Source organism: uncultured Desulfovibrio sp. (assembly GCF_944324525.1).
Lineage (GTDB): Bacteria > Desulfobacterota > Desulfovibrionia > Desulfovibrionales > Desulfovibrionaceae > Desulfovibrio.
The window spans coordinates 1-48,251 of the sequence record NZ_CALUWS010000023.1 but is presented as its reverse complement, the minus strand read 5'-3'; the positions used below and the strand labels follow the sequence as shown (position 1 = coordinate 48,251).

Genomic DNA, 48,251 nt, shown 5'->3' with positions numbered 1-48,251 from the left:
ACCGTCCCGGGGCAAGTCGCACCGGGTATGCCCATGACGCCCGCGCAGGGCGCGGCTCCCGTACCGGCCGCTCAGCCCGCGCAAACCATGCCCATGGGTGGGCAGGCCCCCATGCCGGGCCAGCCTGCACCGGGGCAAACGGCCCCCGCCGGGCAGATGATGCCCGCCCCGACGCCTACTGAACTGCCGCCCCTGCCTACAGGCGCGGACGCGACCGCTCCGCAGGGGGCTGCCGCCGGTGATGCGGCGGCCGGCGCAGGTCAGAACGGCAAATCCAAGCGCGAAGTCATCTATGTGGACGAGCAGGGGAATCCCGTCGAAAAGCCCATCGACCCCGAAGCCGTGTGGCAGGAAGCCACCAAGGCGATGGAAGCGCAACAGTATGAAGATGCCCTGACCAAGCTGCGTGTTTTGTATGATCAGCCGCAGCTGAAGCGTGACCGGCGGCTGGAAGTGCTGTACGGCATCAGCGACTGCCTGTGGGAACTGTACAAAGACAAGCCGCAGGCAGGCTATGACGCCATCGTCGCCGCCACCAGCGAGGCCCTCAATGCCGATCTGCGCAATGATCGCGCGCCGGATGCCTATGCCCGGCTGGGCAGCATCAATCTGCGCGTCGGCAACATGGATGAAGCGCGGGCCAACATGCTGGCGCTGCTGCGGCAATATCCGCTTTCCCCGCTGGTGGCCGACTCCATGACGGAGCTGGGCCGCGAGCAGCTGAAGCGCGAAATGTATGAAGATGCGGCCGAAGCCTTCAAGACGGTGCTGGAAAATTATCCCGAAAGCGCCTCCATGGAAGAGGCTTCCATGGGGCTGGGCAAGGCGCTGGTGCGCCTGGGCCGGCATAATGACGCCAGCGTCATCATGGACTTCGTCAACAAGCGCTGGCCGCGCTGCTATCTGAAGGATACGGACTTCCTGCTGGTGCAGGCGGAGAACCTGGAGGCCCTTCGCCGCAACGACGCCGCCATGGACGTCTACTGGCTCTTCGTCAACCTGCAGCCGCAGCGCGACGGCAACAACGACCTGCTGCTCAAGATGGCGGACAACTATACCCGCGGCAACGAATGGAACGCCGCCTCCCTGATGTACCAGCGCATCATGAAGCTCTGGCCGGGGGTCAGTTCCAGCCGGGTCAGCCAGTTGCGTCTGGCGGAAAAGGGGATCTACGACGGCCCGCTGAATTACGAGCAGATGAGCGCCCTGTTTGCCCGCCCGGCGGAAGACACGCCGCTCGAACGGGTCTACCGGGAGATCATGGAGGCCTCGGAGACCTCGCCGGAATGCATCCTGTCCCGCCTCAAGTACGCCATGTGGCTGCTCTGGGACAAGCAGTTCACCCAGGCCATGGGCAGCGCGGCGGACTTCATCGACCGCTATCCCGAACATCCCGGCGTGCCGCAGGCGCGCGACATCATCTGGACGGCTTTCCAGAGCGAGCTGGGCAATGCGCTGGCGGAACAGAACTACCGCCGCATCCTGCTCCTCTGGAACGGATTCCCGCTGGTGCGCGAACGGTACGGCGAACTTGATCCCAAGATGCGCTATGCGCTGGCGCAGGGCTATATGGAACGCGGCGACGAAGCCAAGGGGCTGGAGCTGCTGGGGGCCTTCCTGACCACCAGGATGGATCCTGACTACGGCGAGCTGGCCCTGACCGAATACTTCAACCGTTACCTCAAGGCCGGGGCCTGGGACAAGATCCTGGACCTGTCCAAGATCGTCGCCGGCTGGCCCCTGCGGCCGCAGCTGCGTTCCCAGCTGGAATACGCCACGGCGCTCTCGGCCCAGAATCTGGGACTTTCCGGCGCGGCCCTTTCCCGCTGGCGGCAGCTCGCCATCCGCAAAGACATCCCGCTGTACCAGCGTGCCTACGCGACCTACTTCCTCGCGCGGGATGCCGAGGTCCGCAAGGATGTGGGCGATGCCTACACCTACAACAAGCAGGTGATCGAGCTCTTCCAGCAGCTGGCGGATGAGCGCTCCGACAAGGCGGATCCCGAGCGCATCAAGGAATCCATCGGCGCGCTCATGGACATTTGCGAAGTGGCCAACCGTGTCCCCGAGGCGCTGGAGTGGGTCAAGCGCTACAGCGAATATGTCCCGGATGCCAACTCTCCGGAATATCCGGGCCTGCGCTATCGTGAGGCTCGCCTCTACCGCAAGCTGGGCGACAATACGCGGGCCCAGTTCCTGCTGGAAGATGTGGTCAAGCGCTTCCCCGACTCGCCCTTCGGCAAGGCGGCCGCCAGCGAACTGCGGACTTTCGAGGTCTCCCGCGACCTCAAGGACTTCATGCCGGGCGGATCGGCCGGAGCGCCGGCCCCGGCGCAGGGCAACGGCAATGCCGCCGCGCCTGCCGGGAATCCCCCGGCCAATCCTTAAACTTCCTCAGGAAGAACGTTCCTGAGGAGGAGGTACGCTTTCATGAAATTCCTGACGTCCTGCGTGGCGCTGCTGCTTTTTGTCCTGGCCGGCTGCACGGCCGCGCAACAGCGCGGCATGTCCGGTACGACCTATGTCTCCACCTCCCGTCCGGCCTTTTCGGCGACGGCAAAACAGCTTCCTCTGCTGGCGGCCGGTTTCGGGCGCTCGTCCCTGACCGAGACGGGCGTGCTCGGCGGCCTGAACGTCGAAGCCTGGATCGCCATCTACGGCAAGGCCGACGGCAATGGCCCCCTGGCCATCGTGGCCCAGGGCGAACTGGACGATCCGTGGAACTGGAACAACGCTCTCTACCATCCGTTCGCCATCCATGAGGGGGCGGATGTGCTCAACGGCCTCGGCGTGGAGACCTGCACCTATATGGTCAGCGAATCCCGTGACGCCTTCCAGCCGTTCATGCACCCGCAGGGCGATTCCGTGAAAAAGGATGAGGAAAAGCCGGCCCGCCGCTGGATCGCTCGCGTCTTTGCCTGCCGTACCGACTTCAACAAGGGCAAGATCATCTTTGAATATCGTGAGCCCCTGCCGGAAGGCTTCGTGTCCCTCACCAGCGTTCCTTACGGCATGTCCGACGTGATCCCCGCCTTTGAAGATCGGGCCCGCAAGGCCTTTGAAGTCAACCTCTCGCCGGCGACGCCCAAGGAGATCCATCAGGAATATCTGCGAGCAATCCGCTGGCAGTATCTGGATGAACGTTTCTGGGGAACCGTTTTCCTCAATGACTTCTCCGTCAGGCGGTAAAGACGCCTGCAAAACGGCGGCCTTTTGGCGGGGGAAACAAGTTGACGTCCACACCTCGACCGTGTAAGTCATTGACTGAACATCATTTTGCCTCAGGCAAAGACTCCCATTTTACGAAGAGGTTAAGGCATGGACGACTATTTGAAGGAAGCACTGGAAATTGCGCGTGCACAAGCCAGTGTGCGTGTGATGAGTGAGGACGAGATCACGTCCTTCATTCAAAAGCTGGCCCAAGGTATTCGTTGCGTGGCCGAAGGCGACGCCCCGACGGAGCTTGACGGCGGCGATCTGGTGATCGAAGCCCGCAAGTCGGTCAAGGAAAAATCCGTGACTTGTCTGGAGTGCGGCAAGACCTTCAAAATCCTGACCCGCCGTCATCTGGCCTCCCACGGCATGGATGCCGCCGCCTATCGCGAGAAGTGGGGCTTCAAGAAGGATGCGCCGCTCATCTGCAAGGCCCTGCAGCGGGAACGCCGCCGCAAGATGAAGGATATGAAGCTCTGGGAAAAGCGTCGCAAGGCCGACTAGTTTTCCCTGTACAGAACGTAAAGAGGAAGGAGGCTCTTTGGGCTTCCTTCCTCTTTTTTCATGCGGGCCCAGCTGGCCCGCCACACCGGCAACAACGCATGGCTTGGGGCCTGTTAGAGCTTTTTGCCTTTGAAAAAGGTAAGATGCGAGGCGGCGGCACAGCGCCGCCCAGCCCAACGTGAACGGAAAAACCGCGTTTTTTCCGCGAAACGTCAGGCCATATGGTTTGAAACGCACAGCGTTTCAAACTGAAAATACCCTAGTTGTTCAGGGCCAGCTCTTCCAGCCGTCGGGCATCGTGGATGATGACCTCCTTGCAGGAAAACGCGCCGATGATGCCCTTTTCCCGAAGTTGCCGCAGGATGCGGGCCAGCGTCGCCCGGTGGATGCCGAGCAGGGCGGCCACATCCTGCTGGCGCATGGGACAGGGAAAGCGCAGGGCATTGCCGTTTTGCCGCGACAGGTTGAGGATGAAGCGGCAGACGTGGGATTCCCGGCTGCCTGTGCCCATATCCGCCAGAAAGGTGTAGTGGATGAGGAGCTTGATGCCCATGGAGTGCAGCAGGCTGGCGACCTGCCGCGGGTGGGCGGACAGAAAGGCCTCATCCTGCAACAAGCCCTCCGGAAAGCGCCAGATCTCGGTAGGTTCAAGACATTGAAAAACCACGCCCGGTTCAAAACTCGAGACCGTGCGGGCCTCATTGAACAGACAGCCTGGCACGACGCGCAGGGTAAGCCGTTCGCGGCCACAGGCCGCAATATAGGAGAGGGCGACGGCCCCGCGGGAAAGGTAGTACATGCCCCGCCAGCGGGTATGCGGAATGACGGCATCCTTTTCAAATTCGCGCCGGGTCGCCAGATGCAGCACCTCTTCCCAGCAGGGATTGAGGCCCTCGATGCGCCCGGTTCGGGCAAGCGTCGTCTCAAAGGGCGGCATCATGCCGCTGGAAACAGGCTGGGGCATGGGATCTCCAAACGTCTTTGGTAACACGGCCTGTGCGCCTCCCGGGCGATGCGCTCCGCACAGAGGATGCGGGGGCCATCCGTCCTTGCCAAAAGGAAAGGCATGACGTACGAAACAGGGTGTTGATTCTGCCACTGTCTCATCCGTGCCGGTACGAGTATGCCACATCTTTCTCCTGCTGTCTCTTACCCCTTGCCCGCCGCCGTCAGCACGCCCAAGCAGGCGCTGGATCTGCTGCGCCTGCCGGACTCGCAACTTTTTGCCGGAGCCGAACGCTTGCGGCAGGCCGCCTTCGGCAAGCGGATCTCCCTGTGCGCCATCATCAATGCCCGTAGCGGCAATTGCGGCATGGATTGCCGCTTTTGCTCGCAAAGCCGCCACAATCAGACGCCCATCGACACCTTTCCCCTGCTGGAGCCGGCTGTGCTGCGCCGGCGTATCCTGGATCTGGCCCGCTGGCCCGTGCGGCATATCGGCATCGTGACCAGCGGCGGCGCGCTGCAGCAGGAAGAGTTGGAACAGGTGATCGCCGTACTGCGCCAGCTGCCGGAAGCGGTGCGCCGCCGGGTCTGCACCTCGTTCGGCCGGCTGGCCCCTGAAGCCCTGCGGGAACTTGCCCACGAAGGCGTGCGGCGCTTCCATCACAATCTGGAGACGTCCCGCAGCTATTATCCGCGGATCTGCACCACCCAGCTCTGGGAGCAGCGCTACGCCACCGCGCAGCATGTGCGGGCAGCCGGGCTTTCCGTCTGCACGGGCGGTCTTTTCGGACTGGGCGAAAGCTGGGAGGACCGCGTGGAGCTCGCCTTCAGCCTGCGTGAGCTGGGCGTGGACAGCGTGCCCATCAATTTTCTGCATCCTCATCCGCAAACGCCCCTTGGCGACAGGGAGCCGCTCCCGGCCGGCGAAGCCCTGCGCATCATCGCGCTGTTCCGGCATATCCTGCCGGACACGACCCTCCGCATCTGCGGCGGCCGTCCGGAAACGCTGGGCGAGCGCCAGGCGGAGATCTTCCGCGCCGGAGCCAATGCCCTCATGACCGGCGATTATCTGACCACGCACGGTTGCGCCGTGGAGCGGGATTGCGCCATGATCGCCGCGGCCGGTCTGGAGGTCACACAACCATGAACGCTCCTGACATGAACGCTCACGGCTTGTCCCACCGTGCGCTGGCCGATGCGGCCGTCTTCATCAGCGGGACAGGGACGGATGTGGGCAAGAGCGTGGCCACGGCCGCGCTGTTGCGGGCCCTGCGCCATGCCGGTCTGGCGGTGCAGGCCGTCAAACCCGTACAAACAGGGGTGGCGGACGCCGCCCGCGAGGGCGATGCCGCCCGCTACGCGCAGGCCGTGGAGGATCTGCCGCCGGGCCCGCTGCCGCCCGCGGCCACGCTGCACAGCTTCCGGCTGCCTGCTTCGCCGCATCTGGCGGCCGCTCGCGAAGACGCACGGCTCACGGTCGCCGGGCTGCGGCAGGATATCGAAGCGCACTGGCGTTCGCTCATGGCTCTGCATGACGGAGACGGATCGTGCGCCTTGCTGCTGGAGGGGGCGGGCGGCCTGCGCGTCCCCTTCAATGAGCAGGAAGATACCCTCGATCTCATGGCCGTGCTGGCCGCGCCGGTGGTCATCGTGGCCCGAAACGAACTGGGGGCGCTCAATCAGATACGGCTCACCCTGGATGCCGTGCGGGACAGGGGGCTTGTGACGGCGGGGCTTGTGCTCACGCCGCCGCCGGATGCGCTCGCCACGCCGGACGAGGCGACGCAAGCCATTCTGGCAGATAACGAAAGCTGGCTGCGTGCCCGGCTGGAAACCGCAGGCATCCCCGTGGCCGTGCTGCCGTGGGTACGGCTGAACGCTGCGGGCTGGGAACGGCTCGCGCAGGCCGTCCGCCCCGTGGCGCAGGCTCTGGCCGCGCTGCTGCGCACGCCGCCCAACACGGCGGAAGGACTGGTGCGGCGGGACAGGAAGGTCCTCTGGCATCCCTATACCTCGACGATCGAGCCGCTGCCGGTCTTTGTGGCCCAGCGCAGCCACCATAACCGGCTGGTGCTGGCGGACGGACGGGAGCTCGTGGACGGCATGTCCTCCTGGTGGGCGGCGGTGCACGGCTACAATCATCCGCGCCTGCTGGCCGCTCTGCGGGCGCAGGCCGGACGCATGCCGCACGTCATGTTCGGCGGTCTGACCCATGCGCCCGCCGTGGAGCTGGCCGAGCGCCTCCTCGACATGCTGCCGCAGGGGCTGGCGCGCGTCTTTCCCGCTGATTCCGGTTCCGTTGCCGTGGAGGTGGCCCTGAAAATGGCCCTGCAGTACCAGCAGGGCATGGGGCAGCCGCGGCGCACGCGCTTTCTGACGCCGCGCGGCGGCTATCACGGCGACACCACAGGGGCCATGAGCGTTTGCGATCCTGTCACCGGCATGCACAGCCTCTTTGCGCGCATGCTGCCGCAACAGCTTTTCATGGAACGGCCCCGCTGCCGTTTTGACCAGCCCTTTGATCCCGCCAGTCTGGACGATGCCCGGCAACAGCTAACCGAACACGGACACGAGGTGGCGGCGGTCATCCTGGAACCGGTGGTGCAGGGGGCGGGGGGCATGTGGTTCTACCATCCCGACTACCTCCGGGGACTGGCGCAGCTTTGCCGCGAAGCCGGGGCCCTGCTCATTTTTGACGAGATCGCCACGGGCTTCGGGCGTACGGGGACGCTGTTCGCCGCTGAACGGGCGGGCGTCACGCCGGACATCCTCTGCTGCGGCAAGGCCCTCACCGGCGGCGTGCTGACGCTGGCCGCCACCGTCTGCACCGAACAGGTGGCGGAAGGCATCTGCCGGGACGGGAACGTCTTCATGCACGGGCCGACCTACATGGGCAATCCGCTGGCCTGCGCCGTGGCGCTGGCCAGTCTGCGGCTGCTGCGGGAAGGGGACTGGCAGGCTCAGGTTCAGATGCTCGAGAAGGGACTGCGGCAGGGGCTGGCCCCCTGTGCGGGCCTGCCGGGCGTGGCGGACGTGCGCGTTCTGGGCGGCATCGGCGTGGTGGAAACGACGGAACCGGTCCCCGTGGCCCGGCTTCAGGCCTTTTTTGTGGAGCGCGGCGTCTGGATACGCCCCTTTGGCCGCCTGATCTACCTTATGCCGCCCTATGTGACGCCGCCGGAAGACCTCGCCCGCCTGTGCGACGCGGTAGTCGATGCCGTACGGCAGGACGTGCATCTGCCGAACTAGGGGCTGTGGTTGCCTTTCGGTCGCTTCCCTTCTCCCCAAACAAACAGGAGATAGGGTCAACACGCCCCGGCAGGGGCAAGCCGTTTCTGTCGGGCATTCCTGCTTCCCACACGACACGCAGTCGCCTGAACAGGTATGACGAAAGGCGGTTACGGCGTGACGCGCCAGCGACAGGGGCACGGTCGCGTGAGCGGGCGTCAACGAGCATCACGCCCCGCCTTGCTCCCGCTGCCGCAGATGACGGACGGCCTCGTCGGTCAGTTCGTCCACAAGGCCCAGGACGTCCCGGATCTCTTCGGGCGTGATGGCCGCATAATGGATGCCCGCGCAGCAGCAGACGGCGCGACCGGCGGCCTGCGCGAGCCGTGCGGCGACCTGCCGGGCCAGCTCGGCTTCCCGATGTCCGGGACGCCCCAGGGACAGCGCAGCCTCCTCACCGGCCGCATGTTCCCGCGGCGGCAGAGCCAGCGCCGTTGCGCCGATGTGCGCCGCGCCGCCATGCAGCAGGGCCAGCCAGTCCCGCCCCTGCGGCAGCAGATCGAGCCGCAGATGCAGGCGGCCCTGTCGCCGTTCACAGCACAGGGCGTCGGCGAAAAGAGAAGATGTGGCGGCAGGCCGGAGGTCTGAGGACATAGGGCAGGGCTCCCGTAAAAGATCCGTCGGCAAGGCAAAAGGGAAGGGACGGCATATCCGTGATGTCGTCCGCCATTCACCCGCGCAATAAACTTCCTCATCCGCTTCCGTCAAGGCGGCGAAACGGATAAAATCTTATTGGGAGTTGATGCAGGCATTGTGTCGTACGGCTATACCGCACTTGCCCTTTTTCTTGCCGCCGAAAAAAACGTGGCTGGATGCGCCGCATACCAGTGCCTTTTTTGTTTTCGTCTCTCCGCTGTCTTTTTTTTGCCTGCGGAAAATTTCAGCATGTCGCCGGGGGAGTTCTGCCGCTTTGTCTTGTCGCCGTCTGAAGAGTATACGACGGACATTCAGGAATTTCTTTCCTCGCTTGCGCTGATGTTTCCTGTCGTTTTTGGGATATTTTTCTGTCTGCATGTCGCGGCGGCGTCCTGCGCGCAATGGATGCGGCGGCGCATCCACGCGGATGGACAGCGGCAGGCGGATGCCTGAGCAGCGCCTACGGAGCCTCCGCCATCGGCAAGAAAGATTTTCACGAACACTTCCAGCAAAGGAGGGCCCTGCCTATGGTTCTTGATCCTACCCAACATCCTGACTGGGAAATCGCCCAGGATGCGGAAAAGCGCATGAAGCCCATCGGGACCGTGGCGCAAGAATTCGGCCTCCTGCCGGAAGAGGTGCTGGCCTACGGGCATTACATGGCAAAAGTGGAGCAACATGCCGTACTCCGGCGGCTGGAGAACCGGCCCAACGGCAAATATGTGGACGTCACGGCCATCACGCCCACGCCGCTGGGCGAGGGGAAATCCACCACGACCATCGGCCTGGTGCAGGGCCTCGCCAAACGCGGGCAGCGATCCTCGGCCGCCATCCGGCAGCCGTCCGGCGGCCCGACCATGGGCATGAAGGGTTCCGCCGCCGGGGGCGGGCTGGCCCAGTGCATCCCGCTGACCCCGTATTCGCTCAACTTCACGGGGGACATGCACGCCGTGACCGCGGCGCACAATCTGGCCATGACGGCCCTCACCGCGCGCATGCAGCACGAGCGCAACTATGACGACGCCACGCTGGCCCGTCTGTCCGGCATGCGGCGTCTCAACATCGACCCCACCCGCGTGGACATGGGCTGGGCCATGGACTTCTGCGCCCAGTCCCTGCGCAACATCATCATCGGCATGGAAGGCAGCGGCCGCCGCAACGACGGCTTCATGATGCGCTCCCGCTTCGACATCACGGCCGCCTCGGAAGTCATGTCCATCCTTTCCGTGGCGCGGGATCTGGCCGATCTGCGGGCCCGGCTCGCCCGCATGGTGCTGGCGCGCGACCGCGACGGCAACCCCGTCACGGCGGCGGATCTGGAAGTGGCCGGAGCCATGACCGCCTGGCTGGTGGATGCCGCCAAGCCCAATCTCATCCAGACCATCGAAGGCCAGCCCGTGCTGGTGCACGCGGGGCCCTTTGCCAATATCGCCCTGGGGCAAAGCTCCATCATCGCCGACCGCGTGGCCCTCAAACTGAGCGACATCCATGTGACGGAATCCGGCTTCGGCGCGGAGATCGGCTTTGAAAAATTCTGGAACGTCAAGTGCCACATCAGCGGTCTCGTGCCGGATGCGGCCGTCATCGTGGCCACCATCCGCGCCCTCAAGAATCATGGCGGCGCGCCGCAGCCCATGCCGGGCCGCCCCCTGCCCGACGCCTATACGCGGGAAGACGTGGGGCTGGTGGAGGCCGGTTGCGCCAATCTGCTGCACCACATCGGCATCGTGCGGCGGGCCGGGGTATCGCCGGTGGTCTGCATCAATGCCTTTGCCTCGGATACGGCGGACGAGATCGCGGCGGTGCGCCGGGCCTGCGAGGCCGCGGGCGCGCGGGTGGCCGTCTCGCGGCACTGGGGCAAGGGCGGCGACGGCGCGCTGGAGCTGGCCGACGCCGTGCTGGACGCCTGCAATGAAAAAAGCGAATTCACACCCCTGTACGACTGGTCCCTGCCCTTTGCCGAGCGGGTGGAGCGCATCGCTACCCAGGTCTACGGTGCGGACGGCGTGGATTACGCCCCGGACGCGGCCCGCCGGCTGGCGGAATTGCAGGAACGGCCGGACGCCGCCGAGCTGGGCGTCTGCATGGTCAAGACCCAGTATTCCCTTTCGGATGACCCCAGCCGCAAGGGCGCCCCGCGCGGCTGGCGGCTCAAGGTGCGTGACGTCCTGTTCTACGGCGGCGCGGGACTGGTCGTCCCCGTGGCCGGGGACATCAGCCTCATGCCCGGCACCGGTTCGCGTCCGGCCTTCCGCAAGGTGGACGTGGATGTGGAGACCGGTCAGGTCATCGGCCTGTTTTAGCGCATTTTGCCTTTGAAAAGGGCAAATGCGCTGACTGAAGTACATCCACGGCAGACTGATACGAAAGGGAGCCTCCTTGTTGCAGGGAGGCTCCCTTTCATATTTTACAGCTTCGGGGGAAGGTAGTCCGGCGCAAGGTCCGGGTAGATCTCGTCCGGCCATTTGCCGCCGAAGGCGTCCTTGAGCGGGGAGGGCATGGCGCGGCTTTGTTCGCGGGTCATGGCAGCATTAGGCGGCAAGGGATGTTTTTTGAACAGGTCTGGAAGGTGCGTGCCGGGTTCTTTCTTCAACAGGCGATAGTAGTTGGCAAAGGCGTCGTGCAATTCGGGCGAGGAGGAGACCTGAAAGCCAAGATTATGATCAAAGTCATCTGGCGCGTACTCAGGATGGAAGACGCCGGACAGTTCGAGCGCGGCCATGTAATGCCCCAGGGAGACCGCCCGGTAGAAATATTCCACCGCCATATAATAGTTACCAAACATCTCCAGATAGGTGCCGATCTTGTAGGCAGACTCTCCGTGGCCTTGGCGCACGGCGCAGATCAGGTAACGCATGCCAAGAGTATCACACCCCTGCGACATGCCCAGCTTGTACAGGGCATTGGGCTCGCCGAGCTCCGCGGCCTTGCGGAGGGCGTCGATGTCTCGCTCTATGCGGTAGCGGGCATACCAGCCGCTGGGCACGTTCATGGCGATGAGTTTGTCCGCGACTTCCAGTGCCTTTTCGGAACCTGCCGTCGTGCTCAAATAGCAGTCGATAAGGCTGTTCATGGCTTTCCAGTGGCCCATTGCCGCGGCTTTCTTGTAGCCGTTGAAGACCTCGCCCTTTTCCCGCTGGGTGAGGTCACCGCGTTTTTCCAGGGCGCGGGCGGCCTGGAAGATCTTGTCGGCCTCCGGCGGCAGGGGCGGGACGTGATCCGCCATGCGGGCACACTCCCAGGAGAGGGAGAAGGTGATGGTATCAAGAAAGCTCATGAACCTGCTGGAAAGAAAGGGCAGTGAAATTGACCAATCTCCGGACATGCAGCTCATGGCGGCGGCATGGCCAGTCTGACCAAGCAGGAGGACGGCGGCAAGGAGGAGGCATAAAAACTTCATGGCAACCCCTTTGAGAGCATTTTCCGTTAACAACGCTATGTGCTCAAACCATATGGCTGTCATTTCACGGAAAAAATGTGGTTTTCCCGCCTGGTTCGGGCCGGGCGGCGCTGTGCCGCCGCCTCGCGTTTTGCTCTTTTCAAAGGGCAAAACGCTCTGCGATTCCGGCGGAAGGTAGTCCAGGGCAAAATCCTGGAAGATAATGTCCGATCATTTGCCGGAGAAGGCAGTCTTGAAGAAAAAATGACGGCAGAGGACGTAAGACAGCCGCAAAAAACGGCAGGACAAGAAAGGGACGCAAGGACGAGAGACGAGGCGGCGGCTGCGATTCGTGCGCACGGCGATCCTCTTGCGGCAAGTATCTCCCCAAAGCATCGCCTCATATGCACGCCGCCTATTGCCGTTTCAACTGGGTAACGAGCGTGTGCAGATCATGCAGCAGGCTGGCCTGCCGGTGTGGATCCGCCTGGGCATTTTCCAGCCACATCTGGCAGAAGCCCGCCAGCAGACGCAGCATGGGCGGGTGGCTGCGCCAGAAATCCTGCGCCAGCGGAGCCTTGCCGGAAACATGGCGCGCACAGGCGGCGCAGATGGCGTGCAGGCCCTCCATGAGTCGGGATACCGGCAGGGGCGAGGCCGCGAGGGCCGCAAGGGCGGGCTCCAGCAACGGCAGACGGGAAGGCTGATAGAGCGCCAGAAAGAAAGCCTGCCAGAAATCTTCCAGCAGTCCACGCACGCAGGAACGTCGCGCCCCCACCGGACGCAGCTGATGCAGGCCGAGATCGTTGCGCTCCGTACGAAAGAGCTCCAGCCCGGCGGGCAGGGCAGGCGGCTGGTGAAGGAGGCCGTCGCCATGCCGCATGACGGCTTCGGCCACCCGGGCCACGGCGGAAGCGGAAAACGCGGCATGGCAGCCCAGCCTGCCGTGGCGGCATTGCCAGCAGCCCGTACAGCTCATGGCCGCCCGCAGCACCCACTGGCCCGGCGAGCTGGGACCGGTCTCCCGGGCATGCACAGGCCCCAGGGAAAGATTGAGCACCGGCACGCCCAGCCAGCTGGCCAGATGCATGGGGCCGGTATCCGGCGTGATGCACAGGTCCAGCCGCCGCATGACGCCGACCAGCGCATCCAGCGGCAGTTTGCCGCACAGGTCGGCCTGCGGCAGGCCGCTGAGCCGGGCGGTCTCCTTGCCGAGCGCCTTTTCCGCCTCACCGCCCAGAAAGAGCGGCATATGCCCGCTGGCGGCAAGACGGCGGGCAAGGCGGGCCCAGAAATGCGACGAGGGATGCTTGGCGGCTTCGCTGGCCCCGAGCACAAGGCCCACGCGTCCCGTCCCCGCCGGGCGGGGCAGGGTATGGCCGATGACATGGATGTCGGCATCCGGCGCAAGGTCCAGCACATTGAGATCCGACCAGTGGAAGGGATTGCCCCGGTTGTTCTGGGTGAGGGCCTGCCGGTAGAGCTGCCAGAACCCGTACACATGCAGGCTGCCGTCCTGTTCGGACAGGCCGAGGCGTTGCCCGGCCTGCATGCCGCCCAGTATGCGGGCCGAGGCCGGCCGGGAGCTGAGGTTGATCCCCAGCGCGAAGGACTGGGAGGCGGCAAGGGCCTCCCCCTGAGCGGCGGGAAAAAAGGTGGCGGACGGCGCCACCGGCAGAAGCGGCTGAAAAAAGGCGGGCTCGGCCACGACCCACGTCTTGCTGCAGGCGGTGTGCCGCTGCAGATAATGGAGCAGGGGAAAGCTGAGGATCAGATCCCCAAGGCGATGCATCTGCAGGACGAGCGCGGTGGACATGGGCGGAACTAGCGTGGCGCGCCGGCGGTCGGGGTGGCGTAGATGCGGCGCATCTCGTCCAGCATATCCTTGAGACGATGCGCCCAGGTATGACAGCGCAGCACGCGGTCACGCCCCGCGCGGGCCACGGCCTGCCGTTCCTGCGGATGGGCAAGATAGTAGCGCACGAGCTCCGGGATCTCTTCCTTGTCATGATAACAGGCGATCTCGTGCGGCTCGAAAAGCGCGTCCATCTGCGGCCGCCAGTCGGTCAGCACAAAGGCCCCTGTGGCCGGAGCGTCAAATATGCGCTGGTTGACCGCGCCTTTCATCTGTTTGCTGGTGCAGTTGAAATTGATGGCGGAGCAGGGGTAGAAGCGCGGCAGATCCGTGTAATAGGTGATGGGATCCAGCAGGCGCGGCTTGCGGGCATCATGCCGGAATTCGATGTTCCAGCCGCCATCCCCCACGATGAGGGGCGAAAAGGACAGCAGCTCGCGGACGCAGCCGTTACGGTACAGGCGCGTGGCCTGCCAGGTCAGCGCGGTCTCGTAGGCAAGGCGGGCTTCATTGTCCGGCAGGGCCATGTACCGGGCGTAAACGTCGGGCATGTCCTCGCGCAGGAAATCGGCGACGGAACGCGTGTCGCTGGCCATGAAGGCGGCGGCGCAGCGATAGAAGGGCAGCAGCAGGGCACGCGGAAAATGCCCCTTCTTGAGGCGCATCCCCACCTTGTAGATCATGGAATTGCCCACGAAGGAGACGTCGCTGCGCCAGGCAGCCGGCGCGCCAGCCGCGGCCTGCGGGCAAAAACGCTGCGGATCCGTCCCCAGCGGCAGATAGGAGACATGCTGGAAGCCGGTGGCCCGCAGACTCTCCACATTGTCGGCATCCCAGGTGAACAGGGCTGTCCACGGGCTGATGCAGCGGCTGTAAAGGTGGATGATAAGGTGCGGATTGTCCACGAACCAGGAGGCCAACGGCAGTTCCAGCCGGGCCAGCAAGTCCATGAGCACCCCCTCCACATCGACGCCCATGTGGTTGAGGGTGATGCAGCAGTCCGGCCGAAAGGTCAGCACGGCGTGCAGGAGCTGCTGCACGAAGTCCGACCTCGCCAGCGTCTCGTCTTCGATCTGGAGCAGCTCATACTCGATGCCCAGCGTCTTGCAGGCGCCGATGACCTCGCCGATGAGGAAATACTTGCTGGCCAGCAGCAGCACCCGGGGCGTGCCGCCGCGAAAACGGGGCTGTCGGGCGCGCCGCCAGAAATCAAAATGTTCGCTGGCCGAGAGCTGTTCCCGCAGATAGCCGTAATACGCGCGGTCCAGCCGCAGATAGAAGGGCAGAGCCACAGGGAGGAAGCGCAGCCCCCGCTGCCCGGCCTGCCAGTGGGAAAGCTCCCGCAGGGCCTGCTCCGGGTCGGCGCTGCGCACCACGAAGACCCGTTGACGCTGCGCGGGCGCAAGCGCCGCCAGCACGCCGCTCGCCTGCTGTATGGCCTCTTCCTTCTCCACCACGGCCACCGGCCCGACGGTACGCTCGAGCAGGGCATGCAGGGCATGGCCCATGCCGCAGCCAAGCAGCACGGGCAGGCCATCGAGGGATACCGCCCCGGCGTCGGACGCCGCCCCCGCTTCGGCGAACAGCGGACGCAGGATATCCAGTTCCCGCCGGGGGCCGCCGGGGCCCAGCATGGTCAGGCTGCGCCCGGCAAGCTCCACGCGGATATCGACAGGACGGCCGTCATCCCTGACCGCCTCGACCCGCAGCGGCATTTGCGCAGCCGCTGCGGCCGGGGCGGGATCTTCGGGACAAGGGGAGGCTGCGGGCCTCTCCGTACGCGTTTTCACTGGATGTCATCCCTGTTGTTGGGGACGACGATGATGTCGTCTTCCGACAGCATGAAGGTCACGTTCTGGTACATGCGCTCCACCTGCATGAAGGTCCGCCCGATGGATATCTCCACACCGGGGTAGACCGTGCCCGGCACGATGAGGCGGCAGGTGGACATGCTGGCTTCGTCACGGCTGAGCTTTTTCCAGAGGCTTTCCCGCTGCTCGATGAGCTGGGCGCGCTGCTTTTCCGTGCGCACCAGCTTGCGGCTGGCTTCGGTGGCATCGGGCGGCAGGTGACCGGCAACGGCCTTGAGATGCACGAGCGTCTGCGAAAGGCTGGAGATGGTGGTGTCCAGTTCTTCCAGTTCCCGGATGTTTTCGGGATCATAGCCCAGAAAGACGCGCGTGCTTACGCCGGCCTTGTTGCCGAGCTGCTTGCCCACAAAAACGCTGCCGTAGGCATTGGCCGTGGTGCCGTACAGGCTTTCACGCACCACGAGGTTGCCGCCCACATAGGCGGTGCAGTACAGGCAGTATTTTTCCGTGATCACATGACTGCGCGAGCGGACTTCCACCTTTTCCAGGAAGGGGCTCAGAATCTTTCCCCGGGCTTCCAGCACGCAGTGTTCGCCCGTACCGCCGCGCGCGCCCACGTCAATGACCAGATCCTGGCGGGCATCCACGCTGCCGCCCTCCACCATGCCCATGATGCGGACGTTGTTGGCATGCACGCTGAAGCCGGCCCGGACGGAACCGTGCACGCACATATCCCCCACAAAATGGATGTTGCCCGTCTGGAAGCTCACGTCCTGCCGGACGTTGAGCAGATGCTTTACGGTAATGCGGCCTTCGCTGTAGAAGACATAACCGTTGACGGCGGCAAGGATGTACTGCGGATGGGCGGGGTCCACCACCGTATTGAAGCCCAGCGGCGGTTCGGAGCTTTCCAGGATGAAGCGGGGATCGGGATTGGGGCCGGCTTCGCTCAAAGGAACGACCTCGGCCAGCACCTGCCCCTTGATGACGTTTTGCACATATCCCAGGTTGTACAGATTGCTGCCGCTGGCTTCCGCGATCTCACTGCACGGCTTGAGATTCAGATGGTGCAGATCCGGATTGAAAAAATGCTTCAGATAAAATGACACGGCTCTCTCTCCCTTCCTTTCTGCCTGTCACCGGATTCGGTCTGCCCGCAGGCCACGGCAGGACGGCCCATGCGGGGGAGGTTGCGCGCCACTTATTCGAGCACGTCCGGGATGCGCCCCTCGAGTTCGTGCTCACTGGTGAATGCGGGGAAAAATCCTTCTATCTCCACGTCCCGGAGCAGCTTTTGCACCGGCTCCGAAGGAGAGAGCAGGATAAGACGCCGCCCATGACTCAGGCCCAGCGTATCGGCACAGACCAGCGCGCCGAGGCCGGAGCTGTCCACTTCTTCCACGCTGCTCAGATCGATGGCAACCTGGGCGATCCCCTGGGCCAGCAGCAGTTTTTCCAGCTCGCCTCGCAGGGTGATGGCATCCTGGAGGAGCAGCGTGCCGTGGTAGCGCACCACCGTCGTTTTTTTGTGCTGTTCGATATCCAGCGAGAACATGTCGCCTCCTATCCTTTTGCAGGCGGGGAAAAGAGCTCCGCGGCGTCAAGCCAGAGCGTCACCGGCCCCCAGTTGCAGAGTGATATCCGCATGTCAGCCCCAAATAACCCAGAGTATACGTTACCTTGCATCATTTCGTCAACTCGACGGACATAGGCTTCGAACAGGGGGCGAGCCGTTGCGGGCGGGGCGGCGGCGGTGAAGTCCGGCCGGCGGCCGCGCCGGCAGTCGGCGTACAGGGTGAACTGCGGGATCAGCAGGATGCTGCCGCCGGCCTCGCGTACCGTGCAGTGCATCTTCTGCGCGTACTCGCCCTCGCCGGGAAAGATGCGCAGCTCCACGAGCTTGCGGACCATGCCGGAAAAAACGTCGCTTGCGGCAAGCTCCGGCCCATCCTCCTGCCCGAAGCCCACCAGCACCACGAGCCCCTTGCCGATGCTGGCAAGCGTCGTGCCGTCCACGGCAACGGACCCTTCCAGAACGCGCTGGATGCACAGACGCATCAGGCATCGCCTCCGTCGCAGCCCTCGGAATTTTCGGCAGACCCGGCGTGGCGTCGGGCGCGGTTGGCCGCCCGGGCTTCCTCCTCTTCCCGCAATGCGCGCCGCAGCACCTTGCCGATGGCCGACTTGGGCAGCTCCGCGCGAAACTCCACATGGCGCGGCACCTTGTAGTTGGCCAGCTTGCTGCGGCACCAGGCGATGATGGCCGCCTTGTCCAGCTTGCCGGCGGCCTCGGGACGGGGCACGACGTAGCACTTGAGCACTTCGCCGCGCAAGGGATCCCGCAGGCCCACGCAGACGGCTTCCTGCACTTCCTCATGCTCCAGAATGACTTCCTCCACCTCGCGCGGATAGACGTTGAAGCCGCCCACGAGCACAAGGTCTTTCTTGCGGTCCACGATGTAGAAGAAGCCGTCCTCGTCCATACAGGCCAGATCGCCCGTACGCAGCCAGCCGTCCTGCAGGGTAGCGGCCGTCTCTTCAGGGTGCTCCCAGTAGCCGTGCATGACCTGCGGGCCACGAATGATCAGCTCGCCCACGGTGTGCGGGGGCAGGGGCTCCATGCCGCCCGGCTCCACGATCATGGCGTCGGTGCCGGGCATGGGCATGCCGATGGAACCTTCCTTCTGCTGTTCGGGAAGCAGCGGGTTGAGGTGCGTCACGGGCGAAGCCTCGGTCAGCCCGTATCCTTCCAGCAGGGAGGCCCCGGTCAGCTCATGGAACTGACGCCGCAGCTCGCGGGAAAGCGGCGCGGAACCGGAAATGCAGAGCTTGACGCTCTTGAGGTCGAACTGCGCCAGGTTTTTCTGCTGCAGGAGAGAAGCGTAGACCGAGGGCGCGCCGGGAAAGATGGTGGGGCGGCGCCGGTTGATGAGATGCAGCACGTCCTGCGGCACATAGCGCGGCAGCGGCAGCGACGTGGCGGCCAGCATGGCGGGCAGGGTGATGCCCAGGCACAGCCCGTAGACATGGAAAAAGGGCAGCAGGCCCACGATGCTGTGGCGCTCATGGCGCAGATCGCGGATGACCTCCAGCACCTGCAGGGCGTTGGAGCCCAGGTTGCCGTGCGTCAGGGGCACGCCCTTGGGCAGGCCGGTGGTGCCGCCGGTATACTGCAGCAGGGCGGGCGTCTCTTCCGGGGTGGCGATATTGGCCACGCAAGCCTCGCTGCCGCGCGCCAGCTCCTTCCAGGGGAGCACATCGGGGCCATAGGGGATGCGGGGAGCCTGCCTGTTGCGCAGCTCCTTCAGCCGGTAGAGCAGACTGAGCGGGAAGGAGAGCGCATCGCCCACGCCGGTGATGACGTAGGTCTCCACCGGCAGACGGTCGCGCAGCGAGGCGATGCGGGGCCAGAGCAGATCCAGCAGGATCATGTGACGGGGCCGGGCGTCATTGAGGATGGTCAGCAGCTCCGACTCCATATAGAGCGGATTGAGCATGACCACCACGCCCCCGGCCTTGAGGATGGCCCAGAACAGGACGATGGTCTGCGGCAGGTTGGGCAGCATGACCGCCACCCGGTCGCCGTCGCCGACGCCCAGTTCCCGCAGCCTGCCCGCCATACATTCGGCCTGACGCTTGAGCTGCCGATACGTCATGAGCGTATTCTGAAAGCGCAAAGCCGCCCGGTCCGGGTAGCGGCGCGCCGCCTCGTCCAGAAAATGAAAGAGCGGCTTCCCGTACACCGGGACTTCCGCGCTGACGCCGTCCTCGTAATGGGCCAGCCACGGACGGGAAGGATCAACTGGCATGATGGCTTTCTCCTGCATCGGCTGCGGCGGAGGGAGCATACAAGGCACTGACGACGGCATAGGCCTTGATGCCTTCTTCCCGTCCGGTGAATCCCAGGCGCTCCTCGGTGGTCGCCTTGACGTTGACGGCCTCGGGCGGAAGTTGCAAAAGCCGCGCCACGTTACGGCGGATGGCGTCCTTGAAGGCGGCCAGACGGGGCCTCTGCGCCACGATGGTCATATCCGCATGGCAGAGGCGAAGCCCGGCGCGTCTGACCCGGGTCAGCACCTGATCCAGCAGTATGGCCGAGGAAATATTGTCGAAACGGGCGTCCGCGTCGGGAAAATGTTCCCCGATGTCCCCCAGGCAGGCACAGCCCAGCAGGGCGTCGCACAGGGCGTGCAGCAGCACGTCCCCGTCGGAATGGGCCAGCACGGCCGGGGCCTTGTCGATGGCGATGCCGCCCAGCTTCATGGGGCGGGCCTTGGGATCCCCGGCATCCTGCGCGTAGCGGTGCACGTCGTAGCCCATGCCCGTACGGGGCTGGAGCGAAGGCGGCGGGCTGAGAAGGGCCATATCTTCCACCGTGGTTATCTTGACGTTGGTCTTTTCACCGGGCACCACCCGCACCGCATGGCCCGCGGCCTCCATGAGCATGGCGTCATCCGTCACGGGCTGTCCCTGTCCGCGGGAGGCTTCCTCCATCCGCGCGGCGTGGGCCGCTTCCAGTTCCGCCCGCGCAAAGCCCTGCGGCGTCTGCACCGCGACAAGGCGATGACGGGGCAGGGTGGAGAGCACCCGCGCGCCTTCCACCATCTTGATGGTATCGGTCACCGGCAGAGCGGGGATGACCGCCACGGCCCCGGCGGCAAGCTCGGCCTGCACGGTGCGAACGAGCCGGGCGCTCATGAACGGGCGTGCCGCGTCATGGATCAGGACATGGACGGCCGCTCCGGGCAGGGCGGCCAGACCGTTGCGTACGGAGTCGTCCCGCTCGGCGCCGCCTTCCACGGCCGCCCAGGGCAGGCCGAGGGGCTGACGGGCGTCCAGCGCGCGGACTTCGGCCTCGCAGCGGGCGAGCTCGCCGGGCGGAAAAACGAAGACGATGCCGGCCACCGCGCTGCTGCGGCTGAAGGTGAGGGCGCTGTGCCAGTAGAGAGGGGAGTCCTTCCAGATCAGGAACTGCTTGGACGTGCCGCCGGTGGCGGCGGCCATGCGCGAACCGCGTCCCGCCGCCAGCAGCAGGGCCCACGGGCGCGGGGCTTCCGCGAGAAGGGATGCGGCAGGGGCTTCCTGGGCCTGATCAGCGTGTTCGGCGTTCATGGCTTTTCCGGCAGAATTCATGAGCATTTTCAGTTTGGAACGCTTCGCGTCTCACACCCTGCGGCCTGACGTTTCGCGGAAAAAACGCGGTTTTTCCGCTTGGTTTCGGCCGGGCGGCGCTGTGCCGCCGCCTCGCGTTCCGCCTTTTTCAAAGGCAAAACGCTCATGCAAACGGGAGCCGGCCTGTAAGCCGGGTTCTGTCATGCGTGGTCGCATGAGGCCACCATTCCTCTAGGAGTGCGGTTGCCCGCACCCTCAAGCAACCTACCCGGAAGGATTGGCCGGGCCGGCCTCCTTCCCTATTTGGTCTTGCTCCAGACGGGGTATGCCGAGCATGCCGCGTCACCGCGGCATCTGGTAGGCTCTTACCCTACCGTTTCACCCTTACCCTCCGCAAGGGAGGGCGGTTTGCTTTCTGTGGCGCTGTCCGAAGGTCACCCTTCCTGGGGATTACCCAGCGTCCTGCCCTGTGGAGCCCGGACTTTCCTCCCCGAATCGCTTCGCGGCGGTGGCCCGTCCGACTCCCGTTTGCCTGATACGTTGATATGCCGGCAGCCGGCTGCCGTCGGCAGCGGCATGCCGTTTCGTGGTCTAATCCACCAGCGTCTTGGGCGTTTCAGGGATGCCCGGCGTCACCGGGAAATCGAAATGCTCATTCCAGAAGATAAGACGCTGACAGTTGGGGCAGCTCAGGATCTGCTGCCCGCGCTGCAGTTCGATGTAGGACTGCGGCGGCACGGCGATATGGCAGCCGGTGCAGATGCCGTCCTTGACCGCCACGATGACAGGATGCTCAAGACGCTTGCGGATGAACTCATAGCGCACGAACACCGGATGCGGGATGGCGCTGCTGGCGACTTCCCGCTTGCTTTCCAGTTCGGCCATGCGGGCACGGCAGGCGGTGAGCTTTTCTTCCAGGCTGTCGCGGCGCACTTCCAGCTCGGCCTGCAGGCCCGTGTGGGTCAGGTCGATCTGGGCCAGCTTCTCGTTCTGGAGCTGGAGCTCTTCCATAAGGGCCATCTTTTCCTCTTCACGGGAACGGATGACCTTCTCGATGCTGTCCATCTCGCGCATCATGGCATGGTGCTCGCGCTGGTTCTCCACCTGCATGAGCTTGTTCTTGCTCTTCTTGATGCGGGCGGAATCGTCCTCGATCTCGAAATCAAGGCGTTTCTGCTGGTCCTGAAGATGGTTCAGCTTTTCCAGCACACGTTCACGCTGGGCATTGCTGGCGTCGAAACGCTGCTGCAGATCCTCCAGTTCGCGCGGCGCGCGCTCCAGCTCCTGCCGGACGGCAAAAATGGCGTCATCTATTTTCTGCAGCTCCACGAGCTGACGGATCTGATCAAGATAAACGGCGGTACTCATTGTTTTCCTCCCAGAAAGGGTGCCCCGCATCGCGCCTCAGGCCGCCCAGGGGCGCAACGGCGAAAGCGAGGGCACAAAAAAGACATTGACGCCCGGCAGCAGATGCTGCAGCAGCGCGCACATGCGGCGCATCATCTCTTCCTCAAGGCTGTGATGCCCCACGTCCGCCATGCAGATCTCCGCTTCCAGCGCCGTATGGTACTTCACATCGCCGGTGATGAAGAATTCCACGCCGCAGCGGGCCGCCTCTTCCAGCAGGGAAGAGCCCGACCCGGTACAGTAGCCGATGCGCCGCACCTGTTCCGGCAAAGGCCCGCACAGCGTCGTCGTGGAAAGATCCAGCCAGCGGCCGAGCCGCTGCAGGATGGCGGACGGCGACTGCGGCGCGGGCAGATCGCCGGCCAGACCGAACCCCAGGGGCAGAGCGGCCCCCTCAGGGGCCGGAGCGGTCGGCTCGATGACCTCCCGGGCGGTCAGCCCCAGTTCGTCGGCGACCCAGGCGGCCGGGCCCGCGCTGTTGACGTCCAGCGACGTATGGCAGGCGTACAGCGGCACATCCGCCCCCAAAAGCAGCCGCAATACCTCATGGTAGGCATCAAGACGGCGCGGCAGGCGCGGCTTGAGCAGCAGCGGATGATGGCTCAGGAGGACATGCGCCCCCTTGTCGAGCGCCGTCGCGACGGACGCGGGCGTGGGGTCGAGGCAGACGGCGACTTGCGTCGCTTCCGTACGGCGGGCGGCCACCTGCATGCCGGAGCAATCCCAGGCCGCCTGCGTGGACGGCGCGGCAACTTTTTCTATGGTTGCAATGATTTCAGTCAGTTGCATAGCATCCCCGCCAAATAGAAAGGCACTTTTTCCAGAAAGGGAAAAGTGCCTCATGCAGTGCTGAATGCGTCTTTTTCCGTCCCGCTGACAGAAAACGCTGCCCAGTCTTGCTTGCACACAAGCAGAATATGGCATCCATTTCGCCATTTTGTACCACAATCGCCATATTGTCAAGAAGACGCCGGCCTTTGGACAGGATTGTGCGGCTGATGCCGTGCTGCGTGCCCGTCCTGCCGGCGTCGTCTCGTCGCGACCATTGGCCGTACCTGTTTTAGAGCATTTCCAGTTTGAAACGCTTTGCGTTTCAAACCATACGGCCTGGCGTTTCGCGGAAAAAACGCGGTTTTTCCGCTCACTTTTGGCCGGGCGGCGCTGTGCCGCCGCCTCGCGTTTCACCTTTTTCAAAGGTGAAACGCTCTATGGCCCTCTTGCCGCTGTCAAACGGCATATGGTAAGTGCAGGAACAGCGTACAGACAGAAGAACGGTCAGCATGGAGAAAGCCTTTCTCATGCCGTTACGCTTCGGCCATGTGTATAGGGTCATATGAACAACTCTTTCGTTCCAAAGGAGATCATCCTATGAGAGCATCCCGTACTGTTTTTTTGTTCGCCTTGTTTGTTGCCCTCTGCATGCCGCTCAAGGGAAATTGTGCGAATATCAGTGAGCGTCATGCGGAAAAGGGCATGACGTCCCTGATGGCGGCGGCACGAGATGGCGACAGCCAAACCATCCAAACATTGCTGGACAAAGGGGCCGACATACATGCACGGGATGAATATGGCATGACAGCCCTGATAGTGGCGGCAGCAAGGGGGCACAGTCAAGCCATACAAACGCTACTAGATAACAGGGCCAACATCCACACACAAGATAAAGAAGGCTTCACAGCCCTGATGTTAGCGGCAGCGATGGGGCACAACAAAGCCATTCAAACCCTACTTGACAACAGAGCTGACATACATGCACAAGATAAAGATGGTAACACAGCCCTAATGCTAGCGGCATACCACGATCACAGCCAGTCTATCCAAACACTGCTGGATAACGGCGCTGACATACATGCACGGAATAAGTTTGGTACGACAGCCCTGATGTATGCAGCAGGCGGTGGTCACAGCCAAGCCATTCAAACCCTACTGGATAACAAAGCTGACATCCACGCACAGAATAAACATGGCTGGACAGCCCTGATGTATGCAGCAGTCGGTGGTCACAGCCAAGCTATTCAAACTCTGCTGGACAGCAAGGCAGACATTAATGCACAGAATAACGATGGCAGAACAGCATTGATGTTTGCGGCATTCCATGGCCATAGTCAAAGCATCCGAACGTTACTGGACAATGGGGCCAACATCCGTACACAGGATAAAGATGGCAGGACAGCCTTGGATTTTGCGCGTAGCCAAAAACATGCGGATGTCGTCAAGCTGCTTGAACAGTATGGCGCGAAGTAGGGCGGTTGGGCGCACACCGCGCATGCGTACGGAAAAGCCCGTCCGGCAACTGTCCGGGCGGGCTCTTTGGTGCGCATTTTCCGTGTGAAACGCTTTGCGTTTCACATCATACGGCCGGTTGTTTCGCAAAAAAAATTTAGTCTTTCCGCTTACTTTGTGCCTGTCTGCGCTGTGCCGCCGCCTCGCATTTCACCTTTTTCACAGGCAAAATGCTCCAGAGCTTTCTCAGTTTGAAACGTCCAGGCTGCACGTTCCCCCGGGCAGGGGGGCTGCCGAGGCAGCCGCCCCGGGAGCAAGCGTTCCCGGCCAGCGGCGGAGCAAGCCCACGGCCGATCGCGGCCCCAAAAAGAAAAAACCCGTTGATTTCTCAACGGGCTTACTTTCTTGCTGGCGGAGAGGGAGAGAGGGGATATTCCATCTCAGCAATCCGTGAAAAATATTGCGCTTTTTCATTCCGTCATTCTTTTGTGTAGCAATTTTTAGTTTGAACGACCGTCTATGTCAAGCCGTGATTGTATGGCCTTATAAAGGGTTGTCCGACTGATTCCGAAGTAGCGTGCCACATCCTGCTTGCACTGTCCCGCCGCGACCATTTGCCGGGCCTCTTTCACCTGTTCCGATGTAAGCGCAGGCTTGCGGCCCTTGTACTTTCCTTCCGCCTTGGCAATGGCGATGCCTTCCCTCTGTCGTTCGCGCAGCAGGGCACGTTCAAATTGGGCTACCGCTCCGATGATTTGGAGCTGGAGCTTCTGGAAGGGGTCTTCCTTGCCGCTGAACGTCAAGCCTTCCTTGTGAAAGACAACAGCTACGGCGCTGGCGTTCAGGCTTTCAATAAGGTGGAGCAGGTCTTGGAGGTTGCGTGCCAGCCGGTCGATGCTGTGTATATGCAGCACATCCCCTTCGCGCAGGTAGTCAAGGCAGGCGACGAGGCCGGGACGGTGCGTGTCTTTCCCGCTGCATGTATCTGTAAAAATCTTGTCCAGCATAATGCCGTCGAGCTGCCGTGCAGTATTCTGGTCTATACTGCTGACGCGGATGTACCCGATATGTTTCCCGTGCATGGGGCTCTCTCCTTGTTGTCCAAATTTGTTCATTTAAGGCTAAAGATTTAAAAAACACATGTCAAGAAATAGCAAAAATAATCCTAGATGGACATAGAAAAAAAGAGGACGGGGGATGCGCATGAAGTATACTCCAGATGAACACGAAAAAATCGCCACATGGCGTCTGGCGGAGACGGCGGCGGGACGGCAAGCGCCAACAGCGGAAGAGTCACCCAAGCGCGGGTTACCCGCCGGGGTGTGAATCGGTTTCACCCCCAAGCGCGTATTACCATCGGAATTTCCGATGGCAATCCACAGGCAGAAGGAGGGGCTGCGCGAATTACCCTTACGAATACTTAGGGTAATACATGGTGAGCGTAGGGGCTGCAAGGCAGGGCGCTTGTCACCGCTCTGCGGCGCGTGTATAAGGCGTGGAAATGCCCGTGCCCGCAGGAAGGGGAAGGCCGTGCAGGACTGGCGAGGGGAGGGCGTGGGAAATGCCTCCGCCTGTCGTTACCGTTACGCTTTGGCTGTACGGGCATGAACCCTGGAAGCGCACCTTTTGTTTCAACGGAGTTTGTCGCATGAGAGTATTCCGCGTTGTTTTTTTGTTCGCTGTGCTTTTCTTCCTCGCTATCCCTCTTAAGGGGTTTTGCGCGGATGCCGGTGCACACGATAAAGAAACAGGCACGACAGCTTTGATGCTGGCGGCAATAGAAGATAACAGCCAAGCCATTCAAACCCTGCTGAACAATGGGGCCGACATCCATGCGCGAGACAACAAGGGCATGACAGCCCTGATGTATGCGGCACTCGGTGGCCACAGCCAAGCCATTCAAACCCTGCTGGACAACAAGGCCGACATCCATGCGCGGAACAACACTGGCGGGACAGCCCTGATGGGGGCGGCATACGGTGGCCACAGCCAAGCCATTCAAACCCTGCTGAACAATGGAGCTGACATTCATGCACGGGGCCTCGGTGGTATAACAGTCCTGATGTATGCGGCACTCGGTGGCCACAGCCAAGCCATTCAAACCCTGCTGGACAACAAGGCCGACATCCATGCGCGGAACAACAATGGCGGGACAGCCCTGATGGGGGCGGCACTCAAAGGCCACAACCAAGCCATTCAAACCCTGCTGAACAATGGGGCTGACATCCATGCGCGGAATAGTGATGGCGAAACAGCCCTGATGGAGGCAGCATTCAAAGGTCACAGTCACGCCGTCCAAACTCTGCTGAACAATGGGGCTGACATCCATGCGCGGAGTAACAATGGCATGACAGCTCTGATGGGGGCGGCATTCATGGGGCACAGCCAAACCGTTCAAACGCTGCTGGACTACGGGGCCGACATCAATGTGCGGGATAGCGAAGGCAGGACAGCCCTGATAGGAGCGGCATACCATGGTCAAAGTCAGGCCATTCAAACGCTGCTGGACAACAAAGCCGACATAAACATGCAGGATAAAGATGGCAGGACAGCCCTGATGTGGGCACGCAGCCAAAATCATAAGGATGCCGTCAAGCTGCTCGAACAGTACGGCGCGAAGTAGAGAGCGGTCGGGCGCACATTGCGCATGCGTACGGAAAAGCCCGTCCGGCAACTGTCCGGGCGGGCTTTTTCGTACGCATTTTCCAGATGAAACGCTTCACGTTTCACAGCATATAGCCTGTCGCTTTGGCGAGAAAACACGGTTTTCCGCTTACCTTGAACCGGGCGGCTCTGTGCTGCCGCCCCGTATTTTGCCTTTTTCACAGGCAAAACGCTGTAGCCATGAAAAAAGGCATTTTATGGGGCTTATGACAATAAAATTGAGGGATCTGACTACGCAGGGATACAAGAGCCCTTCAGCAAACAGTATAGCGCTATAAAAAATAAGACCTATAACATCACTTTCGGTCGGGAAACTGTGATGCAAATCAAATTTGGATACGAGCGCTGCGGCTGGCGGCGTGCCCAGCTTTATGGCCATGACCACCATACCACATCCCCCCACTACAAGCAGCGTGGAACGGATCCCTGTAAAACGAAGGAAAAACATGATCTGAAACCACATGCAACTTCCGAAGAATAATGCAATGGCATCATTTTCAAAATGTAGGGAATACCATTCAGCAGCATATATTTCGAATAATGCGGAAAAGAAATTATATGCAATGATGACGACAAGCAAAAAAAGAAGGGGCTTGACCGAAAAAAAGAGCATTTTTATCAATATGCTCATTGGTCTCCGCTTCACCTGTTTTTCCTCCGTCATGCAAGGGATATCTGTTTCCATACCCGTGATCATAGTGCTTTGCGCTCGTCCTCTCCATCACAGTTTGCTTTGATTGAGCAGGAGCACCGATAGCGACGGGATCGGCGTGTCCTGTTATTAGAGCCTTTTCAGTTTGAAACGTCCAGGCTGCACGTTCACCTCTCCGCTCAACGGAAAGGGCAGGGGGCCTGCCGAGGCAGCCGCCCCGGGACAAGCGTTCCCGGCCAGCGGCGGAGCAAGCCCACGGCCAATCGCAGCCCCAAAAAGAAAAAACCCGTTGATTTCTCAACGGGCTTACTTTCTTGCTGGCGGAGAGGGAGAGATTCGAACTCTCGGTACGCTTTTAACGTACACACGATTTCCAATCGTGCTCCTTCGACCAGCTCGGACACCTCTCCGCGCTCAAAGCCAGATTTATATATACCCCCTTTCCGGGGAAGGCAAGCAAAAAATGCACAAAAACAAAATTTTTTTTGCGCCCGGCGTCAGGGCGGTCCATCCGCTCGGGCTCCGGCAAAAACAGGCAGGGCGGGAGCGCGCTGCCGCCGGCTTGCCGGAAAGACCGCTCAGGGCACTCAGGACGTTTGCTCCCCTTGTGCCTGACTGGCGGCCGCAGGGGAGGGCGGCTCTGCCGTTTCCGCAGGAACGGACGGCTGGCCGCTCTCTTCCGTCTTTGCTTCCTTTGCTTCAAGGCGGCGCGCCGCATGCCGCAGATAGAGGAGGAAGGCCAGGGCGGCGCAGACGATGCCCACCAGATTGACCAAGCCGAGCAGGGAAAAGCTACTCATAGGATGTCCTCGCCATGACGGAAAAAAGAGAGCGCATCATACGCAGGCAGGGCCGCAAGATGCGGCCCTGTCGCAAATCATCACACAGCGCCGAACGTGGCGCAAACACGGATGGGCGGCTTGGAGCATTTTGCCGTTGAAAAGGCGAAATGCGCGGCCGTATGGGAAAACGCTCTAGATGCCCATCTGGCTGAAGCCGCTGTCGGCGTAGATGACGCTGCCGGTCACGCCGTGCCCCAGATCCGAGGCCAGGAAGGTGGCCAGACCGCCCACATCGTGCGTGGTGACGTTGCGGCGCAGGGGCGAGCTCTCCTCCACGCGGGTAAAGATGTTCTTGAGGCCGGACACCGCGGAGGCGGCCAGCGTCTTGATGGGGCCCGCGCTGATGGCATTGACGCGCACGCCCTTCTCGCCAAGCTCATAGGAAAGGTAGCGCACGGAGGCTTCCAGCGCCGCCTTGGCCACGCCCATGACGTTGTAGCCGGGGATGACCTTGGTGGAGCCGTGATAGGTCATGGTGAGGACGGAAGAACCTTCATGCAGGAGCGGCTCAAAGGCGCGGCAGATGCCGGTCAGCGAATAAGCGGAAATGTCCAGCGCCAGATGGAAGCCCTCGCGGGTCGTGTCCACGAAGCGCCCCGTGAGGTCCTCGCGATTGGCAAAGGCGATGGAATGGACAAGGACATCGACCTCGCCCCACTTTTCCTTGACCAGATCGGCGGCGGCGGCGATCTGGGCGTCGTCGCTCACGTCACACTGGAAGGTGAACTCGCCGCCCAGCTCTTCGCTGAGGGGTTCCACACGCTTCTTGATGGCGTCCCCCACATAGTTGAAGGCGAGGCGGGCTCCCTGCTCCTTGAAGCAGGAGGCGATACCGTAGGCAATGCTCTTGTTGTTGGCCAGACCGAGGATGAGGGCTTTCTTGCCTTGCAACAGCATGGTGATTCTCCTTGCGGCCGGAAATCCCGGCATGTCATTCGTTGGATCGCCGGGACGCAGACCCGGCCGTCCTGACCGTCCCTAGATGCTGAAGGGTTTTCCGGTCAGGATCTCATAGGCTTCCCGGTAGCGGGCCGCCGTATTGTCGATGATCTCCTGCGGCAGGGCAGGCGCGGGCGGCTGCATGTTCCACGGCTGCCGCTTGAGCCAGTCGCGCAGGTACTGCTTGTCGAAGCTGGGCTGCCCCTGCCCGGGAACGTATTTGTCCGCGGGCCAGAAGCGGGAGGAATCCGGGGTCAGCACCTCGTCGATGATATGCAGCTTGCCGTTGATGAAGCCGAACTCGAACTTGGTGTCGGCCACGATGATGCCCTTGCCGGCCGCATAGGCGCGCCCGGCTTCATAGATGCGCAGGGAGACGTTCTGCACCTGTTCGGCCACCTCGTCCCCGAGCAGGGCGGCGGCGCGGGCCACGCTGATGTTCTCGTCGTGTTCGCCCAGTTCGGCCTTGGTGGAGGGGGTGAAGATGGCCGGTTCCAGCTTGTCGGATTCGCGCAGGCCGGCGGGCAGATCATAGCCGCACAGCTTGCCGGTCGCCTGATAGTCCTTCCAGCCGGAGCCGCTCAGATAGCCGCGCACGATGCACTCCACCGGCAGGGGACGGGCCTTGCGCACGAGCACGGCGCGGCCTTCCAGTTCGTCCGCCCACGGGGCGAGGCTGGCGGGGAAACGGCTGACGTCGCTCTCCACCAGATGGTTGGGGATGATGTCCTGGAACTTGTCCATCCAGAACAGGGTGATCTGATTGAGGATGACCCCCTTGTAGGGGATGGGCTCGCCCATGATGACGTCATAAGCCGACATGCGGTCGGTGGTCACGATGAGGAGGGTCTCGTCATCCACTTCATAGATATCGCGAACCTTGCCGCGCGAGCGCAGGGGACAGGCAGTGATCTGGGTCTGGGTAACAATGCGCATGACAGCTCCTTAGGCGCGCGGCGATCTCTGGCCGCGAATTTCGGCGGAACGGGCGTGGGCCTCCAGCCCTTCCATGCGGGCAAGGGCGGCGATAGCCTCCCGGCTGTCCTGAAGGAAGGCGGCGGACGTGGCCACTATACTGGTTTTCTTGCAGAAGGTCTGAACGGAAAGGGCGGAGGAAAAACGCGCCGTGCCCAGCGTGGGCAACACATGGTTGGGCCCGGCAAAATAATCGCCCACCGGTTCCGGGCAGTGATGCCCCATGAAGACGGCGCCGGCATGGCGTATGCCCGGCAGCAGCGCCCAGGGATCGCGCACGCACAGCTCCAGATGTTCCGGGGCGATCATGTTGACCACGGCCACGGCCACGTCCATGTTCGGTACCGTGATGACGGCGCCCCAGTCAAGCAGGGACTTGGCGGCCGTCTGGGCCTTGGGCAGGGAGGCGCACTGGTTGTCCAGCTCCTCGCGGATACGCTCGCCCAGCTGGGCGTCCGTGGTGAGACAGAGGGCGGCCGCCAGGGGATCGTGTTCGGCCTGGGAGAGCATGTCCGCCGCCACCCAGTCCGGACGGGCGGTGCTGTCCGCCAGGATGAGCACCTCGCTCGGTCCGGCGATCATGTCGATGCCCACGACGCCCTGCAGAAGGCGCTTGGCCGTCGCCACATAGATGTTCCCCGGCCCGGCGATGACATCCACGGCGGGCAGGCTCGGCGTGCCATAGGCCAGAGCGGCGACGGACCACGCGCCGCCCACCCGGTAGACTTCCTCGATATCCAGAAGATGCGCCGCGGCCAGGATGGCGGGGGCGATGCTGCCGTCGGCGCGCGGCGGCGTACAGACGGCGATGCGCCGCACGCCGGCCACCTGCGCGGGGATGGCGTTCATGAGCAGACTGGAGATGAGCGGCGTGCTGCCGCCCTGACCGCCGGGCACGTAGAGACCCACACTGTCCACCGGCAGGACGCGCTGCCCGAGGATGCTGCCGTCCGGCAGGGTCTCGAACCAGGACTTTTCCCGCTGCGCTTCGTGGAAACGGCGGATGTTGCGGGCGGCATCCCCGATGTATTCGCGCTGTTCGGGCGAGACGGAGGCCGCGCTGCGCGCTATCTCCATCTCGGAGAGGCGCATGGGCGGCTCAAAGGCGGCACAGTCGAAACGGCGGGTGTATTCCAGCAGAGCTTCATCCCCACGGACGCGGACGTCATCAAGGATGGCCCGGACGGCGCTCTCCACATTGGCGCCGGGATTGCGTCGCTCCTCGAGCCATTTTGCGGCCTTGGGCCAGTCGTGCGCGGTCTGGAGGGAAATGCTGCGGCATGTCATAGGCTTCCTCCCATTGAAAAGCGTCCAAGCATAGCCGAGGTTTGCCGGAATGTCGAGGCGGGAAAAGTGCCTTCCGCCCTTGACAGCGGCACGGGCTGAACTTACCCCTTAAGGTCAGAACCACGCGCCATGCTGCCCGTGGAACGCGGCTTTTTTCCCGCACATGCGGGAAAAAAGCGTAGAACGCCGTTTCGCCGGTGGCGTCTTTACCGCATGACTGGCGCGCGGGAGCGGGCACTGCCCGGCAGGGCGGCGGGAACGGCTCCGGCACGGATGAGAGAACCATTTGCCATGCTTGCGCCGCCCCTGCGCGTCACGGTGGTACGGGCTGGTTTCGGGAGGATATATGCACCATCACAATAAAGTTCACGATACCTACAAGAAGGCGGCGGAAGCGGCGGATATGCACGCGGCCGCCGCAACGGCCGCAGCGGCTGAGGCCGCGGCCGACAACGCCGAAGCCGACGCCGCGGCCGCGGCCGCGGGAGACGGCGCTCAGGCCGCGCCGGAAGATCTGGCCCGCGCCTGCCGGGAGCAGGTCTGTCCGCTGTGCGAGGAAAAAAAGGTGGCGGACGACATGCGTCTGCGCATGGCGGCCGAGATGGAGAATTTCAAGAAGCGCCTTTCCCGCGAGCATGAAGAACAGATGCGCTACGCGGCGGAAAAGATCCTGCGGGACATGCTCCCCGGGCTGGATAATCTGGAGCTGGCGCTGCAGTACGGCAGCCGGGATGCCGCCTGTCAGGACATGCTGACGGGCGTGGCCATGACCCACAAGCTCATGCTGGAAGCCATGGCCCGGCACGGCCTTGTGCCGGTGGGCGAGGAAGGGGAGGACTTCACGCCGGAACGCCATGAGGCCGTCGGCTTTGACGACTGTCCCACCGTCGGTCCCGGCTGCGTCTCGCGCGTGCTGCAGCGCGGCTACAAGCTGGGCGACCGCCTGCTGCGCCCGGCCAAGGTCATGATCAATCAGGGTTAGGACCTGTTGACGCTATTCGTTGCTTGTTTGGGGGGAGGGGAATCCCTCGCTCTGCCGTCGATGTCCGTAAGGCTCCTTCGTCGCCTAACGGATACGGCCTCTGGGCCGCCCGTTGAATCGCCGCCGGCGCGGGAGGGGTTCCCCTTCCCCCATCCCTTCCCCAGCGCGCTTTTGCCGAGCGTCGGGAACAAGAGACAAGCCCGCCCCCAAAGGCACGCGGGGTATGTACAGCTGCCTTTCTTATCGATGTAAATTAGTTACAAAATTTATGCTAATAGCCCCCAGGCTACGCTGGAGCCTTACGGCATCGACAGCAAAGCGCGACCGAAAGGCGGCCCGAAGGGCCGTGCCTGTTAGACCGTAAGGCCTTACAGGCATCGACACAAAGCAAAGGGGTTCCTTCCCCCTCAAAAAAACGTAATGAGTCCTGAGCCTAAAGGCCGTTTGCCTTTGAAAAAGGCAAAACGTGAGGCGGCGGCACAGTGTCGACCAGGCCTCAACTTGGCGGAAAAGCTGAATTTTTCCGCGCAACGACAGGCCGCATGTTTTGAAGCGCGCAGCGTTTCAAACAGAAAATGCTCAAAAGGCGCTTGCGCCTGTCAGTAGCCGGAACTCTGCTCGAACAGGCGGGCAAAAGTCTCCTGAACATCCAGAAAGGCATCCACCACGCGCGGATCAAAGGCCTTGCCCCGCCCCTCGCAGATGCACTGCACCGCAACGTCATGGGGATAGGCATCCTTATAGACACGCCGGCTGCGCAGGGCGTCATACACGTCCACCACGCTGACGACGCGGGCGCACAGGGGGATCTCCTCTTCCCGGAGCCCGGCGGGATAGCCCTTGCCGTCCCATCGCTCATGGTGATTGAGGGCGATCTCTCTGGCATAATGCAGGAAGCAGCGCTTCCCCAGCTCCCTGTCCAGCTCTTGCCCGGCTTCTTCCAGGATCTCATAGCCCAACGTGGTGTGCCGCTTCATGATATCGAATTCTTCCGGGCTCAGCCTGCCGGGCTTGTGCAGGATGTTGTCGGGGATGGCCACCTTGCCCACGTCATGCAGCGGCGTGGAAAGGATGATCCACTCGATGTCGCTGGAGGTAAGATTCTCCGGGATATCGGTCCGCTCCACGAGACGCCGCAGCAGAACCTCCACCAGGCGGCTGGTGCGCTGGATGTGCGCCCCGGTCTCGGGGTCGCGCCATTCGGCCAGCATGGCCATGGCATGGATGGTGGCCTTCTGGGTCTGCAGCAGTTCGCTGGTGCGCTGGGCCACGAGTTCGCTGAGATGATCGCGATGGCGCTTGAGCTCCAGATGGAGTTCCACGCGCTGATGGACCAGCGAGGCCCGAAAGGGCTTGCGGATGAAGTCCTGCGCCCCGAGGGAGAAACCGGTGGATTCGTCCGAATCGTCGTTCTCGGCCGTGACGATGATGACGGGGATGTCCCGCGTCCGGGGATTTTCCTTGAGCCGGCGGCAGACCTCATAGCCGTTCATGCCGGGCATGACCACGTCCAGCAGGATGATGTCCGGCTGCGGATCGGCGGCGGCAAGGCGCAGGGCATCCTGACCGTTCTTGGCAAACATGATGCGGTGATCCGTGCGCAGGGCCTCGCTCAGCATGCGCAGGTTCTCCGGCGCGTCATCCACCAGCAGGACGGTGCTGCGCAGGACGGGAAGGGCGGTATTGCGCATGGGCTAGCTGTTGTCGCCGCTTTGCCGCCGGGTCTTCAGCACACGGAGGATCTCCGGCGCAAGGGCCTGCCCCAGACGCTGCACGAGCAGGCTCTGCGTCCTGACAAGGCTGGAGGTGGCCGCCGTGCCGGGCTGCGCCGCGGGGCAGGTGGCGCTATCGGCAAAGCTGCCGCGGGCCATGACCTTGTCGGCGCTGTCCAGAAGGGACCAGCGGGCCTCCAGACGCACCGTCTCGCCCGGCGCGCCGTCAAGCCGCAGGATATCCACCAGCAGAGCGGCCTTCCAGCCCGCGTCATCCGTGGTCTGTACCGCGATGTCGCCGGCCAGCAGCGACGGGCTCAGCACCTCGCGCAGGACGCGGCGGATGCCCTGATCAAGAGGTTCGGCCCAGATGTCGAAATTATTGACGTTGAGCAGCGGATCGCCCTCGCGACGGCTGACCACGCCCTGCCGGTCCAGATAGCCGGGGATGCCCACATGGGCGATGCGCAGGCTGGTGGCGGGCAGTGAGGGAGCGGCAAAGGGCTTTTCGCCGCTTTCCAGCAGATAATAATAGGTGGGCGCGCTCTTGCCGCAGGCGGTCAGCAGACAGGCCAGCAGGCAGAGCGCCACCACCGGGAAAAAGCGTCTGGCACGGGACGTCCCGCAGGGAAAAGACTTCATCGTTGACCTCCGGAACGTCCTCGCAGGAGAGACTCGGGATTGCGTTCAAGGGTATCGGCCAGCGCCCGCAACGAGCGCATGGTGGCCGTGGCTTCGCGCAGCAGGCGGCGCAATTCGTTGACGGCCGGGGAATCGCGCCCCACGAGGGCCTGTGTGGAATTGGCCACGGCGCTAAAGCCGTTCATGGCCTGCGTCAGGGCCTCCAGGGCCCGGGGGAGCTCCGTCGAGGCCACGGCGCTGGCCTGAGAAAGATTGCTCATGGTCTGATTGACGAGACGCTGCGTCTCCCGGCTGGACACAAGGAGCTTGTTCGCCTCTTCAAAGGTATTGGCGAACTGGGTGATCCCCCTGTCGATGTCCGGGGAAGCCAGGATGTCGGAAAGGCGCTGCAGGGTCCCCTGGAAGGAGGTGACCAGCTCCTTGAGGGGCAGGGCGGACAGATTGCGCTGCAGCTGGTCAATGGGCGACGGCAGGGTCGGGATCTCCGTCGCCGGATCGGGGGAGCGGTAGCGGGCCAGCGAGTCGGGGTAGAAATCCAGCTCGATGCGGTACTGCCCCGTAATGAGGCTCTGCAGCTGCAGGCGGGCCCGCAGGCCGCTCTGGACGAGCTGGGCCAGCATCTTGATGCGCTCCTCCTCGGAGAGCTTCTCGCCTGAGCGGGCGTCGTTGATGGCCCCCTCATTGATGCGTATGCTCACGGGGATGCTGACGCTGCCGTCGCGCGGATTGGCCTGCATCTGGATGTTGGTCACGGCGCCCAGCGGCACGCCGCGAAACACCACCGGCGCCCCCACGGTAAGGCCGCTGACCGAACCGTCAAAAATGAGCGTGTACTCCAGATCGTCGGCAAAGAGATTGCCGCCGCCCAGCAGACCGATGCCAAGGACAAGAAGCAGCAGTCCGACAATGACGAAACTGCCGACGGCCACAGAAGAGCGTGTCTGACTCATGCGTCGTTCCTTGCCGTTCCCGAACCGGGGCCGGCGGAAGTCCCCGACGCTCCGCGGGTGAGGAAGCGCCGGGCCTGTTCTTCGGTATGCGGATCATTGACAAGCAGGGAAGGATTGCCCGCGGCGGTGACCCGCCGGGTCTGGGCATCCAGAAAAATGCTGTTGCTGGCCACGGTGAAGATGCTGGCCAGCTCATGCGAGACGATGACGAAGGTCGTGCCCAGGGTGTCCCGCAGCTCAAGGATGAGATCGTCCAGCAGCCGGGAGCTTACCGGATCGAGCCCCGCCGACGGTTCATCCAGAAAGAGGATCTCCGGATCAAGGGCCAGGGCCCGGGCAAGGCCGGCCCGCTTGCGCATGCCGCCGCTTATCTCGGAGGGATAGTAGTCCTCGAAGCCCGCCAGTCCGGCCAGCGCCAGCTTGAGCGAGGCCTGTTCCCGTATCTCCGCGGCGGACAGCCGGGTGTACTGCTGCAGGGGCAGTCCCACATTTTCGGCCAGGGTCATGGAACTCCAGAGCGCCCCGCCCTGAAAGAGCACGCCGGTACGCTGCATGAGCTGCCGCCGTTCGCGAGGCGTGCAGGCCCAGAAATCCGTCTCGCCGTACAGCACCTGCCCCGCCTGCGGTTCCTTGAGGCCCATGAGCACGCGCAGCAGGGTGCTCTTGCCGCAGCCGGAACCGCCCATGATGAGGAAGACGTCATCCCGCGCCACGTCGAAACTGACGTCCCGCATGAGCACATAGGAGCCGTAGCCCACGGTCAGGTTGCGCACGCTGATGCGCGGGGACGAGGCGGCGGAGGTGGCGGAAGAAAGGGCGTCCATGCCTAAACCTTCAAGATGTTGCACAACACGGTGATGATGGCCGTCGCCACGATGATGCCGACGATGCCGTGCACCACGGCGGTGGTGGTGGCCTTGCCCACGGCCTGCGCGCTGCGGCCGCAGCGTATGCCCTGATAGCAGCCGGAGAGCGCGATGATGACGCCGAAGACCACGGCATACGTCAGGCCGATGATGCCGTGCGAGAAGGAGACCATCCGCACGGTGGCGCTGAGGTATTCCAGCGCGCTGAGATCCAGCATGGTCACGCCCACCAGGAAACCGCCCAGGATGCCCATGAGATCGGCATACACGGTCAGCAGGGGCACCATGAGCGTCAGGGCCAGCATGCGCGGCAGCACCAGGAAATCTACGGGCGAGATGCCGAGAGTGGAAAGGGCGTCCACCTCCTCATTGACCTGCATGGTGCCGATGAGCGCCGCAAAGGAGGCTCCCACGCGGCCGGACATGACCACGCCGACCATGACCGCGCCCATCACCCGCAGCATGCCGATGCCCACCAGCCCGGCCACATAGATCTGCGCGCCGAACTGGGTGAGCTGCACCGCGCCCACAAAGGCCAGGATGAGCCCGAACAGCAGGCTGGTCAGGGAGATGATGGGCAGGGAAAGCACGCCGCACTCGTACATGGCCGACAGCAGATCCTGACGCCGCATCTGGGAGCGCCCTGTCAGAAAGCGCAGCACGGCCAGGGTGACGTCCCCCACAAAGGCGGCGAATCCTTCCAGCTTGCCGGGCAGGGCAAGCACGCTCGCGCCCACGGCGGCCACGAAACCCTGCCGGCGTACCGTACGGGACGCGCCCTGCTTGGCCGGGACGGCAAAGGCCAGCTGCACGAGGCGTTCCAGCCCGTGCGGCAGTTCCCGCCGGATCTCCAGACCGCGCGCCTGAGCTTCCCGGACGAGCTGCATGAGGAAGACCAGCAGGCTGGAATCCCAGGCCGCCAGCGCCTCGCAGCGCAGGAGCATGCCCCGCGCGCTTCCCGTACGCACGGCGGCAAGAGCCTCCCGTGCCTGCGAGGGGAGGGGCGTACCCATTTTCCAGCTGCCGCCGACACTGACGGTGAGCAGATCCCCCCTGTGGAGAATGCTGACTTGCGGACTTGTTTCCATCCTTTTATCATACCCCTTGGCGGCACCGGCTGCAAGCGCCAAGACGCCGCCCCTTCCCGCGCACTTCAACCCCAGTCTGAAGCCATGTCTCTGAAAGATCGTCTCGGCCTCGCCACGCCCCCCCTGTTCCTCATGGATGGTTCCGCCTTCATTTATCGCGGCTTCTTCGCCAACCGCAACATGCAGCGATCCGACGGCTTCCCCACCAACGCGCTGGTGGTGGTGAGCCGCGTGCTGCTGCGCATCCTCAGGGAGGAAGCGCCGGAACATTTCGTCTTCGTGCAGGACGGCCGGGGCAAGAACTTCCGGCATGAAATCTTCCCGCTGTACAAGGCCAACCGGGAAGCCACGCCGGAGGATCTCGTCCGGCAGATGGAGCCCATACAGCGCATGGTGCGCGCACTGGGCCTGCGGCTCATCCTTTCCGAAGGCTGCGAGGCCGACGACTGCATCGCCTCGCTGGCGGAACGCTTTTCCGCCCGGTTCCCCGTGGTCATCGTGAGCGGCGACAAGGACCTCAAGCAGTGCCTCGGCCCCAACGTCTTCATGTGGGATCCCGGCTCCCGCGAGGAAAAAATCGTGACCGCCGACGATTTCACGCGGGAGACCGGCGTGCGGCCGTCACAATGGGCCGACGTGCAGGCGCTCATCGGGGATACCAGCGACAACATCCCCGGCGTGCCGGGCATTGGCCCCAAGAAGGCGCAACAGATATTTGAAACCTGCGCCTCGCTGGAAGAGATCCGCGACCATTTCGAGCGGGTCCCGGCCAAGCTGCAGGAAAAACTGCGCGATCACCTGGAAAACATGTTCACCTGGCGCGAACTGACGACCCTGCGCCGGGACGTCTGCCCGGACGTCACGCTGGACGACATGGCCGTCCAGCCGCCGGATGCCGAAGCCTGCGCCGCCCTGTCCGCGGAATTCGAGCTTTTTGCCCTGCGGCGGGAAATGGAGGCCCTGTTGCGCGCGGGCAGGGCAAGGGGGGCCTCCGCTCCGGCAGGCGCGACGCAGGATGGCCGCGCGACGCAGGGCGAGCCCGCGGCGGACGCCGCCTCTCCCGCCCGCACGAAGGGCGCGCAGCAGCTGAGCCTGCTGGATATGGCCGTCCACGTCCCGGAGGAGCTGCCGCCCCTGTGCCGCACGACGGCCGAACTCCCGGATGCCCGGGGGGCGCGGCTGGCCCTCATCTGGGCACAGGGCGAGGATGCGCCGCCCCAGCTGGCCGTGGCCGCTGCCGATGCCCCGGACGACATGCCGCCCTGGACAGGCCGCTGGGCGGGGGAGCCGGACGTGCTGGCCGACTATCTGGCCCAGGCCGCGCTGGTGGTGAGCGGGGACGTCAAACGGCTCTGGCGGCGGGGCCTGCTGCGGGAGGAAGGCCGCCAGAAGCTCATGGACCTGGGCATCGCCGCCTACCTGCTCAATCCCGAAGAGAACGACTACGGCTGGCCCCGGCTGGCCGTGCGCTGGGGCGCGGGGCTGCCGCAACGGGCCGGCGCCGCCGCGCTGGCGCTGGACATGGCGCGCCTGCTGGAGAACCGCCTGTTGCGTGATGGCCTGCAGACCCTGTACGACAATCTGGAGATGCCGCTTGCGCCGGTGCTGGCCCGCATGGAGGCCGCGGGCATCGCCATCGACGGACAGGCCTTCAGCCGCTTTCTGGCCGATGTGCAGAAGGAGCTGGACGAGCTGACCGATACGGTCTACGCCGCTGCCGGCAGGACGTTCAATATCCGTTCCGCCCAGCAGCTCGGGGAGGTGCTGTTCGGGGAGATGGGCCTGCCCGCGCCGCGCAAGACGCGCGGCGGACAGGCCTCCACCAGTCAGGAGACGCTGGAACGGCTGGCCGGACGGCATCCCGTGGTGGAGAGCATCCTGCAATTCCGCAAGCTGGAAAAGATGCGCTCCACCTATCTTGATCCCCTGCCGCGCCTGGTGGACGGCAGCGGACGGCTGCACACGACCTTCAATCAGAAGGCCACGGCCACCGGACGTCTGTCGTCAAGCAATCCCAACCTGCAGAACATCCCGGTACGCGGCCCGCTGGGCAAGCGCATGCGTTCCTGCTTCGTGGCGGGAGAAGGGCGTCTGCTGGTCTCGGCGGACTATTCCCAGGTGGAGCTGCGCGTGCTGGCGCACATGTCGCAGGATGCGGCCCTTCTGGACGCCTTCCGCCACGGCGCGGATATCCATGCCCGCACGGCGGCGCTCATCTACGACTGCCCGCAGGAGGCCGTCACGCCCGACCAGCGCCGCAACGCCAAGACCATCAACTTCGGCCTCATCTACGGCATGGGCGCGCAGAAGCTGGCGCAGGAACTCAAGATCACGACCAATGAGGCCAAGGAGTTCATCGCCCGTTATTTTGAACGCCTTACCGGGCTGAAGGCCTTTTATGACGAGGTGGAAGCCACGGCGCGACGGCAGGGTTTCGTGACCACGCTGGGCGGACGCCGCCGCCTGCTGCCGGACATCCACTCCGCCAACGGGCAGGCCTCGGCGCTGGCGCGGCGGCAGGCCATCAATACGGTCATCCAGGGCTCGGCGGCGGACATCATCAAGCTGGCCATGCTGGCGGTGGATGCCGATGCCGGGCTGCGGCGCATGCAGGCGCGCCTGCTGCTGCAGGTGCACGACGAGCTGCTGCTCGAAGTGCCGCGGGACGCGGCGCAAGAGGCGGCGGCACGGGTGACGGAACTCATGTCGGGCGTCACGCCGGGCGGCGGCGCGCTTTCCGTGCCGCTGCTGGTGGACGCCGGAACCGGGCCGGACTGGGGCGCGGCGCACTGACGCGGCCACGCGCGGACGGCGAAGGAGAGGCCACGCCCCGGCCGCAGGGCATGGCCTCTCAAGATTTGCCGCCGGCGGCCGATACGGAAGAGAGCGCCCGCACGTTGCGTGCGGGGCCGGAGACCGCCGCCGCGGCGGGAGCGGACAGGCGGGACAGCACGGGAAGGGGCCTCCCTCCCGTACAGCATCGTACAGGGGGAGCGGGATGTATGCCGTCATAAAGGATGTCTACAAGTTTCGCCGTATTCTCGGGGACATGACAGGGCTGTGCAATCTGCGCTGCCGTTTCTGTTCCACCGACTTCCGCCAGGCCGGACGCGCCGTCATGCCGTTGCCTGTGGCGCGCAGCCTGCGGCGGCTCCTGGATCTGGTGCCGGAGGAATGCTTTTACCTCTCCTTTTTCTATGAGCCGACGCTGCACCCGCACTTTGCCGAGATCCTCGCGGCCCTGGGCGGCGAAGGGCGGGAGAAGGCCATCTTTTCCACCAACATGGCCTGCGACATGGATGATGACGCCATCCAGGCCCTGGCCGCCGCGCCGGTAAAGCGCATCATCCTTTCCCTGCACACGCTGCGGCCGGATGTCTACACCTCTCTGTGCAACGGTTGCCGGGTGGAGCGACTGCTCGGCAATCTGCTGCGGCTCGGCGAGGCCTGCCGCGCACGCGAGGAGAACGGCGACCACGCGCCCGCCCTGCATTTCCTGACGGTGGTCCTGCGGGACAATTACGAGGAGATCCCCTCGCTGGTGCAGCTGGCCGGCGAGCGCTTCCACGCCGCGGCCCACGAACTGCGCACGCCGGTCTACGGCGATCATGTGGGGCTGCCGTTCACCGCGCAGCAGCTGCTCGGCCGCCGGGAACTGGAAAACCTGCTGCCGCGTCTTTCCGCGCCGCACAAGAACATCATCTACGAATTCACGCTCTGGCAGGAACTCTTTGCCCAGCGGCGCGCCGCCGGGGACGTGCCGCCGGACATGCGCAGCCTGGACTGCCCCGGCCCGGTGGCCGCAGGCAAGGTGCTGCCGCAACGCTACTGGGATGTCCGCATAGATGCCGACGGCAGCGCCTATTTTTACGGCCTCGAGGAAAGGTGCGATCTGGCCGAACCGGCGCGGGCCGATACGTCCGGCGAAAAGGTGCGGGCCTGCTTCATCGAACGGCTGGAACGCCTTGCCGCGGCCCTGCCGGCCCGCTTTGCCTGCTCCCCGGAACAGATGCGGCTTGCGCGGGATGTGCAGCACCTCTTGTCCAGGCCGGAGTGCGGCAGGGCGCGCCTGCGTCAGGTGCGCCTCGGGGCGAAGGCCTGCCGCATACGCGGCCTGCTTGAGCTGCCCCATACGCTGGAGGCCGGGGATGAGATCGTGCTGCAGTGGGGCCCCATGACCGTACGCGCCCAGCGTCATCCCCTGTCCCTTGCGGCGGAAGAGAGCGGTTCCCGCTGGGCGCTGGAAGCGGCCTTCCCCCCGCAGGAAGCCGATACCCTGCCCGAGGAAGGCTATCTGCTGCTCTTCCGGGGCGAGCACGTCCTCATCCGTCTGCCTTTCCTGCCGGACGGCGAGTAAGGACGGACGCCGCGCCGCTGCCGACACGCACTTGCGGCGGAGCCGCCGGCACGGGCTGCTTGCTTCCACTATCTGTGTCATATACAGTTCGTGCACTTCTGTCTTTGGAGGCTGCATGCGCTTTCCCTTGTCCGCTCTGGCCGACGTCCGCCTTGGCTATCCCTTCCGAACGCGTGTGACGCCGGATCCGCAAGGAGAAACGGCGCTGGTGCAGCTGGCCGACCTGAACGGCGGCCTTCTGGATACGGCCACGCTGGTACGCGTGCATCTGGCGAAGATCCGAACACATTTTGCCCTGCGGCCGGGGGATATCCTCTTCCGTGCCCGTAGCCAGCTCAACGATGCGACTTATGTGGCCGATTTGACGCTCAGTCCGGGCGTGACGCGCGTGGTGGCCGCCGCGCCCATCATGGTGGTGCGGGTGCGGCCGCCCGCAGGCCCCGCCGGGGAGGGACTGCCGCCCGGGCTGGCCGGGCTTGATGCCCGCTATCTGCACTGGCTGCTGAACCACCCCCAGATGCAGGCAAGCCTGCGGGCGCAGAGCACGGGACACAGTGCGGAGATCCTGCGCAAGGGCGATCTGGAAGGACTGCACCTGCCGGTACCGCCGCCGGCGGTGCAGCAGCTGATCATCGAAGCCGCCGGACTGCTGGAGCGGGAGCGGCAACTGCGCCGGCGATTGCTGGAAGAACGCTTCTCCATGATCCAGCGGCAGCTGTTGCGGCATGCCGAGGCGGACGAGAGCGCGGCGGGGAACGACGATCCGCCGTCCCGGACGTCCGACGCCGCGCAAGGACAGCAAAGCCGGACATGGGCGCGCCTGGAGGGCATATGACGGCAAGACCAGCACATGAGGCCGGGACGGATGCGGCAGTAGCCCGCCGCAGTCTGGAAGACGCCTGCCGTATGGTGGACGCGTGGTTCATGGGCCATCCGCTGCCGGATGCCGTCGATGCGGCCCGTGCCCATACGGTGGCAGCGGAAACGGCGCTCGGTTTTTTTGCCCTTTCCCAGCTGTGCCCGCCGGGCTTCCTTGCGCAGCAGCTGCGCCTGCTCCGGCAGGTGGCTCCCGCCCGGCCGTTGCGCCGTGACGGGACGGATGCGGCCGCTCCCTGGCAAGAAAGCGAATGGCCGCAGCTGGCCGCCATCACGCGGACGGCGCTGGGCAGAGCGGGGGGCGAACTGTTCAGCCCGCAGCATCTGCGTGGCCCTGACGGCCTCGCGGCCTGTCTTGAGGCGTTCGCCGACATGCCGTCCCTGGATCGGGACATGGCAAGCCGCCTGCTGCTGGACAAGCTCGGCGGCTATGCCGCCGGCCGTGGCAGGGAACTCGCCTGCGGCATCGTACCGCCGTGGCTGGCGCGGCTCATGAGCGGCATGGGCCATCCCGCCGGCGGCGAGCGCATACGGGATCTGGCTGCCGGGACGGGAACGCTGCTGGCCGAGGCCGCGCTTGACCATCCGCTGGCCGACCGCGTCTATTTTGTGGCGGACGGCGCACACGCGCCGCTGGGCATATTGCTGCTGCAGCTCTGCGGCGTGCCCGCCACGCCGGAATGCTCTTCCTGCGGGCATTTTGTCCCTGAGAGCGGGAGCGACGGCCCCGGCAACGCCCTGCGCGTGACGGATGACGGGTCAAGCCATCTGACGCTCAGCGCCGCACCGGCCCTTGTCACGTCCCGACAGGGAACGGAAGAATCCTTCTGGATCTGCCGCCATGTGAGCGAGGCGCTTCCCGCCTGCGGCCGGAGCGTGCTGCTGACGCGTCCGGGGCCGCTGTTCCGTGAAGAGCAGGAGGCGCATATGCGGGCGGAACTGGTGCGCCGCAACCTGCTGGATGCGGTCCTCCTGCTGCCCGGCAACGTGATGCAGCGGAACCCTGCCGCGCACGCGCTCCTGCTGTTTGACCGCCGTCGGGAGCAGGGCGGCCCGCAGGCCGGACAGGACAGCGTGTTCATGGCCGATCTTTCCTCTCTGGGACGGCGCGGCCGCACGTCCGGCTATCTTGATGAGGCGCACGTCCGGCAGGTGCTGGAACTGCTGCGGGAACGCCGGGAAGTGACGGGCGTCAGCCGTTGCGTCCCCTGTGCGGACATCCTGGCGCAAAATGTCTGGCTGCCTTCGCGCTTCCTGCGGCCGGACGCCGAGGAAGCAACGCCCCCGGAAGAACAGCCCGCGCGCATTGCCGCGCTGGAGGCCGAACTGTCGGAAACCCTGACCCAGCTGGACGCGCTGCTGGCCCGTTTGCGCAGCCTTTGTCCGCCGCAGCAGGCATGAAGGGGGGGCGGAACAGACCCCGTCCGCTCGGTCCGGCAGTAGGGCGGCAAGCCGATCCGCTCGGCGTACGACACGATGAACCTGCTGAAAATCACAACGATCGGGAATGTTTTTTCCCACAGACGGGCTTTGCGCCATCATGCCGCAGTGCCCCATGAGGACATCGCCCGCCACTTTACCAGCCAACCCGTGGAAAAGTCAGCAGATGAAAGCGCAAAACAGTATCCGACTATGCTTTTTTCTTTTGTATTCGGCTCTGTTGCTCTTTTTGGGCGCTTTTTTGTACAAGCATCGAACAGATATCTTCTTTTATTTCGATCCGCCCCTTGAGGCGGAATATGTAATGCACGATGCGCAGAACAGGAGCTTTGTCTTTAGCGTTTTCCGCTATGGGCGGATCGATCTTCCCTATGCCGAATTAGGCGCAAATCCCGCAAATGCTCATATTATCGATGCTCTCCTTGCCAGCAACAAGATATCGTATGTTGCCATACTGAACAAACATCACGGCTGCGACATATATTTGGCCTATAGCGGAAAAGAGGTTTTGCTCAACGCTCTCTTACGATCCATCTTTGCTGCTGGCCAGGAAATACCGGCACATCCCCCGCAATAGAGCATTTTGCCTTTGAAAAAGGCAAAATGCTCTATCAGGGGAAGTGACAGGGACATGCGCCCCCACCAAAAACAAGCGGCGCATGTACGAATGAATTCCTTATCCTATGGAATTATCTGTAAAATCTTTGTTAATCTGCCCTAACAGGCTCTAGCCCCGCAGATGCTGTCCGAAAAAGTCGGTCAGCTTTTGCACGACAGGCTGGACGAATTCCGGCTTGTCGTAGAGATCCACATGGCTTGCGCCGGGGATGCTGTAAAGCTCCTTCGGTTCCCGCGCCGCGGCATAGGCCGCCTCACTGAAATAGAGGGTATCGGCCTCGCTGCCGACGATGAGCAGTATGGGCCGGGGAGAGACCGTATCCAGATGGGCAAAGGCATCGAAGGCGGCCAGCTTGTCGTTGCTGGAGACGAGGTATCTGTTGACTGACGTGGGGTACTGGCAACGGGGCGTGCGGTAGTATTCCCAGGCTTCCCGCTGGATGGTCGAGGTCTGCTCGTTTATCTCGCTGCTGTCGTCGGGCACATACTTCCAATAGGCGGGCTCGCCGCCGCGGGCCTCCGCGGTACGGGCCTCGGCCACCTCCTGAAGCAGCTTCTGCAGGAAGTTGTCGATATGCACGCCGGGGAAACCGTTTTTGGCGCTGTCGCCCACGTCCCAGGTGCTGATGCCCGCCGCGGCGCGGATCCGGGCTTCAGTCTGCATGGCGCTCAGGGTGTAGCCGCCGCCCGCGCAGACGCCCATAGCCCCGATGCGCTGCGGATCCACATAGTCCAGCGTCACGAGATAATCCACGGCGGAACGGATATCCTCCACCCGCGAGGTCGGATCTTCCAGATAGCGCGGCAGGCCTTCGCTTTCCCCCTGATGGGACGCGTCGAAGGCCAGCGCCACATAACCGGCCTGCGCCAGATGCCAGGCATAGAGGGAAGAGCATTGTTCCTTCACTCCGCCTCCGGGATGCGTCACCACGATGGCCGGATACGTCCGGGCGGCGTCAAAATCGGGCGGCAGAAAGAGCAGTCCGGCCAGATTCAGGGAAAACTTCTTGAAGGTGACCTTTTTTCCTTCCGTATAATGCGTCGTATACTGCATGGCACTCTCCTTATCGTGCAGCGGATGCGTCCCCTTGCCGCGCCTCCTGGAGCGGATTCGCAGGGAAATTGTATCCAATTTCCCTGCTGACGCTGCCCTCACCCTACGGAAAAAACATGGTTTTTCCGCTCACTTGGGGCCGGGCGGCGCTGTACCACCGCCTCGCGTTTTACCTTTTCAAAGATAAAACGCTCTATTGCGGCGCGGCGGGCAGGGAGCGTACGTCAGGCCTGCCGGCCCATCTGACGGGCCGCCTCAAGCGCGGCGGGCTTCTGCCGGATGTCTCCCGGCAGGGTGGCGCCCACGCCGCGCACCACGCCCCGGAGACGGCTCTTGTCAAAACAGGTTATCCAGCCGTTCAGGCCGTTCACCACGCCATCCACGGCGCTCTCGTCCCCGTCCGCGGCCGCGGCCAGCAGATAGACGTCACGAAAGGCGTATTCAGCCGGAAAGAGCGGATTGGCGCGGTCAAGCAGGGTCTTCATCTGGCCGCACATGGCATAATAGTAGACCGGCGTGGCAAAAACGAGCACATCCGCCTGCTGCATGCTGCGCACGATGGCCGGCGCGTCGTCATGGATGACGCAGGACTGCGTTTTCTGACAGGCAAGGCAGCCCTTGCAAAAGCGGATATCCTTCTCCCGCAGGCAGACCTTTTCCACCGCATGCCCAGCCTCACGCGCTCCCTCGATGAAGGCGTCGGCCAGCATGTCCGAATTGCCGCCCTTGCGCGGGCTGGTGGAAAGAACAAGAATCTTTTTCATGGGACATCTCCTTGTCGGGGGATGGCTGCCCCCCTCCAAAGCAAACGGCACAGTCGGTGCGCGGCGATCCCCTTCCCGTCCCTTATGCGGACAGGCGGGAAAAAGAGCAAATACTTATATTGCATGCTTTACCATACCATCCAGGCATGATATGGCAAACCCGTGCCGCCCGAAGCAGCAGGCGGACAAGGCAAAGGAGCCGGGAGCAATGGACATACGGGTACTTCGCTATTTTCTGGCTGTGGCGCGGGAAGGGACCATCTCCGGCGCGGCCGCCGCGCTGCATGTCACGCAGCCGACGCTTTCCCGTCAGCTCATGGAGCTGGAAGAGGAGCTGGGAACGACGCTGTTCACACGCGGCAAGCGCCACATCAGCCTGACGGAGGAAGGGCTCTTCCTGCGCAAACGGGCGCAGGAGATCGTGTCCCTGCTGGAGCGGACCGAAGCGGCCTTCGCCGCCACAGGCGAGGAGGTCAGCGGCGATGTCTACATCGGCGGCGGGGAGACCGAAGGCATGCGCTTCATCGCCCGCGCCATCCGGGAAGTGCGGCAGGAATATCCGCATATCGCCTTCCATCTCTTCAGCGGCAATGCCGAGGAGGTCAGGGAACGTCTGGACAGGGGCAGCGTGGATTTCGGCCTCTTCATCGAACCGGCGGATCTTTCGGCCTACGACTTCATCCCCCTGTCCGCGCGGGACACCTGGGGCGTGCTCATGCGCAAGGATCACCCCCTGGCCGCACAGGAGGCCATAGATGCGGACGACCTTGCAGGCCTGCCGCTCATCATGTCCCGTCAGGGGCTTGTGGAAAACGAATTTTCCGGCTGGATGGACGGAAAGTTCCGGCAGCTCTCGCGCGTGGCCACCTATAATCTTTTGTACAATGCCGCGCTCCTGGTGGAGGAGGGCGTGGGCTGCGCCCTCTGCCTCGAAGGCATCGTGCGCACGGGGGACGACAGCCCGCTCTGCTTCCGGCCGCTGCGGCCCAGGATGGAGGTAGGCCTCAAACTCGCCTGGAAAAAACAGCAATGCTTCACGCGAGCTGCGGAGATCTTCCTGAACCGGCTGAAACGGCAGGGGGAAAATATCACGCGCTAGATGTAGAGTGTCAACACGTTGTTCACCCTCCGTTCAGACATGAAGCTGGAGGTTTTCTGCCAAGAGCCGAA

General features: G+C 63.6%; 41 protein-coding genes, 1 tRNA gene and 1 other RNA gene. 15 read left to right on the top strand and 28 right to left on the bottom strand.

Going from position 1 to position 48,251, the window contains the following annotated elements; all coding sequences use genetic code 11:
- The 3 genes from Q0K12_RS07505 to Q0K12_RS07495 all read left to right on the top strand — a co-directional run.
- Positions 1–2,388, top strand: a 2,388-nt coding sequence (locus tag Q0K12_RS07505; protein ID WP_297261605.1) for a tetratricopeptide repeat protein, incomplete at its 5' end; no start/stop codon positions are given.
- 42 nt (positions 2,389–2,430) lie between these two features.
- Positions 2,431–3,189, top strand: coding sequence for a DUF4851 domain-containing protein (locus Q0K12_RS07500; protein ID WP_297261603.1), 759 nt, complete (start codon positions 2,431–2,433; stop codon positions 3,187–3,189).
- Between the two features lie 129 nt (positions 3,190–3,318).
- Positions 3,319–3,717 carry a MucR family transcriptional regulator gene (locus tag Q0K12_RS07495; RefSeq protein ID WP_297261601.1) on the top strand — a complete coding sequence of 133 codons (399 nt, stop codon included), beginning with the start codon at positions 3,319–3,321 and terminating at the stop codon, positions 3,715–3,717.
- Between the two features lie 259 nt (positions 3,718–3,976).
- On the opposite strand, the gene Q0K12_RS07490 is transcribed toward Q0K12_RS07495, so the two are convergent.
- Positions 3,977–4,681, bottom strand: a complete 705-nt coding sequence (locus Q0K12_RS07490; protein ID WP_297261599.1) for a Crp/Fnr family transcriptional regulator — start codon at positions 4,679–4,681, stop codon at positions 3,977–3,979.
- A 159-nt stretch (positions 4,682–4,840) separates the two neighbouring features.
- Here Q0K12_RS07490 and bioB point away from each other — a divergent pair, with 159 nt between their 5' ends.
- Together bioB and bioA are read left to right on the top strand one after the other, a co-directional pair.
- Entirely contained in the window at positions 4,841–5,809 is a 969-nt protein-coding gene (bioB, locus tag Q0K12_RS07485; RefSeq protein ID WP_297261597.1) for a biotin synthase BioB, read from the top strand.
- Positions 5,806–7,911: an adenosylmethionine--8-amino-7-oxononanoate transaminase gene (bioA, locus tag Q0K12_RS07480; RefSeq protein ID WP_297261595.1), complete on the top strand. Its 2,106-nt coding sequence runs from the start codon at positions 5,806–5,808 to the stop codon at positions 7,909–7,911. The genes bioB and bioA overlap by 4 nt, the downstream gene beginning before the upstream one ends.
- 207 nt (positions 7,912–8,118) lie before the next feature.
- Here the strand turns inward: bioA and Q0K12_RS07475 are convergent, their stop codons facing one another.
- Positions 8,119–8,544, bottom strand: coding sequence for a hypothetical protein (locus tag Q0K12_RS07475; RefSeq protein WP_297261593.1), 426 nt, complete (start codon positions 8,542–8,544; stop codon positions 8,119–8,121).
- A gap of 135 nt (positions 8,545–8,679) precedes the next feature.
- Positions 8,680–8,964 (bottom strand): hypothetical protein, encoded by a 285-nt coding sequence (locus tag Q0K12_RS07470; RefSeq protein WP_297261591.1) that lies wholly within the window; start codon positions 8,962–8,964, stop codon positions 8,680–8,682.
- Between the two features lie 149 nt (positions 8,965–9,113).
- On the opposite strand from Q0K12_RS07470, the gene Q0K12_RS07465 reads away from it, so the two are divergent.
- Positions 9,114–10,889 (top strand): formate--tetrahydrofolate ligase, encoded by a 1,776-nt coding sequence (locus Q0K12_RS07465; RefSeq protein WP_297261589.1) that lies wholly within the window; start codon positions 9,114–9,116, stop codon positions 10,887–10,889.
- A gap of 104 nt (positions 10,890–10,993) precedes the next feature.
- Here the strand turns inward: Q0K12_RS07465 and Q0K12_RS07460 are convergent, their stop codons facing one another.
- The 11 genes from Q0K12_RS07460 to Q0K12_RS07410 form a co-directional block, all read right to left on the bottom strand.
- A complete protein-coding gene (locus Q0K12_RS07460; protein WP_297261587.1) occupies positions 10,994–11,863 on the bottom strand; it encodes a hypothetical protein in 870 nt (289 codons plus the stop codon).
- Positions 11,864–12,380: 517 nt separating this feature from the next.
- A complete protein-coding gene (locus Q0K12_RS07455) occupies positions 12,381–13,781 on the bottom strand; it encodes a glycosyltransferase family 9 protein (RefSeq protein ID WP_297261585.1) in 1,401 nt (466 codons plus the stop codon).
- An 8-nt stretch (positions 13,782–13,789) separates the two neighbouring features.
- On the bottom strand, positions 13,790–15,535 hold the full coding sequence (locus tag Q0K12_RS07450; protein ID WP_297261583.1) for a glycosyltransferase: 1,746 nt from the start codon (positions 15,533–15,535) through the stop codon (positions 13,790–13,792).
- A gap of 71 nt (positions 15,536–15,606) precedes the next feature.
- On the bottom strand, positions 15,607–16,740 hold the full coding sequence (locus tag Q0K12_RS07445) for a FapA family protein (protein ID WP_297261581.1): 1,134 nt from the start codon (positions 16,738–16,740) through the stop codon (positions 15,607–15,609).
- A 92-nt stretch (positions 16,741–16,832) separates the two neighbouring features.
- Positions 16,833–17,186, bottom strand: a complete 354-nt coding sequence (locus tag Q0K12_RS07440) for an STAS domain-containing protein (protein WP_297261579.1) — start codon at positions 17,184–17,186, stop codon at positions 16,833–16,835.
- 8 nt (positions 17,187–17,194) lie between these two features.
- Positions 17,195–17,689 carry a D-aminoacyl-tRNA deacylase gene (gene dtd / locus Q0K12_RS07435; RefSeq protein ID WP_297261577.1) on the bottom strand — a complete coding sequence of 165 codons (495 nt, stop codon included), beginning with the start codon at positions 17,687–17,689 and terminating at the stop codon, positions 17,195–17,197.
- The gene (locus Q0K12_RS07430; protein ID WP_297261574.1) at positions 17,689–19,440 is read right to left on the bottom strand and encodes a long-chain fatty acid--CoA ligase; all 1,752 of its coding nucleotides are present in this window, start codon (positions 19,438–19,440) and stop codon (positions 17,689–17,691) included. The genes dtd and Q0K12_RS07430 overlap by 1 nt, the downstream gene beginning before the upstream one ends.
- Entirely contained in the window at positions 19,430–20,743 is a 1,314-nt protein-coding gene (ispD, locus tag Q0K12_RS07425; protein WP_297261572.1) for a 2-C-methyl-D-erythritol 4-phosphate cytidylyltransferase, read from the bottom strand. Before ispD ends, Q0K12_RS07430 begins: the two co-directional genes overlap by 11 nt.
- A gap of 170 nt (positions 20,744–20,913) precedes the next feature.
- Positions 20,914–21,268: RNase P RNA component class A (rnpB, locus tag Q0K12_RS07420), an RNA gene on the bottom strand.
- 66 nt (positions 21,269–21,334) lie between these two features.
- A complete protein-coding gene (locus Q0K12_RS07415) occupies positions 21,335–22,111 on the bottom strand; it encodes a C4-type zinc ribbon domain-containing protein (protein WP_297261570.1) in 777 nt (258 codons plus the stop codon).
- 36 nt (positions 22,112–22,147) lie between these two features.
- The gene (locus tag Q0K12_RS07410; RefSeq protein ID WP_297261568.1) at positions 22,148–22,939 is read right to left on the bottom strand and encodes a Nif3-like dinuclear metal center hexameric protein; all 792 of its coding nucleotides are present in this window, start codon (positions 22,937–22,939) and stop codon (positions 22,148–22,150) included.
- A gap of 579 nt (positions 22,940–23,518) precedes the next feature.
- On the opposite strand from Q0K12_RS07410, the gene Q0K12_RS07405 reads away from it, so the two are divergent.
- Positions 23,519–24,394 (top strand): ankyrin repeat domain-containing protein, encoded by an 876-nt coding sequence (locus Q0K12_RS07405; protein WP_297261566.1) that lies wholly within the window; start codon positions 23,519–23,521, stop codon positions 24,392–24,394.
- Between the two features lie 479 nt (positions 24,395–24,873).
- Here the strand turns inward: Q0K12_RS07405 and Q0K12_RS07400 are convergent, their stop codons facing one another.
- The gene (locus tag Q0K12_RS07400) at positions 24,874–25,455 is read right to left on the bottom strand and encodes a recombinase family protein (RefSeq protein WP_297261564.1); all 582 of its coding nucleotides are present in this window, start codon (positions 25,453–25,455) and stop codon (positions 24,874–24,876) included.
- Positions 25,456–26,021: 566 nt separating this feature from the next.
- Here Q0K12_RS07400 and Q0K12_RS07395 point away from each other — a divergent pair.
- Complete coding sequence (locus Q0K12_RS07395; protein ID WP_297261562.1) at positions 26,022–26,996, top strand: ankyrin repeat domain-containing protein; 975 nt, start codon at positions 26,022–26,024, stop codon at positions 26,994–26,996.
- 150 nt (positions 26,997–27,146) lie between these two features.
- On the opposite strand, the gene Q0K12_RS07390 is transcribed toward Q0K12_RS07395, so the two are convergent.
- From Q0K12_RS07390 to hisD, 6 genes are all read right to left on the bottom strand, one after another.
- Positions 27,147–27,722, bottom strand: coding sequence for a hypothetical protein (locus Q0K12_RS07390; protein ID WP_297261560.1), 576 nt, complete (start codon positions 27,720–27,722; stop codon positions 27,147–27,149).
- A gap of 285 nt (positions 27,723–28,007) precedes the next feature.
- Positions 28,008–28,099 (bottom strand) — tRNA-Ser (locus Q0K12_RS07385).
- Between the two features lie 177 nt (positions 28,100–28,276).
- Positions 28,277–28,489 carry a hypothetical protein gene (locus Q0K12_RS07380; RefSeq protein WP_297261558.1) on the bottom strand — a complete coding sequence of 71 codons (213 nt, stop codon included), beginning with the start codon at positions 28,487–28,489 and terminating at the stop codon, positions 28,277–28,279.
- 174 nt (positions 28,490–28,663) lie between these two features.
- Positions 28,664–29,428 carry an enoyl-ACP reductase gene (locus tag Q0K12_RS07375; RefSeq protein WP_297261556.1) on the bottom strand — a complete coding sequence of 255 codons (765 nt, stop codon included), beginning with the start codon at positions 29,426–29,428 and terminating at the stop codon, positions 28,664–28,666.
- A gap of 81 nt (positions 29,429–29,509) precedes the next feature.
- Complete coding sequence (locus Q0K12_RS07370) at positions 29,510–30,406, bottom strand: phosphoribosylaminoimidazolesuccinocarboxamide synthase (RefSeq protein WP_297261554.1); 897 nt, start codon at positions 30,404–30,406, stop codon at positions 29,510–29,512.
- A gap of 9 nt (positions 30,407–30,415) precedes the next feature.
- A complete protein-coding gene (gene hisD / locus Q0K12_RS07365) occupies positions 30,416–31,732 on the bottom strand; it encodes a histidinol dehydrogenase (RefSeq protein ID WP_297261552.1) in 1,317 nt (438 codons plus the stop codon).
- A 346-nt stretch (positions 31,733–32,078) separates the two neighbouring features.
- Between hisD and Q0K12_RS07360 the strand changes: the two genes are divergently transcribed.
- Entirely contained in the window at positions 32,079–32,714 is a 636-nt protein-coding gene (locus Q0K12_RS07360) for a nucleotide exchange factor GrpE (protein ID WP_297261550.1), read from the top strand.
- A gap of 599 nt (positions 32,715–33,313) precedes the next feature.
- Here Q0K12_RS07360 and Q0K12_RS07355 read toward each other — a convergent pair.
- From Q0K12_RS07355 to Q0K12_RS07335, 5 genes are read right to left on the bottom strand one after another with little or no spacing between them, the layout of a single operon-like run.
- Positions 33,314–34,405, bottom strand: a complete 1,092-nt coding sequence (locus Q0K12_RS07355) for an HD domain-containing phosphohydrolase (RefSeq protein ID WP_297261548.1) — start codon at positions 34,403–34,405, stop codon at positions 33,314–33,316.
- A gap of 3 nt (positions 34,406–34,408) precedes the next feature.
- Entirely contained in the window at positions 34,409–35,068 is a 660-nt protein-coding gene (locus Q0K12_RS07350) for a PqiC family protein (protein WP_297261546.1), read from the bottom strand.
- Positions 35,065–36,018 carry an MlaD family protein gene (locus Q0K12_RS07345; protein WP_297261544.1) on the bottom strand — a complete coding sequence of 318 codons (954 nt, stop codon included), beginning with the start codon at positions 36,016–36,018 and terminating at the stop codon, positions 35,065–35,067. The genes Q0K12_RS07350 and Q0K12_RS07345 overlap by 4 nt, the downstream gene beginning before the upstream one ends.
- Entirely contained in the window at positions 36,015–36,842 is an 828-nt protein-coding gene (locus Q0K12_RS07340; RefSeq protein ID WP_297261542.1) for an ATP-binding cassette domain-containing protein, read from the bottom strand. Before Q0K12_RS07340 ends, Q0K12_RS07345 begins: the two co-directional genes overlap by 4 nt.
- Positions 36,843–36,844: 2 nt before the next feature.
- A complete protein-coding gene (locus Q0K12_RS07335) occupies positions 36,845–37,897 on the bottom strand; it encodes an ABC transporter permease (protein ID WP_297261540.1) in 1,053 nt (350 codons plus the stop codon).
- Positions 37,898–38,056: 159 nt separating this feature from the next.
- On the opposite strand from Q0K12_RS07335, the gene Q0K12_RS07330 reads away from it, so the two are divergent.
- The 5 genes from Q0K12_RS07330 to Q0K12_RS07310 all read left to right on the top strand — a co-directional run bounded on the left by Q0K12_RS07330 (position 38,057) and on the right by Q0K12_RS07310 (position 45,222).
- A complete protein-coding gene (locus Q0K12_RS07330; RefSeq protein ID WP_297261537.1) occupies positions 38,057–40,765 on the top strand; it encodes a DNA polymerase I in 2,709 nt (902 codons plus the stop codon).
- A 205-nt stretch (positions 40,766–40,970) separates the two neighbouring features.
- Positions 40,971–42,329, top strand: coding sequence for a radical SAM protein (locus tag Q0K12_RS07325; RefSeq protein ID WP_297261535.1), 1,359 nt, complete (start codon positions 40,971–40,973; stop codon positions 42,327–42,329).
- 115 nt (positions 42,330–42,444) lie between these two features.
- The gene (locus Q0K12_RS07320) at positions 42,445–43,164 is read left to right on the top strand and encodes a hypothetical protein (RefSeq protein WP_297261533.1); all 720 of its coding nucleotides are present in this window, start codon (positions 42,445–42,447) and stop codon (positions 43,162–43,164) included.
- Positions 43,161–44,606, top strand: a complete 1,446-nt coding sequence (locus Q0K12_RS07315; RefSeq protein WP_297261531.1) for an N-6 DNA methylase — start codon at positions 43,161–43,163, stop codon at positions 44,604–44,606. The genes Q0K12_RS07320 and Q0K12_RS07315 overlap by 4 nt, the downstream gene beginning before the upstream one ends.
- Before the next feature lie 154 nt (positions 44,607–44,760).
- The gene (locus Q0K12_RS07310) at positions 44,761–45,222 is read left to right on the top strand and encodes a hypothetical protein (protein WP_297261528.1); all 462 of its coding nucleotides are present in this window, start codon (positions 44,761–44,763) and stop codon (positions 45,220–45,222) included.
- A gap of 150 nt (positions 45,223–45,372) precedes the next feature.
- Here Q0K12_RS07310 and Q0K12_RS07305 read toward each other — a convergent pair whose 3' ends face one another.
- Both Q0K12_RS07305 and Q0K12_RS07300 read right to left on the bottom strand, forming a co-directional pair.
- Positions 45,373–46,317, bottom strand: coding sequence for an alpha/beta hydrolase (locus Q0K12_RS07305; protein WP_297261526.1), 945 nt, complete (start codon positions 46,315–46,317; stop codon positions 45,373–45,375).
- A gap of 224 nt (positions 46,318–46,541) precedes the next feature.
- The gene (locus tag Q0K12_RS07300; protein ID WP_297261524.1) at positions 46,542–47,081 is read right to left on the bottom strand and encodes a flavodoxin family protein; all 540 of its coding nucleotides are present in this window, start codon (positions 47,079–47,081) and stop codon (positions 46,542–46,544) included.
- A gap of 208 nt (positions 47,082–47,289) precedes the next feature.
- On the opposite strand from Q0K12_RS07300, the gene Q0K12_RS07295 reads away from it, so the two are divergent.
- The gene (locus tag Q0K12_RS07295) at positions 47,290–48,180 is read left to right on the top strand and encodes a LysR family transcriptional regulator (RefSeq protein ID WP_297261521.1); all 891 of its coding nucleotides are present in this window, start codon (positions 47,290–47,292) and stop codon (positions 48,178–48,180) included.
- Positions 48,181–48,251 lie beyond the last annotated feature (71 nt).

Excerpts from the sequence above, each read along its gene's own strand:
- Q0K12_RS07345 (WP_297261544.1), bottom strand. The coding sequence starts at position 36,018 with ATGAGTCAGACACGCTCTTCTGTGGCCGTCGGCAGTTTCGTCATTGTC.
- Q0K12_RS07455 (WP_297261585.1), bottom strand. The coding sequence starts at position 13,781 with ATGTCCACCGCGCTCGTCCTGCAGATGCATCGCCTTGGGGATCTGATC.
- Q0K12_RS07315 (WP_297261531.1), top strand. The coding sequence starts at position 43,161 with ATGACGGCAAGACCAGCACATGAGGCCGGGACGGATGCGGCAGTAGCC.
- Q0K12_RS07400 (WP_297261564.1), bottom strand. The coding sequence starts at position 25,455 with ATGCACGGGAAACATATCGGGTACATCCGCGTCAGCAGTATAGACCAG.
- bioB (WP_297261597.1), top strand. The coding sequence starts at position 4,841 with ATGCCACATCTTTCTCCTGCTGTCTCTTACCCCTTGCCCGCCGCCGTC.
- Q0K12_RS07300 (WP_297261524.1), bottom strand. The coding sequence starts at position 47,081 with ATGAAAAAGATTCTTGTTCTTTCCACCAGCCCGCGCAAGGGCGGCAAT.
- Q0K12_RS07340 (WP_297261542.1), bottom strand. The coding sequence starts at position 36,842 with ATGGACGCCCTTTCTTCCGCCACCTCCGCCGCCTCGTCCCCGCGCATC.
- dtd (WP_297261577.1), bottom strand. The coding sequence starts at position 17,689 with ATGCGTCTGTGCATCCAGCGCGTTCTGGAAGGGTCCGTTGCCGTGGAC.
- bioA (WP_297261595.1), top strand. The coding sequence starts at position 5,806 with ATGAACGCTCCTGACATGAACGCTCACGGCTTGTCCCACCGTGCGCTG.
- Q0K12_RS07305 (WP_297261526.1), bottom strand. The coding sequence starts at position 46,317 with ATGCAGTATACGACGCATTATACGGAAGGAAAAAAGGTCACCTTCAAG.
- Q0K12_RS07465 (WP_297261589.1), top strand. The coding sequence starts at position 9,114 with ATGGTTCTTGATCCTACCCAACATCCTGACTGGGAAATCGCCCAGGAT.
- Q0K12_RS07490 (WP_297261599.1), bottom strand. The coding sequence starts at position 4,681 with ATGCCCCAGCCTGTTTCCAGCGGCATGATGCCGCCCTTTGAGACGACG.
- Q0K12_RS07310 (WP_297261528.1), top strand. The coding sequence starts at position 44,761 with ATGAGGACATCGCCCGCCACTTTACCAGCCAACCCGTGGAAAAGTCAG.
- Q0K12_RS07410 (WP_297261568.1), bottom strand. The coding sequence starts at position 22,939 with ATGCAACTGACTGAAATCATTGCAACCATAGAAAAAGTTGCCGCGCCG.
- Q0K12_RS07330 (WP_297261537.1), top strand. The coding sequence starts at position 38,057 with ATGTCTCTGAAAGATCGTCTCGGCCTCGCCACGCCCCCCCTGTTCCTC.
- Q0K12_RS07405 (WP_297261566.1), top strand. The coding sequence starts at position 23,519 with ATGAGAGCATCCCGTACTGTTTTTTTGTTCGCCTTGTTTGTTGCCCTC.
- Q0K12_RS07430 (WP_297261574.1), bottom strand. The coding sequence starts at position 19,440 with ATGCCAGTTGATCCTTCCCGTCCGTGGCTGGCCCATTACGAGGACGGC.
- Q0K12_RS07470 (WP_297261591.1), bottom strand. The coding sequence starts at position 8,964 with ATGCAGACAGAAAAATATCCCAAAAACGACAGGAAACATCAGCGCAAG.
- Q0K12_RS07375 (WP_297261556.1), bottom strand. The coding sequence starts at position 29,428 with ATGCTGTTGCAAGGCAAGAAAGCCCTCATCCTCGGTCTGGCCAACAAC.
- Q0K12_RS07360 (WP_297261550.1), top strand. The coding sequence starts at position 32,079 with ATGCACCATCACAATAAAGTTCACGATACCTACAAGAAGGCGGCGGAA.
- Q0K12_RS07335 (WP_297261540.1), bottom strand. The coding sequence starts at position 37,897 with ATGGGTACGCCCCTCCCCTCGCAGGCACGGGAGGCTCTTGCCGCCGTG.
- Q0K12_RS07500 (WP_297261603.1), top strand. The coding sequence starts at position 2,431 with ATGAAATTCCTGACGTCCTGCGTGGCGCTGCTGCTTTTTGTCCTGGCC.
- Q0K12_RS07440 (WP_297261579.1), bottom strand. The coding sequence starts at position 17,186 with ATGTTCTCGCTGGATATCGAACAGCACAAAAAAACGACGGTGGTGCGC.
- ispD (WP_297261572.1), bottom strand. The coding sequence starts at position 20,743 with ATGAACGCCGAACACGCTGATCAGGCCCAGGAAGCCCCTGCCGCATCC.
- Q0K12_RS07475 (WP_297261593.1), bottom strand. The coding sequence starts at position 8,544 with ATGTCCTCAGACCTCCGGCCTGCCGCCACATCTTCTCTTTTCGCCGAC.
- Q0K12_RS07320 (WP_297261533.1), top strand. The coding sequence starts at position 42,445 with ATGCGCTTTCCCTTGTCCGCTCTGGCCGACGTCCGCCTTGGCTATCCC.
- Q0K12_RS07390 (WP_297261560.1), bottom strand. The coding sequence starts at position 27,722 with ATGGAAACAGATATCCCTTGCATGACGGAGGAAAAACAGGTGAAGCGG.
- Q0K12_RS07450 (WP_297261583.1), bottom strand. The coding sequence starts at position 15,535 with ATGCCGCTGCGGGTCGAGGCGGTCAGGGATGACGGCCGTCCTGTCGAT.
- Q0K12_RS07415 (WP_297261570.1), bottom strand. The coding sequence starts at position 22,111 with ATGAGTACCGCCGTTTATCTTGATCAGATCCGTCAGCTCGTGGAGCTG.
- Q0K12_RS07355 (WP_297261548.1), bottom strand. The coding sequence starts at position 34,405 with ATGCGCAATACCGCCCTTCCCGTCCTGCGCAGCACCGTCCTGCTGGTG.
- Q0K12_RS07495 (WP_297261601.1), top strand. The coding sequence starts at position 3,319 with ATGGACGACTATTTGAAGGAAGCACTGGAAATTGCGCGTGCACAAGCC.
- Q0K12_RS07350 (WP_297261546.1), bottom strand. The coding sequence starts at position 35,068 with ATGAAGTCTTTTCCCTGCGGGACGTCCCGTGCCAGACGCTTTTTCCCG.
- Q0K12_RS07295 (WP_297261521.1), top strand. The coding sequence starts at position 47,290 with ATGGACATACGGGTACTTCGCTATTTTCTGGCTGTGGCGCGGGAAGGG.
- Q0K12_RS07380 (WP_297261558.1), bottom strand. The coding sequence starts at position 28,489 with ATGAGTAGCTTTTCCCTGCTCGGCTTGGTCAATCTGGTGGGCATCGTC.
- Q0K12_RS07395 (WP_297261562.1), top strand. The coding sequence starts at position 26,022 with ATGAGAGTATTCCGCGTTGTTTTTTTGTTCGCTGTGCTTTTCTTCCTC.
- Q0K12_RS07370 (WP_297261554.1), bottom strand. The coding sequence starts at position 30,406 with ATGCGCATTGTTACCCAGACCCAGATCACTGCCTGTCCCCTGCGCTCG.
- hisD (WP_297261552.1), bottom strand. The coding sequence starts at position 31,732 with ATGACATGCCGCAGCATTTCCCTCCAGACCGCGCACGACTGGCCCAAG.
- Q0K12_RS07325 (WP_297261535.1), top strand. The coding sequence starts at position 40,971 with ATGTATGCCGTCATAAAGGATGTCTACAAGTTTCGCCGTATTCTCGGG.
- Q0K12_RS07460 (WP_297261587.1), bottom strand. The coding sequence starts at position 11,863 with ATGAGCTTTCTTGATACCATCACCTTCTCCCTCTCCTGGGAGTGTGCC.